The 57,470-nt window shown below is 42.3% G+C and carries 50 protein-coding genes and 20 tRNA genes (1 of these 70 only partly in view); 26 read left to right on the forward strand and 44 right to left on the reverse strand.

Annotated features, from left to right (window positions below; all coding sequences use genetic code 11):
- The 8 genes in view from rodA to leuS are tightly spaced (at most 56 nt apart) and all read right to left on the reverse strand, a layout consistent with a single transcriptional unit that may run on beyond the window.
- Positions 1-520: the beginning of a rod shape-determining protein RodA gene (gene rodA, locus C1E24_RS07785; RefSeq protein ID WP_138480312.1), read on the reverse strand. The gene continues 587 nt to the left of window position 1, outside the view; the window shows 520 of its 1,107 coding nt (coding positions 1-520); its start codon is at positions 518-520; its stop codon lies off the left edge, out of view.
- Positions 520-2,391, reverse strand: a complete 1,872-nt coding sequence (gene mrdA, locus C1E24_RS07790) for a penicillin-binding protein 2 (RefSeq protein ID WP_138480314.1) — start codon at positions 2,389-2,391, stop codon at positions 520-522. The genes rodA and mrdA overlap by 1 nt, the downstream gene beginning before the upstream one ends.
- Positions 2,392-2,401: 10 nt before the next feature.
- Positions 2,402-2,872: a 23S rRNA (pseudouridine(1915)-N(3))-methyltransferase RlmH gene (gene rlmH, locus C1E24_RS07795; protein ID WP_058030827.1), complete on the reverse strand. Its 471-nt coding sequence runs from the start codon at positions 2,870-2,872 to the stop codon at positions 2,402-2,404.
- A 2-nt stretch (positions 2,873-2,874) separates the two neighbouring features.
- The gene (gene rsfS, locus C1E24_RS07800; RefSeq protein ID WP_058031648.1) at positions 2,875-3,192 is read right to left on the reverse strand and encodes a ribosome silencing factor; all 318 of its coding nucleotides are present in this window, start codon (positions 3,190-3,192) and stop codon (positions 2,875-2,877) included.
- A gap of 56 nt (positions 3,193-3,248) precedes the next feature.
- Entirely contained in the window at positions 3,249-3,878 is a 630-nt protein-coding gene (nadD, locus tag C1E24_RS07805) for a nicotinate-nucleotide adenylyltransferase (RefSeq protein ID WP_138480316.1), read from the reverse strand.
- Positions 3,879-3,883: 5 nt separating this feature from the next.
- Complete coding sequence (gene holA / locus C1E24_RS07810) at positions 3,884-4,921, reverse strand: DNA polymerase III subunit delta (RefSeq protein ID WP_138480318.1); 1,038 nt, start codon at positions 4,919-4,921, stop codon at positions 3,884-3,886.
- Positions 4,921-5,415: an LPS assembly lipoprotein LptE gene (gene lptE / locus C1E24_RS07815; protein ID WP_138480397.1), complete on the reverse strand. Its 495-nt coding sequence runs from the start codon at positions 5,413-5,415 to the stop codon at positions 4,921-4,923. The genes holA and lptE overlap by 1 nt, the downstream gene beginning before the upstream one ends.
- A 1-nt stretch (position 5,416) precedes the next feature.
- Positions 5,417-8,005, reverse strand: a complete 2,589-nt coding sequence (gene leuS / locus C1E24_RS07820) for a leucine--tRNA ligase (RefSeq protein ID WP_138480320.1) — start codon at positions 8,003-8,005, stop codon at positions 5,417-5,419.
- A 174-nt stretch (positions 8,006-8,179) separates the two neighbouring features.
- On the opposite strand from leuS, the gene C1E24_RS07825 reads away from it, so the two are divergent.
- The 5 genes from C1E24_RS07825 to C1E24_RS07845 all read left to right on the forward strand — a co-directional run bounded on the left by C1E24_RS07825 (position 8,180) and on the right by C1E24_RS07845 (position 13,465).
- Complete coding sequence (locus tag C1E24_RS07825; protein WP_138480322.1) at positions 8,180-8,638, forward strand: zinc ribbon-containing protein; 459 nt, start codon at positions 8,180-8,182, stop codon at positions 8,636-8,638.
- Positions 8,639-8,676: 38 nt separating this feature from the next.
- Positions 8,677-11,088: a Lon protease family protein gene (locus C1E24_RS07830; protein WP_138480324.1), complete on the forward strand. Its 2,412-nt coding sequence runs from the start codon at positions 8,677-8,679 to the stop codon at positions 11,086-11,088.
- A 5-nt stretch (positions 11,089-11,093) separates the two neighbouring features.
- On the forward strand, positions 11,094-11,576 hold the full coding sequence (locus C1E24_RS07835) for an FKBP-type peptidyl-prolyl cis-trans isomerase (protein WP_138480326.1): 483 nt from the start codon (positions 11,094-11,096) through the stop codon (positions 11,574-11,576).
- A 70-nt stretch (positions 11,577-11,646) separates the two neighbouring features.
- On the forward strand, positions 11,647-11,958 hold the full coding sequence (locus C1E24_RS07840) for a hypothetical protein (protein ID WP_138480328.1): 312 nt from the start codon (positions 11,647-11,649) through the stop codon (positions 11,956-11,958).
- A gap of 325 nt (positions 11,959-12,283) precedes the next feature.
- Positions 12,284-13,465: a heparan-alpha-glucosaminide N-acetyltransferase domain-containing protein gene (locus tag C1E24_RS07845; protein WP_138480330.1), complete on the forward strand. Its 1,182-nt coding sequence runs from the start codon at positions 12,284-12,286 to the stop codon at positions 13,463-13,465.
- A 51-nt stretch (positions 13,466-13,516) separates the two neighbouring features.
- On the opposite strand, the gene C1E24_RS07850 is transcribed toward C1E24_RS07845, so the two are convergent.
- The 6 genes from C1E24_RS07850 to miaB all read right to left on the reverse strand — a co-directional run bounded on the left by C1E24_RS07850 (position 13,517) and on the right by miaB (position 19,279).
- Positions 13,517-13,705 (reverse strand): hypothetical protein, encoded by a 189-nt coding sequence (locus tag C1E24_RS07850; RefSeq protein WP_138480332.1) that lies wholly within the window; start codon positions 13,703-13,705, stop codon positions 13,517-13,519.
- Positions 13,706-13,802: 97 nt separating this feature from the next.
- Positions 13,803-15,299 (reverse strand): apolipoprotein N-acyltransferase, encoded by a 1,497-nt coding sequence (lnt, locus tag C1E24_RS07855; protein ID WP_138480334.1) that lies wholly within the window; start codon positions 15,297-15,299, stop codon positions 13,803-13,805.
- Positions 15,300-15,357: 58 nt separating this feature from the next.
- The gene (corC, locus tag C1E24_RS07860; protein ID WP_138480336.1) at positions 15,358-16,236 is read right to left on the reverse strand and encodes a CNNM family magnesium/cobalt transport protein CorC; all 879 of its coding nucleotides are present in this window, start codon (positions 16,234-16,236) and stop codon (positions 15,358-15,360) included.
- A 43-nt stretch (positions 16,237-16,279) separates the two neighbouring features.
- The gene (gene ybeY / locus C1E24_RS07865) at positions 16,280-16,741 is read right to left on the reverse strand and encodes an rRNA maturation RNase YbeY (RefSeq protein WP_138480338.1); all 462 of its coding nucleotides are present in this window, start codon (positions 16,739-16,741) and stop codon (positions 16,280-16,282) included.
- A gap of 5 nt (positions 16,742-16,746) precedes the next feature.
- Complete coding sequence (locus C1E24_RS07870) at positions 16,747-17,790, reverse strand: PhoH family protein (RefSeq protein WP_138480340.1); 1,044 nt, start codon at positions 17,788-17,790, stop codon at positions 16,747-16,749.
- 55 nt (positions 17,791-17,845) lie between these two features.
- Positions 17,846-19,279, reverse strand: coding sequence for a tRNA (N6-isopentenyl adenosine(37)-C2)-methylthiotransferase MiaB (miaB, locus tag C1E24_RS07875; RefSeq protein WP_138480342.1), 1,434 nt, complete (start codon positions 19,277-19,279; stop codon positions 17,846-17,848).
- Positions 19,280-19,513: 234 nt separating this feature from the next.
- Between miaB and C1E24_RS07880 the strand changes: the two genes are divergently transcribed.
- Positions 19,514-20,677 (forward strand): FAD-dependent oxidoreductase, encoded by a 1,164-nt coding sequence (locus tag C1E24_RS07880; protein WP_138480344.1) that lies wholly within the window; start codon positions 19,514-19,516, stop codon positions 20,675-20,677.
- Between the two features lie 148 nt (positions 20,678-20,825).
- On the opposite strand, the gene C1E24_RS07885 is transcribed toward C1E24_RS07880, so the two are convergent.
- The 17 genes from C1E24_RS07885 to lolB all read right to left on the reverse strand — a co-directional run bounded on the left by C1E24_RS07885 (position 20,826) and on the right by lolB (position 27,386).
- Positions 20,826-20,910, reverse strand: a tRNA-Leu gene (locus C1E24_RS07885).
- 23 nt (positions 20,911-20,933) lie between these two features.
- Positions 20,934-21,008 (reverse strand) — tRNA-Gln (locus C1E24_RS07890).
- 150 nt (positions 21,009-21,158) lie between these two features.
- Positions 21,159-21,243 (reverse strand) — tRNA-Leu (locus C1E24_RS07895).
- A 19-nt stretch (positions 21,244-21,262) separates the two neighbouring features.
- Positions 21,263-21,337: transfer RNA gene (locus C1E24_RS07900), tRNA-Gln, on the reverse strand.
- Positions 21,338-21,380: 43 nt separating this feature from the next.
- A tRNA-Leu gene (locus C1E24_RS07905) sits at positions 21,381-21,465 on the reverse strand.
- Positions 21,466-21,485: 20 nt separating this feature from the next.
- Positions 21,486-21,562: transfer RNA gene (locus tag C1E24_RS07910), tRNA-Met, on the reverse strand.
- A 3-nt stretch (positions 21,563-21,565) separates the two neighbouring features.
- Positions 21,566-21,640: transfer RNA gene (locus C1E24_RS07915), tRNA-Gln, on the reverse strand.
- A gap of 38 nt (positions 21,641-21,678) precedes the next feature.
- Positions 21,679-21,763: transfer RNA gene (locus tag C1E24_RS07920), tRNA-Leu, on the reverse strand.
- Positions 21,764-21,768: 5 nt separating this feature from the next.
- Positions 21,769-21,843 (reverse strand) — tRNA-Gln (locus C1E24_RS07925).
- A gap of 144 nt (positions 21,844-21,987) precedes the next feature.
- Positions 21,988-22,072 (reverse strand) — tRNA-Leu (locus C1E24_RS07930).
- A 47-nt stretch (positions 22,073-22,119) separates the two neighbouring features.
- Positions 22,120-22,196: transfer RNA gene (locus tag C1E24_RS07935), tRNA-Met, on the reverse strand.
- A gap of 224 nt (positions 22,197-22,420) precedes the next feature.
- A complete protein-coding gene (gene ychF, locus C1E24_RS07940; RefSeq protein ID WP_058030811.1) occupies positions 22,421-23,512 on the reverse strand; it encodes a redox-regulated ATPase YchF in 1,092 nt (363 codons plus the stop codon).
- A gap of 43 nt (positions 23,513-23,555) precedes the next feature.
- Positions 23,556-24,140, reverse strand: a complete 585-nt coding sequence (gene pth / locus C1E24_RS07945) for an aminoacyl-tRNA hydrolase (RefSeq protein WP_058030810.1) — start codon at positions 24,138-24,140, stop codon at positions 23,556-23,558.
- Between the two features lie 19 nt (positions 24,141-24,159).
- On the reverse strand, positions 24,160-24,771 hold the full coding sequence (locus C1E24_RS07950) for a 50S ribosomal protein L25/general stress protein Ctc (RefSeq protein ID WP_138480346.1): 612 nt from the start codon (positions 24,769-24,771) through the stop codon (positions 24,160-24,162).
- Between the two features lie 149 nt (positions 24,772-24,920).
- Entirely contained in the window at positions 24,921-25,868 is a 948-nt protein-coding gene (locus tag C1E24_RS07955) for a ribose-phosphate pyrophosphokinase (protein ID WP_058030808.1), read from the reverse strand.
- 83 nt (positions 25,869-25,951) lie between these two features.
- Positions 25,952-26,800 carry a 4-(cytidine 5'-diphospho)-2-C-methyl-D-erythritol kinase gene (ispE, locus tag C1E24_RS07960; RefSeq protein WP_138480348.1) on the reverse strand — a complete coding sequence of 283 codons (849 nt, stop codon included), beginning with the start codon at positions 26,798-26,800 and terminating at the stop codon, positions 25,952-25,954.
- Positions 26,793-27,386 carry a lipoprotein insertase outer membrane protein LolB gene (gene lolB, locus C1E24_RS07965; RefSeq protein ID WP_171040826.1) on the reverse strand — a complete coding sequence of 198 codons (594 nt, stop codon included), beginning with the start codon at positions 27,384-27,386 and terminating at the stop codon, positions 26,793-26,795. The genes ispE and lolB overlap by 8 nt, the downstream gene beginning before the upstream one ends.
- An 85-nt stretch (positions 27,387-27,471) precedes the next feature.
- Between lolB and hemA the strand changes: the two genes are divergently transcribed.
- From hemA to rlmM, 11 genes are all read left to right on the forward strand, one after another.
- A complete protein-coding gene (gene hemA / locus C1E24_RS07970; protein WP_058030805.1) occupies positions 27,472-28,731 on the forward strand; it encodes a glutamyl-tRNA reductase in 1,260 nt (419 codons plus the stop codon).
- A gap of 4 nt (positions 28,732-28,735) precedes the next feature.
- Positions 28,736-29,821 carry a peptide chain release factor 1 gene (gene prfA, locus C1E24_RS07975; RefSeq protein ID WP_058030804.1) on the forward strand — a complete coding sequence of 362 codons (1,086 nt, stop codon included), beginning with the start codon at positions 28,736-28,738 and terminating at the stop codon, positions 29,819-29,821.
- A 2-nt stretch (positions 29,822-29,823) separates the two neighbouring features.
- A complete protein-coding gene (gene prmC / locus C1E24_RS07980; protein WP_138480352.1) occupies positions 29,824-30,675 on the forward strand; it encodes a peptide chain release factor N(5)-glutamine methyltransferase in 852 nt (283 codons plus the stop codon).
- 32 nt (positions 30,676-30,707) lie between these two features.
- Positions 30,708-32,261 carry a DUF3369 domain-containing protein gene (locus C1E24_RS07985; protein ID WP_138480354.1) on the forward strand — a complete coding sequence of 518 codons (1,554 nt, stop codon included), beginning with the start codon at positions 30,708-30,710 and terminating at the stop codon, positions 32,259-32,261.
- A gap of 4 nt (positions 32,262-32,265) precedes the next feature.
- Entirely contained in the window at positions 32,266-32,640 is a 375-nt protein-coding gene (locus C1E24_RS07990) for a SirB2 family protein (RefSeq protein WP_138480356.1), read from the forward strand.
- Positions 32,641-32,812: 172 nt separating this feature from the next.
- Positions 32,813-33,613, forward strand: a complete 801-nt coding sequence (locus C1E24_RS07995) for a tetratricopeptide repeat protein (RefSeq protein ID WP_138480358.1) — start codon at positions 32,813-32,815, stop codon at positions 33,611-33,613.
- A gap of 119 nt (positions 33,614-33,732) precedes the next feature.
- Positions 33,733-34,587, forward strand: coding sequence for a 3-deoxy-8-phosphooctulonate synthase (kdsA, locus tag C1E24_RS08000; RefSeq protein ID WP_138480360.1), 855 nt, complete (start codon positions 33,733-33,735; stop codon positions 34,585-34,587).
- 51 nt (positions 34,588-34,638) lie between these two features.
- Entirely contained in the window at positions 34,639-35,535 is an 897-nt protein-coding gene (locus C1E24_RS08005) for a transcriptional regulator GcvA (RefSeq protein WP_138480362.1), read from the forward strand.
- Positions 35,532-36,158: an alpha/beta family hydrolase gene (locus C1E24_RS08010; protein ID WP_138480364.1), complete on the forward strand. Its 627-nt coding sequence runs from the start codon at positions 35,532-35,534 to the stop codon at positions 36,156-36,158. Before C1E24_RS08005 ends, C1E24_RS08010 begins: the two co-directional genes overlap by 4 nt.
- A complete protein-coding gene (locus C1E24_RS08015) occupies positions 36,151-36,519 on the forward strand; it encodes a DUF423 domain-containing protein (protein ID WP_138480366.1) in 369 nt (122 codons plus the stop codon). Before C1E24_RS08010 ends, C1E24_RS08015 begins: the two co-directional genes overlap by 8 nt.
- Positions 36,520-36,541: 22 nt before the next feature.
- Entirely contained in the window at positions 36,542-37,627 is a 1,086-nt protein-coding gene (rlmM, locus tag C1E24_RS08020; RefSeq protein WP_138480368.1) for a 23S rRNA (cytidine(2498)-2'-O)-methyltransferase RlmM, read from the forward strand.
- 294 nt (positions 37,628-37,921) lie between these two features.
- On the opposite strand, the gene C1E24_RS08025 is transcribed toward rlmM, so the two are convergent.
- Both C1E24_RS08025 and C1E24_RS08030 read right to left on the reverse strand, forming a co-directional pair.
- Entirely contained in the window at positions 37,922-38,647 is a 726-nt protein-coding gene (locus C1E24_RS08025) for an SIR2 family NAD-dependent protein deacylase (RefSeq protein ID WP_138480370.1), read from the reverse strand.
- Positions 38,648-38,658: 11 nt separating this feature from the next.
- Positions 38,659-40,659 (reverse strand): spermidine synthase, encoded by a 2,001-nt coding sequence (locus C1E24_RS08030; RefSeq protein ID WP_138480372.1) that lies wholly within the window; start codon positions 40,657-40,659, stop codon positions 38,659-38,661.
- Positions 40,660-40,869: 210 nt separating this feature from the next.
- On the opposite strand from C1E24_RS08030, the gene C1E24_RS08035 reads away from it, so the two are divergent.
- Positions 40,870-42,186, forward strand: a complete 1,317-nt coding sequence (locus C1E24_RS08035; protein WP_138480374.1) for a hypothetical protein — start codon at positions 40,870-40,872, stop codon at positions 42,184-42,186.
- A gap of 73 nt (positions 42,187-42,259) precedes the next feature.
- On the opposite strand, the gene cysZ is transcribed toward C1E24_RS08035, so the two are convergent.
- From cysZ to C1E24_RS08050, 3 genes are all read right to left on the reverse strand, one after another.
- Complete coding sequence (gene cysZ / locus C1E24_RS08040; protein ID WP_138480376.1) at positions 42,260-42,991, reverse strand: sulfate transporter CysZ; 732 nt, start codon at positions 42,989-42,991, stop codon at positions 42,260-42,262.
- 115 nt (positions 42,992-43,106) lie between these two features.
- The gene (locus tag C1E24_RS08045; RefSeq protein WP_138480378.1) at positions 43,107-43,403 is read right to left on the reverse strand and encodes a hypothetical protein; all 297 of its coding nucleotides are present in this window, start codon (positions 43,401-43,403) and stop codon (positions 43,107-43,109) included.
- A 127-nt stretch (positions 43,404-43,530) separates the two neighbouring features.
- The gene (locus C1E24_RS08050) at positions 43,531-45,603 is read right to left on the reverse strand and encodes a TonB-dependent receptor (protein ID WP_138480380.1); all 2,073 of its coding nucleotides are present in this window, start codon (positions 45,601-45,603) and stop codon (positions 43,531-43,533) included.
- A 277-nt stretch (positions 45,604-45,880) separates the two neighbouring features.
- Here C1E24_RS08050 and C1E24_RS08055 point away from each other — a divergent pair, with 277 nt between their 5' ends.
- From C1E24_RS08055 to msrB, 6 genes are all read left to right on the forward strand, one after another.
- A complete protein-coding gene (locus tag C1E24_RS08055; protein WP_138480382.1) occupies positions 45,881-46,612 on the forward strand; it encodes a TrmH family RNA methyltransferase in 732 nt (243 codons plus the stop codon).
- A 56-nt stretch (positions 46,613-46,668) separates the two neighbouring features.
- On the forward strand, positions 46,669-50,061 hold the full coding sequence (locus C1E24_RS08060) for a chromosome segregation SMC family protein (protein ID WP_138480384.1): 3,393 nt from the start codon (positions 46,669-46,671) through the stop codon (positions 50,059-50,061).
- Between the two features lie 17 nt (positions 50,062-50,078).
- Positions 50,079-50,765 (forward strand): cell division protein ZipA, encoded by a 687-nt coding sequence (gene zipA / locus C1E24_RS08065; RefSeq protein ID WP_138480385.1) that lies wholly within the window; start codon positions 50,079-50,081, stop codon positions 50,763-50,765.
- Between the two features lie 70 nt (positions 50,766-50,835).
- A complete protein-coding gene (ligA, locus tag C1E24_RS08070) occupies positions 50,836-52,854 on the forward strand; it encodes an NAD-dependent DNA ligase LigA (protein ID WP_138480387.1) in 2,019 nt (672 codons plus the stop codon).
- Positions 52,855-52,953: 99 nt separating this feature from the next.
- Positions 52,954-53,448, forward strand: coding sequence for a DUF2919 domain-containing protein (locus C1E24_RS08075; RefSeq protein WP_138480389.1), 495 nt, complete (start codon positions 52,954-52,956; stop codon positions 53,446-53,448).
- A gap of 157 nt (positions 53,449-53,605) precedes the next feature.
- A complete protein-coding gene (gene msrB / locus C1E24_RS08080) occupies positions 53,606-54,046 on the forward strand; it encodes a peptide-methionine (R)-S-oxide reductase MsrB (protein ID WP_058030784.1) in 441 nt (146 codons plus the stop codon).
- Between the two features lie 180 nt (positions 54,047-54,226).
- Here the strand turns inward: msrB and C1E24_RS08085 are convergent, their stop codons facing one another.
- From C1E24_RS08085 to C1E24_RS08120, 8 genes are all read right to left on the reverse strand, one after another.
- Positions 54,227-55,858 carry a tetratricopeptide repeat-containing response regulator gene (locus tag C1E24_RS08085; protein ID WP_138480391.1) on the reverse strand — a complete coding sequence of 544 codons (1,632 nt, stop codon included), beginning with the start codon at positions 55,856-55,858 and terminating at the stop codon, positions 54,227-54,229.
- Between the two features lie 111 nt (positions 55,859-55,969).
- Positions 55,970-56,045, reverse strand: a tRNA-Val gene (locus C1E24_RS08090).
- 20 nt (positions 56,046-56,065) lie between these two features.
- Positions 56,066-56,141, reverse strand: a tRNA-Val gene (locus C1E24_RS08095).
- 29 nt (positions 56,142-56,170) lie between these two features.
- Positions 56,171-56,246: transfer RNA gene (locus tag C1E24_RS08100), tRNA-Val, on the reverse strand.
- A 16-nt stretch (positions 56,247-56,262) separates the two neighbouring features.
- A tRNA-Val gene (locus C1E24_RS08105) sits at positions 56,263-56,338 on the reverse strand.
- Positions 56,339-56,360: 22 nt separating this feature from the next.
- Positions 56,361-56,436, reverse strand: a tRNA-Val gene (locus tag C1E24_RS08110).
- A 17-nt stretch (positions 56,437-56,453) separates the two neighbouring features.
- Positions 56,454-56,529: transfer RNA gene (locus tag C1E24_RS08115), tRNA-Val, on the reverse strand.
- Positions 56,530-56,551: 22 nt separating this feature from the next.
- Positions 56,552-56,627 (reverse strand) — tRNA-Val (locus C1E24_RS08120).
- Positions 56,628-57,219: 592 nt separating this feature from the next.
- On the opposite strand from C1E24_RS08120, the gene C1E24_RS08125 reads away from it, so the two are divergent.
- Together C1E24_RS08125 and C1E24_RS08130 are read left to right on the forward strand one after the other, a co-directional pair.
- A tRNA-Ala gene (locus C1E24_RS08125) sits at positions 57,220-57,295 on the forward strand.
- Between the two features lie 40 nt (positions 57,296-57,335).
- Positions 57,336-57,411, forward strand: a tRNA-Glu gene (locus tag C1E24_RS08130).
- Positions 57,412-57,470 lie beyond the last annotated feature (59 nt).

A 57,470-nucleotide genomic window follows, 5' to 3' on the forward strand; every position in this document is an offset into this window, starting at 1 on the left:
ACAAAACGAAAATGCCAGAACTGGCAATAAGCAGTGAGGTGCCTAAATCCGGTTGTTCTTTAATTAAGAAGGTGGGCACACACAATAATATAAAACCGATAAACAAATTAATAAACTTTGGGGGCATGCGGTGTTGAGAGATATACCAAGCAACCATCATAGGCACAGCTAGCTTCATGACTTCTGATGGTTGAAAGTTAGTCACGCCAAGGTTTAACCAGCGTTTTGCACCATTAATAGTAATACCAAAGAAAAACACCGCAACCAGCATAGCCAAACCCACTAAATAAAGTGGGATCACTAGGCGCTTTAGAGTGATAGGAGGAACTTGAGCAAACACCAATAATGCGATGACCGCACCACCCATGCGCACACTATGTCTTAACATCATATCCATGTTTTGACCGCTTGCACTATACACAATTGCCAAGCTGCCAAACATCATACAAACAAGTGCTAATAGCAAAGGCACATCTAAATGTATTTTCTGCCATAGCGTGCGTTTATGACCGAGCACCATTAATTGGCTCCTTGCTTAAGTGGGTTTGCAGTAAAGTAGTAATCCATCAATTGACGTGCAATAGGGGCTGCTATTTTACTACCGCCACCTTGGTTTTCCACTACCACAGTTACAACAACTCGGGGGTCATTGTAGGGGGCAAAGCCTGTGTAAATCGCGTTGTCTCGATGACGCTCGTCTAGCTTTTCTGCATCATATTTCTCACCTTGCGCGATGCTAACAATTTGCGCAGTACCAGTTTTACCTGCAGGGTCATAATCAGCCCCTTTAAATGCTTTATGCGCAGTACCTGTGACCTTAGTTACAGTGTTGTGCATGGCTTCAAGGGCGACACGCCAATGGTCATGATTTTTGAGCACAATAGGCGGGCGCTCTTCGGTATACATTGGCGTGATTTCATCAAACTGCTTTTTTACTTGCACAAGGTGTGGTTGGTAATGTTCGCCTTTGTTAACCATGATGGTCACTGCATTGGCTATTTGCATTGGTGTTGCAGTCCAATAACCCTGACCTATAGCCACTGAAATGGTATCGCCAGTCCACCAGTTTTCTTTAAAGCGATCTTTTTTCCATGCAACGGTAGGTAATATTGCTGATGTTTCTTCATGAATATCAATGCCTGATAAATCACCAAAGCCAAATTTATTCATAAAGTTGCTAATTTTAGTTATCCCCATTTCATTACCTATATGGTAGTAAAAGGTATCACAAGACTCTTCAATGGCTTTATACACATCAACATGACCATGACCCCAGCGTTGCCAATCTCGCCATTTATGTTCAACATTTGGTAATTGAAAGAAACCTGGGTCCCAGATACGGGTATCTTCTTTAATAGCGCCTTCTTCCAAACCCAAAATAGCTAAATGCGGTTTGACCGTGGAGGCCGGTGCATAGCGACCTTGAGTCGTTCTATTGATTAAAGGTCGATCTGGATTTAGTAAGGCACGATAATCTTTACCACTGATCCCATGTACGAATAAGTTTGGGTCGTAACTTGGGTTTGAATAAAGCGCGAGAATACCGCCGTCTTTAGGATCCATAACAACGATCGCGCCACGCATGCCTTCAAGGGCTTTTTTAGCGACTTGCTGTAAGCCTATATCTAACGTAAGAACTAAATCTTGCCCTGGTGCGGGCGCGTCGACGCTTAAAGTACGGATCACTCTGCCTCGGTTATTGACTTCAACACGTTGTGAGCCAACAATACCGTGCAGTTCTTTTTCGTAGAATTTTTCTATGCCAAGCTTACCAATGTCATGGGTTGCACGATAATTTTTGGCTTCGCCTGCAAGCTCTAAAGCCGTGAGCTCTTTTTTATTTAATTTGGCAACATAACCAAGCGCATGAGTGAGTGTTTCACCGTAGGGGTAATATCTGGCAAGTCTAGCTTCAATATTAAAGCCTGGGAATTTATGTTGATTAACTGAAAATAAGGCAACTTCTTGCTCGTTTAAACGCGCTTTAATAACACGGCTTTTAAAGCGCTGCTTACGGCGAATATTCTTTAAAAAGTTTTCTTGGTCTTCTACAGAAATATTTAATAAAGCGCCGACTTCAGCAAGTCGCTTAGCGATATCATCTACTTGCTCAGGGATCACTTCTAAATTATAAACAGGGCGGTTCTCGGCCAATAACACGCCGTTTCGGTCGTAGATTAAGCCTCTGTTTGGTGCAACAGGGATCACTTTAATACGGTTATCATTAGAGCGTGTTTTATAGGTATCGTGCTCTGTGACTTGTAGCTTGTAGGCGTTACTGAGTAGTAAGCCTATAAGGAGAGTAACAAACACAAAACCAACAAATGCGCGACGAGCAAATAAATTTGCTTCAGCTGAATGGTCACGAATTGTTGGTCTTTTGTTTATCATCTGAGTTGTATTATTCTCTGTGGTAAGGGTGGTTGTTATTTAAGCTCCACCCGCGATACAAGCTTTCAGCGACAATAATGCGCACAAGTGGATGCGGTAACGTCAATGCCGATAGCGACCACTTTTGCTCAGAAGCGGCAATACACTCAGGCGCAAGGCCTTCAGGGCCACCAATTAATAAGCTGACATCTCGACCATCAAGTTGCCACTTTTGCATATGATTTGCCAACTGGTGGGTATCCCAAGGCTTACCTGTTACTTCTAGTGTCACAATTCGGTTGCCTTTTGGAATAGCGGCTAAGGTTTTTTCACCTTCCAACTGTAAAATACGCTTGATATCGGCATTTTTACCACGCTTTCCAGCTGGGATCTCAACAAGTTCTAACGCCATATCTTTTGGAAAACGACGCTGATACTCTTTAAAGCCTGTCTCAACCCAAGCAGGCATTTTTGTGCCGACAGCAACCAATTGAATTTTCAAAATTAGCCCCAGAGTTTCTCTAAGTCATATAAGTCACGTGTTTGATCTTGCATAACGTGAACAACCACATCGCCTAAATCAACCAGTACCCACTCACCTACATCTTGTCCTTCAATGCCTAATAGGTCTTCACCAGCATGACGCGTTTCTTTAGCAACGTGTTCAGCAATAGACTGTACGTGACGTTTTGAGTTACCTGAGCAAATGACCAAATAATCCGTTACAGAGCTCACTTCTTTTACATCTAACTTAACAATGTCACGGGCTTTCATGTCGTCAACTTTGTCTAATGCAAAGTCTAATAATTGTTCAGAATTCAAATCTTGTATCTCTATGCTCAAAAAATAAGGCGCGTATAGTAGCACAGCACATTGGTTTATTCAGCATAGAGCTGATGAGTACGAATGTAATCTATGACCGAAGACGCGAGAAATTGTTCCATAGGTTTTTGATTATTTATTAGTTTTCTAATATCGCTCGATGCGGCATCAAAACTAGGGCCGGTTAAAAAATGACAATGACCTGCTTTTTTCGTGAGTAACAGCTCGCTTGTCTCAACATTAGCTTGTTCCACGTAGTCAGAAAGCGCTGGGCTTGGAGCATAAATTTCGCCTGGACGCTGATAAACCACGATGTGGCAAAGCTGTGTAATGGCTTGCCATTCATACCAAGACGTTAAACTATTGAAGGAATCCATACCCATCAAAAAAATGATGGATGAATTAGGCTGCTCGCCTCGGTATTCCTGCAGCGTTAATAGTGAATAAGAAGGCCCTTGTCGTTCAAGCTCTCTTTTATCAATAGTGAACGCTCTATTACCATGAGTTGCTAATTCGAGCATGTTGAGACGGTGTGTGTCAGTGATCTTAGGTTGTGCTTTGTGGACAGGTATGGCACAAGGCAAGAACCGTAATTCAGCAAGCCCCAGCTCAGCAACGCATTGCTCGGCCATATTTATATGTCCTAAATGGACGGGATCAAAAGTACCACCAAAAAGTGCAATCATATTGTTTAATCAGTGTGGTTGATGGGCAGACCAATTGGGATGTGATAGCAAAAACTCAGTGCACAATGCAGTAAGGCTTGATAAGGCGCAGTGAGTTCTCCGCGTTTATAGCCACTGTCTATTTGTGCCAACAACAGACCTATTTGCTCGAGCTGATGCAGAGGCAATCTATCAAGTGCTTGCTGAGTCAAAGGCTGCTGGTTTTTCCAAATATTATGCTGTTTATAGAGCGCAGTAATATTTTGACCTTGCTGTAAGCCTTGCTTAATTGATACTAAGGTTTGCTGCTGCTTATTCAGCGCCCAAACCAGCGTATTTGGCTCAGTGTTATCTTCAGCTAACTTAACCATCACTTTGGTGATTTTTTTTGCCTGACCGGCAAGCGTTGCATTAGTCAGGTCAAAAATATCAAATTTACTTTGATTAAGTAGTCCCGCTAAGATTTGCTCATCATTGACGGTTTGTGAAGGATAAAGCAGCGCCAGTTTTTCTAGCTCTTGATGTGTTGCGAGTAGGTTACCTTCTGTGGCCAGCAAAAGTTGCTTTTTTGCATCTTGTGTTAGAGCGACTTTTAACTGCTTGGCTTGCGAATCAAGCCAGCGCTGCAAGTGTTGGCCAGTCAATTCATAACAAGGCACATATACGCCTTGCTTTTCTAAGCCTTTAAACCAAGCACCGCGTTGGATCTCTTGGCTGGCTTTTTGACCTTTCACAATTAACACGACATCAGGGTTCGGTTGAGCAGTCAGTTGTTTAAACGCATCACTACCGGCTGTGCCTGGTTTTTGCTGGTTCAAATCAAATTCAATGAGTGTGCGTGCACTAAATAGCGACATGCTATTGTATTGGGCAAGTAATTCTTGCCAATCAAAGCCTGGCAACAAACTAAATTTAATGACTTCGTCGAAGCCTTGCTGTTTTGCCGCTTGCTTTATTTGCTGCACACATTGTGCTTCTTGAAAAGGTTCTTCACCTAAAACCAAATAGAATGGGGCTAGGCCTTTTCGTAAAGTTTCTGGAAGTTGGTTAGCGTAACAGCGCATTAGAGTTGTGACAGCTCTCGGACAATACGTTTACTTGCCTGTTTACGTAGCTCGTTGAGAATAATATCAAGCTCTTTGGCTTTTGCGAGTGCGTTGTCAGGATCATCTTGATAATTACGGTAAATCTCAAACCCTTTATCTACAGGCTCAAGACCTGGACGTGTCACTCTATATGAAACAGAATAAGCCAATTCGTATTGCGCAACCTGACCATTTCTAAACAAGCTTAACGTTTGGCGTGTTAGAGATTCACGATACAGATGAAGCTCAGGAACTTGTTTGTTTCTGTTGTCACTCATGGTGACTTGAGATGCGACGAGATCTTTGCGAAGTAATGAAAACAGCTCAGACTTGCTATCATCACCCGACAGGTGAAGTGTTTGTAATTCTTTTGGTAAATATGAGGCTTGCTTTAAATGAAAGCCACAACCAGATAACAAAACACAGGCTAGCAAAAATGCTAGCCCATGCTTAATTGAATGCGATAAATGCATCTTAGTTTGCAACCACATTAAGTAGTTTACCTGGTACGTAAATCACTTTACGGATTTCTTTGCCTTCGATGAACTTAGACACATTCTCTTCAGCAAATGCCAGCGCTTCAACTTGTTCTTTCGTTGAGTCGGCAGAAACCGTTAGCTTAGCACGCAGCTTACCATTCACTTGTACAACGATAAGTTTCTCATCTTCAACAAGTGCAGCTTGGTCAACCACAGGCCATGTTGCATCTAACACGTCGCCTTCGTGACCTAAGTCTTGCCACAACTGATGACACATGTGTGGTGCAATCGGCGCAAGCATAATCACGATGGCATTAAGTGCTTCGTTTGCTAATGCAATATCTTGTGCATCTTTTAGCGGTGCTTTTGCAAGCTTGTTAGATAGCTCCATGATAGCAGCAATCGCAGTATTGAACGTTTGGCGACGTTCTACATCATCAGTCACTTTTGCAATGGTTTTGTGGATCTCACGACGTAGCACTTTTTGGTTGCTGTTAAGTGCCGCTAGGTCAAGCTCAGCTGTACCTGCTGCATTGACGTCTACTGCGTATTTCCAAACACGCTTAAGGAAGCGAAGTGACCCTTCAACACCCGAGTCAGACCATTCTAGAGTTTGCTCTGGTGGCGCTGTGAACATCATGAATAAACGAACTGTATCTGCGCCGTACTGCTTGATAACAGTTTGTGGATCAATACCATTGTTCTTTGATTTAGACATTTTAGACATACCAGCAGACTCTACTGGTTGACCGTCGTCTTTGTGCCACGCTTTAGTGATACGACCTTTATCGTCTGTTTCGGTTTCAACGTCAGTTGGTGAAATCCAAACATCACCGCCTTTCTCGTCTTTACGGAAATAAGTTTCAGCTAATACCATGCCCTGACATAGTAGACGCTCGAACGGCTCATCTGAGTTCACTAAACCACAGTCACGTAAGAGTTTGTGGAAGAAACGCGAGTAAAGTAGGTGAAGGATCGCGTGCTCGATACCACCAATATATTGGTTTACTGGCAGCCAGTAATTCGCTGCACCTGGCTCTAACATACCTTCGTCATAACGTGGACTACAGTAACGTGCGTAGTACCATGAAGATTCCATGAAAGTATCGAACGTATCTGTTTCGTGGAATGCAGGTTCTCCGTTCACTGTGGTTTTAGCCCACTCAGGATCTGCTTTAATTGGTGAAGTTACACCGTTCATTACCACGTCTTCTGGTAGGCGAACTGGCAGCATATCTTCAGTCGCAGCAAGCTCAGAACCATCTTCTTTATTTAGCATTGGGATTGGTGAGCCCCAGTAACGCTGACGGCTAACACCCCAGTCACGTAGACGGAAGTTAACTTTACGCTTACCTGCACCTATGCCTTCTAGTTTATCAGCAATGGCGTTGAATGCTGCTTTAAACTCAAGACCGTCAAATTCCCCAGAATTAATTAGTGTGCCTTTTTCGGTGAATGCTTCTTTAGTCAGGTCAGCAACAAGCTCAGAACCTTCAGCAGGCGCAATAACTTGTTTGATCTCAAGACCGTAAGCTGTCGCAAACTCATAGTCACGTTGGTCATGACCTGGTACTGCCATAACCGCACCTGAACCATAGTCCATCAGTACAAAGTTTGCGGCCCATACAGGCACTTCTTCACCAGTCAATGGGTGAATGGCTTTAAAGCCTGTGTCGATGCCTTTTTTCTCCATCGTTGCCATATCAGCTTCAGCAACTTTGGTGTTCTTACATTCTTCAACAAATGCAGCAACGTCAGGGTTGTTCTTAGCAGCTTCTAACGCAATCGGGTGGCCAGCAGCAACACCAACGTAAGTCACACCCATGAAAGTGTCAGGGCGAGTAGTGTAAACAGTGAAAGTTTCACCATTATCAGCACGTTTGAAGTCAATCTCTAAACCTTCAGAGCGACCAATCCAGTTACGTTGCATGGTTTTAACTTGCTCAGGCCAGTGCTCAAGCTTGTCTAAATCATCTAGTAGCTCTTGTGCATAGTCAGTGATCTTGATGAACCACTGAGGAATTTCTTTTTGCTCTACAAGCGCGCCAGAACGCCAACCGCGACCGTCAATCACCTGCTCGTTAGCCAGTACTGTTTGGTCAACTGGATCCCAGTTGACGGTAGACATTTTCTTGTAAACTAAGCCTTTCTCGTAAAGCTTAGTGAAGAACCACTGTTCCCATTTGTAATATTCTGGGTGACATGTTGCGATTTCACGATCCCAGTCATAACCAAAACCAAGCTGTTTTAGCTGACCGCGCATGTAATCAATGTTTTCGTATGTCCACTTAGCAGGGGCTGTGTTGTTTTTGATAGCCGCGTTTTCTGCAGGTAGACCAAACGCATCCCAACCCATAGGCTGCATAACGTTTTTGCCTTGTAAGCGCTGGAAACGAGATACCACATCACCAATGGTGTAGTTACGCACGTGACCCATATGCAGTCGACCACTTGGGTAAGGGAACATAGAGAGACAGTAATACTTCTCTTTGCTCTCGTCTTCTACGACTTTAAACGTCTTGTTTTCTTCCCAATATTGTTGGACTTTTGACTCAATGTCTTGTGGGTTATATTGCTCTTGCATCTATGTTTCCAGACTTCTTGCAAATTAATAAAAAATTGTTCGATAGCATACCCCAAAAACTGAGCGAATCACAGCCATAGAGGTGCATTTTGTGGCGCTTACAAGGCAGCAAAATATCACTTTTTTGCCACTGGACTATAGTTATAGAAAGTTTACTTAAAAATGGAGTCTGCCATGGCGGAGTATAAAAAGTGGTTAGATGATTTTGCGCATTGGCTGAAAGATATAAAAGAGCATGAGCTTGAAGACTTAATTAATAAATTTATTGAAAGCCAAGGTAAGCTAAAAGAGCTCGGCGAAGAGAAGGTAAAAAACTACAGCCATTATCTCAAGCGAGATTTAAAACATTTAGAAGATGACTATAAAGGCACTGATGATATTGCTTGGCAAGAATTAAAGGCAGGTGTGCTATTTGAGTTGGCGCAACTAGAAGACCGCACGCAGTTAGAATGGCAGGCGCTTTTAAAAGATTTTGAGCATGATGGGGTTTACAAAGCGGGTGAATGGATAGCCATGGGGCAATTAGTATGTAAAAATTGTCATCATACTACAGATGTACTTTATGCCTCTGAAATTAGAGCATGTAGCCAATGTGAGCATCAAGAATTCAGCCGAAAAGCATTGTCTCCATAGTCTAGCCAATTGGGTTAGATAATAAAAAGAAGTTAGGAATGACAAATAAGATAGCACCTTTACCTATTGAGGCCTTAGCGCCAACTGTTTCTCTTGCGCATGTTGAGTCATGCATGCGCAACCCTTATCCTGAAGCGTTGACATTTATTGGTCAGCAACGCGCCCAAAGTGCTTTAGATTTCTCACTGGGTATGGACTTGCCTGGTTATAACACTTTTGTAATGGGCGAAGCGGCATTAGGCCGTTTTACCATGGTAAAAGACAAGTTAGAAGCACACAGTAAAACTAAATCAACGCCAAATGAGTGGTTGTACGTCAATAACTACGACGATCACCGTAAACCTATCGCGCTATTTATGCAGCCAGGTCAGAGCAAAGAGCTTGCTGATGACATGGATGAGTTTCTAGATGAAGTAGCCGATACTTTTCCTGCAGCATTCGATAACCCTGGTTATCAACGCAAAAAGAAGTCCATCGATAAAGAGTTCGATAACAAGTATGACGCAGCCATTACCGCAGTTGCAGAGCTTGCCGCAAAAAAAAGTGTGGCGCTGATAGAAGAAAGCAACCAGGTGGCCTTTGCGCCAGTGATCGATGGCAAACAATTAGATGATGTAGAATTTGCTGCACTCGATGAGAAAGTGCAAGAACACTTTTTTGATGCCATAGATAAGTTAGAAGATGACCTTATAGAAGCCTTAATTGAGCTACCACGTTGGAAACGTGAATCATCTGAAAAGCTGAGAAACTTAAAGAAGCAAACGGTTGAAACTGCCACTAAGCCTTTACTGAAGAAACTAGAGCTCAAGTATGCTAGCCACATTGGTGTTATTCGTTATCTAAAAGATGTCCGCATTGAAATCGTTGATGCGGTGCTAGAATGGCTTGATGACAGCGGCAGCGAGGAAAACAAAGACGAGTTTGACCATCGAGGTATGTTAAATGACTTTTTTGCCCCGAATATTCTGGTTGAATATAAAGATGGTGAGCCTGCACCTGTGGTGTACGAGCCAAACCCAACTTTTGGCAATATTTTTGGCAAGGTTGAATACGCCACTTCACAAGGCAACTTAATCACGAGTTATCGATCAATCCAACCGGGTGCGTTACATAAGGCCAATGGTGGTTACCTGATCATGGATGCCGATAAAGTCTTGGCTAACTCGCAAGTGTGGGATGGTCTAAAGTTGTCGCTTAAAACCCACCAAATAAAGAATGATTTGCCGTATCAAGATAGTTCAGTAGGCAGCAGTTTCACGCTTCGTCCTCAGTTAATTCCACTAGATGTGAAGATTATTTTGTTGGGCTCACGTGATTTATATTATGCCATCAGTGATTACGACGAAGAGTTTGCTGAGCTATTTAGAGTATTGGCTGATTTTGACTACTACTTGCCAAGTAGCGATAAACTTCAATATCAGTTCATAACTAAAGTACTTGAGTATTGCGATAAAACTTTAAGCTGTGGTATTTCGGCGTGTGGTCTTGCGCGTTTGCTCAAGTTTAGCTATCGCCAAGCAGAGCATCACACCAAGCTGTCAGCAAGATTTGCAGATGTGCTCGAGTTAGTTGCAGAAGCAAGCTTTTATGCAAAACAAGACAATGTAACAGAGGTTACTGCAGAGCATATTGATGAAGCCATTGCAGGTAAGCAGTATCGAACCGGTCAACTTAGCGAAAATATGCTAAGCGATATTAAAGAAGGCCACACACTGATCGAAACTGACGGTGAAGCGATTGCTAAAATCAATGGTCTGACGGTATTACATATTGGTGATACGGCATTTGGTACACCTGCGCGTATTACGGCTACGGTATATGCAGGTTCAGATGGTGTCATTGACGTCGAACGTGAAGCTGACTTAGGTAAGTCAATTCATTCTAAAGGCGTGATGTTATTAACGGGTTATTTAGGTAACAAGTATGCGCAAAACTTTAGCTTAACACTCAGTGCCAATATCGCGATTGAACAAAGTTATGGCTATATCGACGGCGATAGTGCCTCACTTGCTGAATTATGCGGCTTGATCTCAGCTATCACTCAACTACCTATTAACCAGTCGTTAGCGTTGACAGGCTCCATTAACCAGCATGGTGAAGTGCAGGCGATTGGTGGCGTAAACGAAAAAATAGAAGGCTTCTTTAAGCTTTGTAAAATGCGTGGTTTAACCGGTCAGCAAGGTGTGATCATTCCACAATCTAATCGAGTTAATTTAGTCTTAGATGACGAGGTTTTACAAGAAGTAGAGCGTGGTCGCTTCCATATTTATGCGGTTTCAAACGTAGATGAAGCATTGAGCTTATTAATGAATCGTGATGCCGGAGAGCTAGTCGAGGGTGAATACCCAGAGGGCTCGATTAATGCGCTAACACTGGCTCGATTACAGCAAATTGCTGATGTGGTCAGTGGCGATAATGATAAAGAAGAAACAGAGCAAGATAAGGAGTAAGTAGCGTGTCTACAACCAATGTAATTTTAGTGATTGTCATCGTGATTTTAGTGGCACTATTTTCTCGTGCGTCGCAAAAGAACAAAGCGGCTGCAGGAGAGAACCGTATTAAAGCGGCAGAGTTTTTGGCAGAAAATGCAAAAAAAGACACTGTCGTCACAACTGATTCTGGCTTACAGTACGAAGTGATTACACAGGGTGAGGGAGATGCAAAACCTTCTGCCACCAGTAAAGTAAAAGTTCATTACCATGGCACACTTGCTGATGGCACCGTATTTGATAGCTCAGTAGAGCGAAATAGCCCGATCAGCTTTGGCTTAAACCAGGTTATTCCAGGTTGGACTGAAGGTGTACAGCTAATGACTGAAGGCAGTAAGTTCAAGTTTTATATCAGTCCTGAGTTAGGTTATGGGGACAGTGCAGCAGGTAAGATCCCAGCTGGCTCATTGTTGATTTTTGAAGTTGAGCTTTTAAAAATAGAATCGTAACGTTAGTATAAATTTAGAAACATGAAAGGGGGCTAAGCCTCCTTTTTTATACATAATGTAAGGAGAGAATATGTATATGGGTCTTGTTATCACTACATTAATGGTACTTTTTGTTTATTTCAGAGCCAAGCATGTCAATGAAATAAAAGCACATGTTGCAGAGACATACCCTGAAGTATTTATCCGTTTGTCAAAAGACAAAATGAAAGTAGGGGTTAATAACGTGTTTGTGATTGCCCTTGAAGAGTCTCTGAAATTTGGCGAGCTAAGTAAAACCCAGGATAAGCGTTTGCAGTTATTAACCAAAAGAATGCGTGATTTTGATACGCGTTTTATGGCGGTCTCAGTTATCGTTATGATCAGTTATATTTTTCTGGCTTAACTCAAATATTACTGAATGAAAATCTATCATGCATACTCACAGTGTGGTGACTGAATAAAAAGATAAATCTCATTTTTCATCATAAGAAAATGAGATTTATCTGTATTCATTGAATCTTATTCTATCTAATACTCTACTCAAGTGCTTATTGATTAGGTTTTCCGCCAATATGTCATTCACTCTCCATAGGTACTTGAAAAGCCTTCAACTAATTTATCAAACGATTCATCATTTTTGGTTTATTTTATTTGCGATTTGTAGTGTTTAATTGCAGCTTTGTTTTGCTTTAGGTAGCTTTGAGCGGCTATTGATAAGAGAGAAATAAATGACCGAGTACAGCTTACCTAACCGTCGCATTCTGGCTATCGATGTTTTCCGTGGTTTGACGATCCTCACCATGGTATTTGTAAACGAACTTGCCGCAATTAAAAACATTCCTTCTTGGATGACGCATATGCCTGCCGATGCGAACGCCATGACTTTTGTAGATTTAGTATTCCCAGCTTTCTTATTTATTGTGGGCATGTCTATTCCATTTTCAACACAAGCAAAAGCTGCAAAAGGAGCGAGCTCAAAACGTTTATTAGTTGATGCAGCCTTCAGAGCGCTTGGATTAATCGTAATCGGCTTGTTTATGGTGAACACCATATATGGTTATGATGAAAGCAAAATGCTGATATCTATGCCGCTTTGGACTTTGTTGATGTATGCCAGTGTACTGCTCATATGGAGTCACTATCCAAAGCACCTTTCAAGTGTATTAGTCAAAGGCTGTAAATATTTAGGCATACTTGGCCTTATTGTGCTGGCATATATTTACGACGGCCCTTACGGTGGTATGACACCTCAGTGGTGGGGGATCCTAGGTTTAATCGGCTGGGCGTTTATTTTTAGTGTGGCAGTTTATTTATTTACTAAACAAGATGTCATTAAATTAATTGCAGCCAGTCTTGCATTTGTCGCGTTATATTTTGTTATAGAACACTTAAGCGGTATTAACGGTGTTCTTGACCGACTTGTTGAAGATAACCGAAACCATACCCATGCGACGATAGTTTTAGCAGGTGTGGTGATGAGCTTAATTTTTTATCACGCTAAATTAACTGACAAAAAGTGGTTCAACTATTTTGCTTTTGTATTTGTTAGTGGCGCACTTACCTTGTTGAGCTGGTGGCATTGGCCAGTTTCAAAGATATGGGCAACGCCAAGTTGGGCATTCATGAGTATCTTCTTCTGTGCACTGATCTTTGGTGCTATTTATTATATCGTTGAGTTAAAGGCACAGACTGATTGGTGCAAGGTATTTGAACCAGCGGCAAATAACCCATTATTAATTTATATCTTGCCCTATATTTTAATTGCAGCCTTACAGCTACTATCAATTCCAGCAAGACCCGAGTTTATGAGTAGTGGCGTAATGGGGATTCTATGGAGTCTAGGGTTTGCAGTGGTGATGATGTTTGCTGTGACTGGCTTAAATAAACTTGGTGTTAGGCTTAAACTTTAGCCTAATACTGTAATTATAAAGCGGCGATAGTACCGCTTAGTTTAATCTAGCTTAGAAAGTAATTGGTACTGTATTTACTTTTGTGTCAGCAGGGACTAGTTGTTTGTCGAAGTGGCAATATTCAGTTGTGCCACATGCACCGTTACCACCATTTGCTCCAACGATTGCAGGTGTAGCTGCCGATGAAATAGTCTTATTATTTAGGCTTTTAAGTTGCTTTTTCTTTAATACAATTTTCATTTTTAAGGTTCCTTTTAATTCATTGTCCAAAATGGACCTTAAAAAGGTAAATTAAATTAATATGTAAATCAAGGGTTGAAATTAATTTAAAAATGAATCACAAAAAATTCTTTTCAAATCGGCTAAGTAAAGCGCGTTTGGTGTTGTTGGCCAATACGGTGAGTGTAAGCAGTGATACTAAGATCCAAATTGGTGTATGACCATATTGGCTAAATGGGCTTAATCCGGTAATTAATTGCACTTTTGCTTTCAGTACATTCGCTTCAAATTGCGGTATTGTTTGCTCAGTTTGAGAGATGGGGTCATAGACGCCCGTAATACCGTTATTGGTGACTCGAACAAGCGGCCTTTGCAGTTCTAGGGCGCGCATTCTAGCAATTTGCATATGCTGATGGGGGCCGTGAGAATCTCCAAACCAAGCGTCATTACTGACTGTAAAGAGAATGTCAGATTGCTCTGTGAAGTTATCTCTAACCAAATCGCTAAATACGATTTCGTAGCAAATAGCTGGCAAAATATGTAAGCCATTAGCAATGAGGTTGTTTTGCACACGCTCACCTCGAGAAAATGAGGACATAGCGAGGTTAAACAAAGGGGCTAACGGTCTGAGAATATCTTCAAATGGCACAAATTCACCAATAGGCAGAAGTTGATGCTTTTGGTACCTATTTGAATGTAAGTATTTGTAGTGGCCTTCACTAGAGTCTGGGTATTTCTTACCTAAAACAATAAGCGTGTTGTAGACCGCCTTGGTATCAAACTGGTAATCAGGGATACCTGTAATCACTGAGGTATTGTTAAAGGCTGCAGCTTTATCTAGCCCTTCTAAAAATGGTGCTGCCATATCTTCTATTTCGGGAATGGCCGCTTCAGGCCAGACGACGAGGTCTGTGTCGTGCCATTCAACCCGGGTCATATCTCGGTATTTTGACATGGTTGGCCAAAACTGTTCTGGCTCCCAGCGCAAACTCTGTTGGATGTTGCCTTGTACAAGCAAAGTTGAAATGCGCTTATCAGAGTGCGAAGTAGAAACAGTGAAGCTACTCGTAAGGTATAAACACAGCAGAGCACCAAACGATGAAAGAGAAAAAGAGACCTGTTTTGCTTTAATGCTGTAATAAATGCTACTAGCAAGAAACACAGCCAGTAAAGTTAAGCCAAACTCGCCAATTACAGGTGCAAAGATATTAAGTGGTGAATCAGTAAATACATAACCAAAGCTGAGCCATGGAAAGCCAGTTAATAATTTACCACGTAAAAACTCTGCAATAGCAAAGCCGGCTATTAACAATGCGATCCTTTGCCACGCGCTTTGGCTGAACCTAGCGGCAAATGCAAAAGCCAGCGCAGGGTAAATTGCTAAATAGGCACAGAGCAACCCCATCAATAACAAAGAAACTGGTAAAGGTAATCCACCGAACTGAGCTATAGAGACATGCACCCAGCTTATACCAAGTGCAAACCAGCCAAAACCAAAAGCAAAGCCATATTTGGCTGCGCTTCGGGCAGACTGTTTATCTGTTACGTAGCAAGCCGCAACGAGTGCAAAAATAGCGATGGGCCATAGGCTAAACGGTGCATAGCTAAAAGTCATGGCAAGGCCTGCAAAAAATGCAAGCCAAGCATGTTTGTTAGAAAAGAGGGAAAACACCTTACTCAACGTGATCTTCGGTAGTTTCAGTCTTTGGTACTGTTACTTGAAGTTGAATAATACGACGATTATCAGAGTTAGTGACTTTAAACTGTAGCGGTTCGATGTCGATTGTTTCACCACGACTTGGCATATGACCAAAGGCATGAAGAATAATACCACCGATGGTATCGGCTTCTTGTGTATCGTAATCAGTATTAAAAAACGAATTAAATTCATCAAGAGGCGTTAACGCCTGCACGGTGAATACATGCTTTGACAACTGACGAATATCATCGTGCTCTTCATCGTCATCATGCTCATCTTCAATTTCACCAACGATGGTTTCTAAAATGTCTTCGATGGTTACTAAACCTGAAACGCCGCCATATTCATCGATAACAATCGCCATATGGTAACGCTTTTGGCGAAACTCATTTAGCAAGGTGTCAACACGCTTACTTTCTGGTACCACAATAGCAGGACGAAGATACTCTCTTAATGCTGGTAGAGCATCAGATTTATCCAAAATCAGCGGCAGTAAGTCTTTAGCAAGCAAAATACCTTCAACATGGTCTTTGTCTTCACAGATCACTGGAAAGCGAGAGTGTGATGATTCAACCATAATAGGAAGTTGATGCTCTAGAGACTCATCTACATCTAAAGTAATCATTTGAGAGCGAGGGATCATGATATCGCGAACTTTAAGTTCAGAGACGCTTAATACGCCTTCCATCATGTCTTTGGTCTCAGGGTCGATGAGTGAACGCTCTTGCGCATCAGCGATGACTTCAACCAGCTCTTCTTTATTTTGGGGTTCTCCTTGCAGCATCTGGGTAATGCGTCCTAGCCAGCTTTTGCCAGCAGAACCCTGACTACTTTGCGAGTTATCGTCGCTCATTTCTTTTTATATCTCCAATTAAATAAAATTCTGTTAGTCGAAATTAGTAAGCATCATCACGATATGGATCGTCTATGCCCAATTCGGCTAATAATGTTTTTTCGATGCCTTCCATCTCAATGGCGTCTTGTTCATTTATATGGTCAAATCCAAGTAAATGCAAGCAACCATGAATTGTCATATGAGCAAAGTGCTCATGAAAGCTTTTTTCTTGTTCTATAGACTCTGCTTTGACAACTTGTGGGCAAATAATTAAGTCGCCAACAAGAGGGAGTTCAATGCCTGGTGGCGCATCAAATGGAAAAGACAGCACGTTAGTCGGCTTGTCTTTGCCACGATACTGGCTATTAAGCTCTTGGCTTTCAGCTTCATCAGCAATACGAATAGTTAACTCTGCATGTTCACGATACGCAGATAGGGCTTTGTCAGCCCATAATTCAAACTGTTCATGTGAAGGTAAATCTTCAAATTCACAGGCAATTTGTAAATCTAATTCAACGCTCATGTCTGTTACTCAGCTTGGTTCGCTTTCGCTTCTTTGCGAAGGCGCTCTTTTTCAGCCTTTTCTTTTCGCTCAGATTCTTCTTTCTTCTCGTATGCTTCAACAATACGTGCCACAACAGGGTGACGAACAACATCATGTGACTTGAAGAAATTAAATGAAATCTCATCGACATCACTCAGTACTTCAATGGCATGACGAAGACCAGAGCGCGCACCACGAGGTAAATCAACTTGCGTAATGTCACCTGTGATCACTGCCTTTGAATTAAAGCCGATACGCGTTAAGAACATTTTCATTTGTTCTGTGGTGGTGTTTTGGCTTTCATCCAGAATGATAAAGGCATCATTAAGCGTTCGACCACGCATATAGGCAAGCGGCGCGACTTCTATGACATTTTTTTCAATTAAGCGTTCAACTTTCTCAAAGCCAAGCATTTCAAACAATGCGTCATAGAGTGGACGCAGGTATGGGTCGATTTTTTGTGTTAAATCGCCAGGTAAGAAACCAAGTTTTTCACCTGCTTCAACTGCTGGGCGAGTTAATAAGATGCGGCGAATTTCTTGACGTTCTAGTGCATCAACAGCAGCGGCAACTGCAAGGTAGGTTTTACCAGTACCAGCAGGGCCAATACCAAAACTGATATCATGACGAAGAATATTAGCCACATACTGACTCTGATTCGGATTGCGAGGCTTAATCACACCACGTCGGGTTTTAATATAAACTTCTTCATTCCATACACTCGGTGCATCTTGCTCTAGACAGTTTGCTTCAGTGATCGCTAAATGCACGTTATCAGGTTCAATTTCATTTACTTCGCCACGAACAGGCTGAGTATCAATGTATAAACCTTTTATGATATCGGTAGCGGCTTTAGCTTGAACAGGTTGTCCAGTCACTTTAAACCAGTTGTCTCTGTGCGTGATTTCAACCCCAAGGCGACGTTCTATTTGTTTTAAATTCTCGTCAAAAGGGCCGCAAAGTGATGAAAGGCGAACGTTGTCGGCGGGCTCTAAATAAAACTCAATATTCTTTAGTTGACTGCTCAAAATTGCTTCCTGTAACAACCGCGCCAGCAAAAGTGCTGGCGCAATCTGTATTTAATTAAGGTGTAAAGGTTGCAACACCTAACTCATCGGCTTCGGGTTCCGACGGCGCACGATTTAAAATATCGGCAGGTGCAACATCTTTCCTTAAATTCATTTCTGATTCTGTACGAATTAGCTCACCACGTAAAGAGTTAGGTAAAGCTTCGGTAATACGTACATCAACGAACTGACCGATCACTGAATGCGGACCTTCAAAGTTCACAACACGGTTGTTTTCGGTACGACCTCGCAGTTCCATTGGATTTTTCTTCGATGGACCTTCAACCAAAATACGTTGCTCAGTATCAAACATCTTACGACTGATGTCTTGAGACATCTGGTTGATACGGTTTTGAAGAATGTATAGACGCTCTTTCTTCTCTTGCTCTGAAACATCATCAGGCAAATCAGCCGCAGGCGTACCTGGGCGCGCTGAATAGATAAAGCTGAAGCTCATATCAAAACCAATGTCATTGATCAGATTCATTGTTGCTTCAAAGTCAGCGTTTGTTTCACCCGGGAAACCAATGATGAAGTCTGAAGACATTGACAGGTTAGGGCGGATCTTACGTAGCTTACGAATAGTTGACTTGTACTCTAACGCTGTATGACCTCGTTTCATAAGGTTAAGAACACGGTCAGAACCACTTTGTACCGGTAAGTGTAAGTGATCTACAAGCTCAGGCACATCCGCGTACGCTTCAATGATGTCAGGCGTGAATTCAACTGGGTGAGATGTGGTGTATCGAATACGGTCAATACCATCAATGGCAGCAACGTAACGTAGTAGATCTGAGAAGTAGCAGATTTCACCATCGTGCATTTCACCGCGGAATGCATTTACGTTTTGGCCAAGTAGGTTAACTTCACGAACACCTTGCTCAGCAAGTTGTGCAACTTCTAGTAATACGTCATCTAACGGACGGCTTACTTCTTCACCACGCGTGTAAGGTACAACACAGAAAGTACAGTATTTAGAACAGCCTTCCATAATTGAAACGAATGCCGTAGGGCCTTCTGCTTTAGGCTCTGGTAGACGGTCAAACTTTTCAATTTCAGGGAATGAAATATCAACAACCGCACCTTGCTTGCTTTGTACTTGCTTGATCATCTCAGGTAATCGGTGCAATGTTTGCGGGCCGAATACGATATCAACAAACGGTGCGCGTTGACGAATTGTGTCGCCTTCTTGTGAAGCCACACAACCACCCACGCCAATAACTAGATCTGGGTTGTCATCTTTTAGTAACTTCCAGCGACCCAGTTGATGGAACACTTTTTCTTGTGCTTTTTCACGAATTGAACAGGTGTTGAGTAAGATTACATCAGCTTGTTCAGCTTCTTCGGTTACTTCATAACCATTGGTTGCATCTAACAGGTCAGCCATCTTCTGCGAGTCGTACTCGTTCATCTGACAACCCCAGGTTTTAATATGCAATTTTTTACTCATTGAAATATTGCCTCGTTTTCAATTCGGACTCTAATTTAGGCCACTTGCTTAGACCTAAAAAGTATACGCACAACTTAAAGGACGCGTATTTTATATGACCAAGCACATCTAGCCAAGTATAGTTTTTAACTTTGCAAAGCGTGATCAAATTGAAACGTATTTTGCGCATTACAGTCAGACAAATTAGCGTGGCTTGCGGTACAATGTCGACATTGTTTTTAAGAGGCAAAATAGATGAAAAACAAGGTGGTTATAGTCGGTGGCGGCATGGTCGGTGCAGCTACAGCAATTAAGCTAGCAAAACAGGGCGCGTCGGTAACAGTTTTAGAGCAACAGTGTATAGACCCTCATGCGGTGCTTGCGAGTGAAAAAATTGATATTCGAATCTCTGCCATTAATCGCTTTTCAGAAGCTTTACTTGATGAGTTAGGCGCAATGCCTTTACTCAGAGAAAATAGAATTGCCCCTTATACCCAGCTAGAAGCCTATGAGTCAGCACAAAACTCATTGTTATTTGATAGTGAAGAAGTTGGCACGAGTCACCTTGGCCATCTTATCGAAAACAGCTTAACGCAAGCCAGTTTATGGGCGCAATTTGAGCAATGGCAAATACAAGTTGAGCACGTTGATGGTTTACCAGTGAGCATAGAGCAATCTGATGATACCGTTACACTGCACTATAAAAACAAAAGTTATACCGCCGATTTACTTGTTGCCGCTGATGGTGGTCGCTCACAGGTAAGACATTTAGTTGGAATAGGTGTTACAGGCTGGCAATATCAACAAAGTTGTATGGGTGTCCTAATCAAAATTGATGCTTCGCAGCAAACAAAAACATGGCAGCAATTTAAACAAACAGGCCCAATTGCGTTTCTGCCTATGCACGCACCGTATGCCAATTTAATTTGGTATCACGATAGCGCTGAGCTTGCTCGATTGAAACAATTATCGAATGAACAACTAAAAGCTGAAATTCAGTCAAACTTCTTTGCGTTGCCTGGCGATTTTAGTGTTGAAGAAAAGGCGGTGTTTCCGCTTGCTAGGCAACATGCTAATACTTATTCACAAGGTAGAGTTGTACTTGTGGGAGATGCAGCCCACACGATTAACCCATTGGCAGGACAGGGAGTTAACCTAGGCTTTAAAGACGTAGCTGCACTAGCCGAAGCATTAGAATCGACAGACGATTTCGGCTGCCCTTTATCTTTGCATAAATATGAGAAAAAGCGTCGTTTAGATAATTTGGCGATGATGAGCATGATGGATGCGTGTTACTTTGGTTTCTCGAATGACATAAAACCATTAAAGCACCTTCGCAATTTAGCATTAAAAGTGGCTGACAATGCAGGTGTGCTGAAGAAACAAGTATTAAAGCATGCGATGGGCGGTGATTTTTAATCAGTAAATTTCTTTGATTGAAGCGGACTAAGGTTCGCTTTTTTTGTGCGTGTAAAAAAGTATGCGAGAAAAAGGATATAAAAACGAGACAGGTAAATTATGAATGATTTGTTTATAGGGTAGGGTGATTAGATAATTTTAGAAAACATGGTGCGGAAGGAGAGACTTGAACTCTCACATCCGAAGATACTGGAACCTAAATCCAGCGCGTCTACCAATTCCGCCACTTCCGCAATGTTTTTTTCCCGTAAGAGATTGGCTGGAGTACCAGGATTTGAACCTGGGAATGGCGGGATCAAAACCCGCTGCCTTACCGCTTGGCGATACTCCAACAAGATGGATATATAACTACACGATAATTCCAGATTAAATCTGAATGAGATGAGATAGGTATCAAAACCTCTCTCTTCTTCCTTACCGCTTGGCGATACTCCAACATCAAGGATAAGATAAGTTATTTTAGTTCAAACTTACAAGAACATGGTGCGGAAGGAGAGACTTGAACTCTCACATCCGAAGATACTGGAACCTAAATCCAGCGCGTCTACCAATTCCGCCACTTCCGCATTTTATCTCAAATAGAGATGGCTGGAGTACCAGGATTTGAACCTGGGAATGGCGGGATCAAAACCCGCTGCCTTACCGCTTGGCGATACTCCAACTAAAGGTAGTAAAAGCTTTTTTAGTTCAAACTTTAAGAACATGGTGCGGAAGGAGAGACTTGAACTCTCACATCCGAAGATACTGGAACCTAAATCCAGCGCGTCTACCAATTCCGCCACTTCCGCATATTTTCTTTAGAAGAAAATGGTGGCTATGCCCTGATTTGAACAGGGGACCCCATCATTATGAGTGATGTGCTCTAACCAGCTGAGCTACATAGCCATTTGGCTGGAGTACCAGGATTTGAACCTGGGAATGGCGGGATCAAAACCCGCTGCCTTACCGCTTGGCGATACTCCAACTAAGGTAGTTGATTGTTTTAGTTCTAATCGAGAACATGGTGCGGAAGGAGAGACTTGAACTCTCACATCCGAAGATACTGGAACCTAAATCCAGCGCGTCTACCAATTCCGCCACTTCCGCAATGTTGGCTGGAGTACCAGGATTTGAACCTGGGAATGGCGGGATCAAAACCCGCTGCCTTACCGCTTGGCGATACTCCAACGAAAACCTCAAATCTTTGTTGAACCAGGATTTGAATCTGGGGGGATAAATGAGTGAGGGATCAAAGCCTCTCTCTTCTGCCCTTACCGCTTGGCGATACTCCAACTAATGGTAGTTGATTATTTTAGTTCTAATCGAGAACATGGTGCGGAAGGAGAGACTTGAACTCTCACATCCTAAGATACTGGAACCTAAATCCAGCGCGTCTACCAATTCCGCCACTTCCGCACTACAAGGTAGTTAGTTTTATAGTTGCTAATCAACTCTAAAAAGCATGGTGGCTATGCCCTGATTTGAACAGGGGACCCCATCATTATGAGTGATGTGCTCTAACCAGCTGAGCTACATAGCCATCTCTTTTTAGTTTGTCACCATCGCTGGTGCGGGGCGTATTATGCTGATATGCTCCAAACTCGTCAACACCTTTTTTGCAAAAAAGTTGTCATTAAAGTTCTTTTGCAGATTAATTGCGCGAAATGGCTGAATATGAACCATAAAAAGATAAAAAGTGAGCTGCTTTTAGAAAACAAAAAAGGAGACATCTAGTCTCCTTTTTAAAACACTCAGTTAACGCGATTAAACGTTGAACAGGAAGTTCATTACGTCGCCATCTTTAACAATGTATTCTTTACCTTCTTGGCGCATTTTACCTGCGTCTTTCGCACCGCTTTCGCCTTTGAATTCGATATAATCATCAAAACCAATTGTTTGCGCACGAATAAAACCACGTTCGAAGTCTGTATGGATCTTACCTGCAGCTTGTGGCGCTGTTGCACCAACAGGGATAGTCCAAGCGCGTACTTCTTTTACACCAGCAGTGAAGTAAGTCTGTAATTTAAGTAGCTCGTAACCACCACGGATCACAAGGTTAAGACCTGGTTCTTCAAGACCTAGATCAGCCATAAATTCTAACTTATCTTCTTCTTCTAGCTCTGAAAGCTCAGATTCAATTGCAGCACACACAGGGATCACAACTGCATCTTCGTTTGCAGCAATCTCACGAACTTGCTCTAAGAATGGGTTATTTTCAAAACCATCTTCAGTAACGTTCGCAATATACATGGTTGGCTTAATTGTTAAGAAGTTAAGCGGCTTAATAGCAGCGAGTTCTTCTTTACTAAGCTCTAAAGAACGCAGTGTTAAGCCTTCATCTAAATGGGCTTTCACTTTTTCTAGTACTTCGTTCTGGAATTTAGCTTCTTTATCGCCGCCTTTCGCTTTTTTAGCATTACGTTGAGCTGCACGATCCGCAGCTTCCATGTCTGCTAAAACAAGTTCAGTGTTGATAACATCAATATCATCAGCCGGATTTACTTGGCCAGACACGTGAACAATGTTTTCATCTTCAAAACAACGAACAACATGACCAATGGCATCTGTTTCACGAATATTAGCAAGGAATTGGTTACCTAAACCTTCACCTTTTGACGCGCCTTTTACAAGACCCGCAATATCAACGAACTCCATGGTTGTTGCGATTGTTTTTTGAGGATTAACAATCTCAGCCAGTTGGTCTAAACGCGGATCTGGCACGGCAACAACGCCTGTGTTTGGTTCGATTGTACAAAACGGAAAGTTTGCGGCTTCAATTCCCGCTTTAGTTAATGCATTAAATAGGGTTGATTTACCAACGTTAGGTAAACCTACAATGCCACATTTAAAACCCATAATTTTGAACCTTCAGTTAATCAAATTGTTGCCGTAAGCGATTTTACGGCTTAAATGAATGTAGTCTGTTTTGTGCTTTTAACACACCGTCTTTTGCTAAAATTTCCATACAGCGAACAGCTTCATCAACCACAGCGTCGATTTTTTCTTGGTCGGCTTGAGGAGCTTTACCTAAAACCCAGCCTGTTACTTTATCTCTGTGACCAGGGTGACCAATACCAACACGTAAACGCATAAATTCTTTGTTATTGCCCATTTTAGCAATAATGTCTTTCAAGCCATTGTGACCACCGTGACCACCGCCTTTTTTAATTTTGGCGATCCCCGGTTCCATGTCCATTTCATCATGGGCAACTAAAATATTTTCAGCTGGGATTTTATAAAAATTAGCAAGGCTTGATACCGCTTTACCACTTAAATTCATATAAGTTGTAGGAATAAGCAGTTTGAATTCTTGGTTGTTGATTATCACTTTGCCAGTAAGGCCGTGATGCTTTGAGTCAGGTTTGAGGATGCAATTGTAGCGTTTTGCCAGTTCTTCGATGAACCACGCACCGGCATTATGACGGGTTTGAGCATATTCGGGGCCTGGATTAGCCAGGCCCACAAGCATTTGAATAGTATTCAAGGTGCTAACACCTTAGAAATTATTCTGCAGCTTCTTCAGCTTCTTCAGAAGCAGCGCCTTTAGGAGCGTTTAAAGTAACAACTGCTTGGTCGTGACCTTCACCTTTAGCTAGTTCTACTGAAACAACACCTGCAGGTAGAGCTACGTCAGAAAGGTGTACTGTTGCACCTACTTCTAATGCAGCTACGTCTACTTCTACGAACTCAGGAAGTTGAGCTGGTAAACAAGTGATTTCGATTTCTGTTACGTGGTGAGCGATTGTGTTACCGCCTTTAGTTGCAGCTTCTTCGTTGATGAAGTGTACAGGAACCTTAGTGTGGATCTTGTGAGCAGCGTCAACACGTTGGAAGTCTAAGTGAGTTACTTTAGGCTTGAACGGGTGACGTTGGATGTCTTTAATGATCGCTTCAACAGACTCACCACCGATGTTTAGTGTAAGGATGTGAGTGTAGAAACCTTCATCTTCTTGCGCTTTGATTACTTTGTTGTGGTCAAGCGTTAAAGCAACTGCATCTTTACCAGCACCGTAAAGGATCGCTGGTACTTTATTAGCATGACGTAGGCGGCGGCTCGCACCAGTACCTAAAACTTCGCGTACTTCTGCTTCTAAAGTGTATAATTCGTTAGACATGGATGTCTCCAAAATAAAAGTTAAATTAATGATTAGAGGACTCGCGACCAAATCCTCTACCTTAAAAAGGCGCGCTACTATACCACCGCTGGATGGTAAATTAAACAAAAAAAGCACCCGGAGGTGCTTTTTGTTAAAGTAGGCGTCGTTTAGTGTGTAAACATTGCCGAGATTGACTCTTCGTTGCTGATACGACGAATTGTTTCAGCCAGCATATCTGCAAGGGTCAAAACTTTAATTTTATCGATTGAACGAAGCTCATCACTTAAAGTGATTGAGTCAGTTACGATAACTTCATCAATAACAGAGTTGCGAAGGTTTTCTGCCGCAGCACCAGAAAGTACAGGGTGTGTTGCATAAGCAAACACGCGTTTAGCGCCATGCTCTTTAAGTGCTTCTGCTGCTTTACATAATGTACCACCTGTGTCGATCATGTCGTCAACGATGATACAGTCACGGCCTTCTACATCACCAATGATGTGCATAACTTGAGATACGTTTGCTTTCGGACGACGTTTGTCGATGATAGCCAGGTCAGTATCGTTCAGTAGTTTTGCAATTGCACGAGCACGTACAACACCACCAATGTCTGGAGATACAACTACAACATCGTCAAATTCACGAGACTTCATGTCGTCAAGTAGAACAGGGCTACCAAACACGTTGTCTACAGGCACATCGAAGAAACCTTGAATTTGTTCTGCGTGCAGGTCTACAGTCAATACGCGGTCAACACCAACGCTTGAAAGGAAGTCTGCTACTACTTTAGCTGTGATTGGTACACGAGCTGAGCGAACACGACGGTCTTGACGCGCATAACCGAAGTAAGGGATAACAGCTGTAATACGACCTGCTGATGCACGACGCAAAGCGTCAACCATCACGATTAGTTCCATTAAGTTGTCGTTTGTAGGGGCACAGGTTGATTGAATAATGAAAACATCCGATCCACGTACATTTTCATTGATTTGAACACTGATCTCGCCGTCACTAAAACGACCAACAACAGCATCACCTAACTCGATGAATAAACGTTTCGCAATTTTTTGAGCTAACTCAGGCGTTGCGTTACCAGCGAAGAGCTTCATGTCAGGCACGGTAGGGTTCCTCAGGCACTGAAATTTTTTGGACTAACATGCAATGACGTTGTCAAAACAGGCTAACTTAAACAATTTTACTTCTACTCTTTAAGCCATGACGATAACTGGCGATGGGCCAGTGATACAGCATGGCTTGGGGCGATAAACCCTTGCCAAGCATTGGGTAATTCAGAGAGTACACGCCGTGCGCTTTGTTCAGAGTCTAGCTCGACAAAACAACACGCTCCCGTCCCAGTCATTCTTGACGGGCCGTATTTTAGCAACCACTGCAGGGTCTTTTCAACCTCGGGGTAGAGCTTTTTAACCAGAGCTTCACAATCGTTACTGGTATTTTCCATAAACAACTGACTGGTTAGTTTAGGGGTGCTTCTTGGTAAATCAGGGTGAGTAAAGACTTTTGCCGTACTAATATGAACGTTGGGGAACACCACACAATACCATTTATGTTCAATTTCAACTGCATTGAGTTTTTCGCCAACACCTTGTGCTATGGCAGTTTTACCATTAATGAAGACAGGTACATCCGCACCAAGTGTTAAGCCTATTTCTGCCAAGGTGTTTAGGTCTAAGTGACATTGCCATAATGAATTTAATGCCAACAAAGTGGTTGCTGCATCGGATGAACCACCACCAACACCACCGCCCATAGGCAAACATTTTTTTAAGCCAATCGTTACGCCTTGGTTTGTTTGCTTATATGGCAACAAAGCTTGAGCCGCTTTAAAGATTAGATTGTCTTCGGTTTTGATATTATTGGTATCACCAACAATACTAACTTGGTTGTCATTCGTTAAGTTGAACTCTAATTCGTCACCAAAATCTAAAAAGGTAAACAAGCTCTCTAATTCATGATAGCCGTCTTCCCGTTGATTATTGATGTGTAAAAACAGATTAAGTTTTGCTGGAGCCGTTAGAGTCAAGTTATTCATTATTAAACTGCCATGAATTGAGTTGAATTTTTATTTTTAATTTATCTTGGGTAAGCGAAATTCGTTTTGGTACCCAAAAGCCATCAACCATTTGATAGCTTTGATAGTCAATAAGCCATGTTTTACCTTGTTCATCTGTCCACTTTGCAGATTTAAGGCGTGATTGTGGATCATATTGATTATTATCACTACTGATGGCACCGGTTAACCAAAGTGGTGCTTTTTCAAAAGGTAATTGAAAGCCACTTAATCGTGCAATCAATTCACTGCTGCTTTGATCAATATATTGCTCATCCTGATAGGCCATTTCGCTGTGATTTTCATGCTCGACTAATTCGAGTAATTGTGTGCCAATAAAGCTAGATAAAATTAGATGTTGACGACTTTCTTTAAGTTGCCAATTAAAGTTAACAGATTGCCGATCATCTGGCGCAATAAAGGCAACTTTACCACTGGCTTTCCAGTTTTTTTGTGCCTCTAATTGCGACCGCCAATCAGTTTGCGGTACGTCTTGCTCAGTTATTCGTTGGGCACAGCCACTGATAAATAAAAAAAACATGAGCAAAATCAAATGAATTTGTTTCAAATGTTGTTCCTTCCTTTCCATATTTGCAGGATGTTTGATAAAATTCTCGGCTTTCTAGCAGGGCTCGAGCAATTTATTGGTAGCTATGACCATTATCGCACTTGGTATTAATCACAAAACAGCATCAGTTGAATTACGCGAAAAAGTGGCGTTCTCACCTGAGCAATTATCAAACGCATTGTCGCAATTAGCGAGCTCTGAGCAGTTTAAAGAGACCGTGATTGTCTCGACTTGTAACCGAACTGAGCTGTATTGTAGCCTTGAGCATAGCAATTCCCAAGCGCTTCTCAAATGGTTAGCTGATTTTCACTGTATCGACACTGAACAGCTTGAAGATAATGTTTATATTCATCAAAACCAAGACGCCATAAATCATTTAATGCGCGTAGCCTGTGGTTTGGATTCTTTAGTGTTAGGCGAGCCACAGATCCTTGGTCAGATCAAACAGTCTTACAACAGCGCAAAGCAGCATGACTGCGTGCTACCCACTTTTGAGCGTTTATTTCAAAAAACCTTTTCAGTCGCCAAGCAAGTAAGAACTGAAACTGATATTGGTGCCAGTGCTGTATCTGTTGCCTATGCAGCAGTTAATCTAGCTAAGCACATTTACGGTCAACTAGATAAAACTAAAGTGCTGTTAATCGGTGCAGGTGAGACTATCGAGTTGGTAGCCAGACACTTATATCAACAACACCCAAAAGCCATCACGGTTGCGAATAGAACGATTGAGCGTGCTAAAAACTTAGCTGAAGAAGTTGAAGCCGATGTGATTTCATTGGCGCAATTGCCAGAAAAACTGCATGACGCCGATATTGTTATCAGTTCAACTGCTAGTACATTACCTATTATTGGTAAAGGTATGGTCGAGCAAGCACTCAAACAACGCCGTTATAAGCCGATGTTGTTCGTTGATATTGCCGTGCCGCGAGATATTGAAAGTCAGGTAGGCGAGTTAGATGCGGCTTACCTTTACTCAGTTGATGACTTACAAGCCATCGTCAACGAAAACATGGCTAGCCGAGAGCAGGCGGCAGAGCAAGCGCAAGAGATCATACTGCAAAAAACTCATGAATTTGCCAAGTGGCAACGTTCACAAGGGTCGATTGATGTTATTCGACAGTATCGAGATTCGGCGCAAGAAGTAAAAACAGAATTAGTAGAAAAGGCTGTAAATCAGCTACAATCAGGCAAATCAGCCGAAAAAGTGTTGCTTGAATTGGCTAACAAGCTCACAAATCGTTTAACTCACGCACCAACACGGGCAATACAGGCCGCGGCGCAAGAGGGTGATATCGATAAATTGGCCGTGCTTAAACAAACATTAGGAATCGAGCAGGAAAAGTAAATTAATGAAAGAGTCTGTATATCGTAAATTAGAGACCTTAGCCGAGCGCTATGAAGAAGTGCAAGCGATGCTAAGTGATCCAGAAGTTATTGGCGATCAAAATCGTTTCCGTGCCTTATCAAAAGAATACTCAGAACTTGAAGACGTAGTTAAAGCGTTTGCTTCTTACCAGCAAGCCCAAGACGATGTGGCGACAGCTGAAGAAATGCTGAAGGACTCAGATCCTGATATGCGTGAGATGGCGCAAGAAGAATATAAAGAAGCAAAAGCTGCCATTGTAGCCCTTGAAGATGAACTCCAAATTTTGATGCTGCCAAAAGATCCGAAAGATAACAACAATGTTTATCTTGAAGTGCGTGCAGGTACAGGTGGTGACGAAGCAGCAATTTTCGCTGGTGATTTATTCCGTATGTACAGCCGCTATGCTGAAACCCAAAAATGGAAAGTTGAAGTTGTTAGCACCAACGAAGGCGAGCATGGTGGCTATAAAGAAGTGATCGCACACATCAGTGGTGAAGGTGTTTACGGTAAATTGAAGTTCGAATCAGGTGCGCACCGTGTTCAACGTGTGCCTGAAACTGAATCTCAAGGCCGTGTGCACACGTCTGCATGTACGGTCGCAGTGATGGCTGAAATTCCTGAAGCCGAAGCGATTCAAATTAACCCAGCAGATTTAAAAGTAGATACCTTCCGCGCGTCGGGTGCCGGTGGTCAGCACGTTAACAAAACAGACTCTGCAATTCGTATCACGCACATTCCGACAGGTGTGGTTGTGGAATGTCAGGATGAGCGTTCTCAGCACAAAAACCGTGCTAAAGCACTTTCTGTACTAGGTGCACGCCTACAACAAGCTGAAGATGAGAAGCGCCAAGCAGCTGAAGCATCTGAACGTCGTAACCTTGTAGGTAGTGGTGACCGTTCAGAGCGTATTCGTACTTACAACTACCCGCAAGGTCGTATTACTGATCATCGTATTAACCTAACACTTTACCGTCTGAATGAGATCGTAGCCGGTGAACTAGGTGCCGTGATTGATCCATTATTACTTGAGCACCAAGCTGACTTACTAGCAGCAATGGGTGACGAGTAATCGTGGAAAACCTAACCGTCGCCCAAGCAATCGCTTGGGCAACCCGCACTCTTCAAAATACCTCTGACTCACCTAAACTTGATGCTGAAGTTTTATTGCTTCATGTACTTGATAAACCTAAAAGCTATTTATTTACTTGGCCTGAAGCCGAACTTACTGATGTGCAATTGGGTGCATTTAAGAAGCTGATCGCAGAGCGAGAAACAGGGCATCCTGTTGCTCATTTAGTTGGTGTGCGCGAGTTTTGGAGTTTAGAACTCGAAGTCAATAACTCGACGTTAATTCCTAGACCTGATACCGAAACCCTAGTTGAAAAAGCGCTTAACTTAGATTTGCCTACCAATGCAAAAATGCTTGATTTGGGGACTGGCACCGGCGCCATAGCGTTATCGCTGGCATCAGAGCAGCCTAATTGGCTGGTCACTGCGGTTGATTATTCTGAGCAAGCCGTTTCGCTTGCAAAGCGAAACCAACAAAAACTCGCCTTGAGTAATGTCACTATTATGCAAAGCGATTGGTTCAGTGCAGTACCAAATCAACAATTTGATCTTATTGTCAGTAATCCGCCGTATATTGATGAACTTGATGAGCATTTGAGCCAAGGTGATGTGCGTTTTGAACCAAAAAGTGCACTTGTCGCGCCTGATAATGGTATGGCAGATATTAAGCTAATCATCGAGCAAGCACGCCTGTATTTGGCACCTAATGGATATTTGCTGATTGAGCATGGTTATCAACAAGCGCTGTTATTACAAGAGTTTTTTGCACAAATGGCGTATAGCAATATACTTACTATAAAAGATATGGCAGGCTGTGATCGAGTAACCATGGCCCAGTGGCAAGGCAAGCGATAGTAACGCCCTGTTTATTATATAGGACCCCGCGTATGGATGATTTTTTGTTTTCAGATGAGCCGAACGATGTTGTTGAGCCCGACAGCAATGGTGTTTGGAAAGTAATTGTTGTCGATGATGAACCTGAAGTTCATGCGGTAACTAAGCTTGCATTAAGTGATTTTGAGTTTCAAAAGAAGCGTTTAGAGTTTATTAGTGCATACTCTGGTGAAGAAGCGCGTAAGGTGATCCAAGCACATCCAGATGCGGCAATTGTATTACTTGATGTGGTGATGGAAACTGACGATGCGGGTTTACAAGTCGCTAAGTTCATTCGAGAAACCGCGAAAAACAACCATATTCGTATAATTTTAAGAACTGGTCAACCGGGTCAAGCGCCGGAAAGGCAAGTCATCGTTAACTATGATATTAATGACTATAAATCCAAGACAGAATTGACAGCACAAAAGCTTTTCACAGTTGTGATGTCTAGTCTGCGCTCTTATCGTGACATATTAGCCATCGAGCAATCACGACAAGGCTTAGAAAAGATTATTTGCGCTTCAAGAGACATCTTTTCATCACATTCCTTAGAGCACTTCATTAAGGGCGTGGTTCAGCAGCTAACCTCTTTATTGGGTACAGTCGATGAAGCGATTTACGCGACGTCTTTGGTTGCAAGTAACGACGCGAATCATAACGCTGAACAACTTGTCGTTTTTACTGGCCGTGGTGAGTTCGAATCTTGTGAAGGTAAACCAATTTCTGAAGTGTTAAATCAAGATCAACTTCAAGCTTGCTCTACTGCTTTGCAAGAAAAAAGCATAGTTTATAAAGACAATTATTTGTTCGCCTACTGCACCAGTGAGTTTAATCATAGCTCAATGTTATTTGTGTCTGGTATTCCTGATTTTCTAACCGATACACAAAAACATTTAATTGAAATTTTTTCGCAAAATGTACAACTAGCTTATGAGAATGTGCAACTGCAGGCTGAAGTTGAAGACACCCAACAAGAGCTAGTTTACAGATTGAGTGAAGCGCTAGAACAACGTTCTACCGAAACAGGCAATCATGTAAAACGCGTTGCGCATATTTGTTATGCCCTAGCTGAAGGGTATGGTTTACCAAGGCGTGATGCAGAGTTAGTGCGTATGGCCTCGCCACTTCATGATGTTGGTAAAGTCGGTATTCCTGATGCGATTTTAAATAAGCCAGATAAGCTTGAAGAGCAAGAATGGCAAGTGATGCAAACTCATGCTGAAAAAGGGTATGAGATCTTAAAAGACTCGCGCCGTGAAATTGTCAATGCAGGGGCGATTATTGCTAAAGATCACCATGAAAAGTGGGACGGTTCAGGCTACCCAGCCGGTAAACAAGGCGAGAGTATTCATATTTATGGTCGAATTGTTGCTCTAGCCGATGTCTATGATGCACTTCGTCATAGACGTTGTTACAAGCCTGCTTGGGAGTTAGAGCAAGTTGTGGCCGAAATTAATAGTCAGAAAGGCAAGCATTTTGATCCTAAGCTCGTGGATGTGTTTAATAGTATTATTGACGACTTAGAGGCGATTTTAGTGAAGTATCCAGATAAGCAGAGTAGTTAATTAAATGGAATATATTGCAATCAAACACACTCATGTGATGTTCGCACTGTTGAGTATTATTTTGTTCTACACGAGAACTGTATCTCGTTTTATGTCGGGGAAACTCGCCAGTAATAAACTCGTTTTTATTGGTAGTCACATTATAGACACTTTATTATTGGTTTCTGCTGTCGCGCTGTTAGTTGTTGCGAGTATGAATCCATTACAACAACCATGGCTGACTGAAAAAATTGTTTTAGTGGTTGCTTATATAGGTTTAGGTTTTGTGGTTGCTAAATCGACACAGTTTAAAACTCAGGTTATCGCACTGACAGCTGCAACTATCTCGCTACTTCTAATTGGCTATTTAGCGGGTAGCAAAGCGTCATTTTTACTTTAAGTTTCTTTGAGTAGGCTATGCCTACTCAATCTCTCCTCATTTTTATACCCGTATTACCCTTTCTAAATCAATTAACAAAAACTACTTCTATAAGGCGCTACATTAATTCCTATAAAAAATGTTAGACTAGCCGATTAATAAGTAAGAGTAATAGTTAAGGTCGTTGGTATTTATGACTGATATCTGGTTCGATGAACAAGACAGTAGTGCAGACTACATACCACAGCATACATTATTTAGATGCATCGACGCTGAGCGTCAGTGGGATGCGCAGATAAATCTAGAAGAGAGTTACTGCCAGCTTGCAGAACTTGAATTAGCTGTTGATCAATTATGTCGCGAACATACCGAAACACATACGTTGATCGATGCGCTTTTAGATGCGTTTTATACTCGTTGGTTGTTCAGTGGCAGCAATCAAAACGAAGTTGAGTACAAATTAAATAGTGTCAATCATGTATTGAAAATGCGCACTGGCAATGCCACTTCTCTTGCTTTGATTTTGACGCATTTACTGCAACGTGCACAGCTTGATGTGAACATGGTATTTCATCAAGGTGATATCATGGTTCATATCGCTTTAAGTGCTGAAGAAGGGTATATCGTAGAGCCTTGTGGCGGCAACCAAACTTGGTATATCAATCCCGAAAACGACAGTAAAGACGAAGAGCCTTACGAATTATTATTAGGTGAAGAAGCATTTAAGCTATATCTCGCTCAGCAGAAATGGGCGTTTATTACTGCAGATAAGTTTGGTCATGCATTAAGTTGCGTTGAACAATTGATGGACTTAATCGGTGACGATCCATATGAACGTCGCGATAGAGGGTATCTACTGAATCAGATAAATTGCCCCAAATTAGCTAAAGCTGATTTACAGTTTTTTGTTGATGAATGCCCGGACGATCCAACGATTGAGATTATTCAGCATCAAATTGAAGAGTTACAAGACTACAATCATGTAGTCCACTAATAAGAATAAATAGCGGGCTTTAATATTTATGCCAAGTTTAGTGTGGCGTTAAAGCATGCTCTACAGGCTCCTGAATAGACATCTATTAGATTTCTATTATTAAAAGAATTAGGAAAATTATGAACACGCAAATCGTAAAAGTTGCAGATATTGAAGTGGCAAACGACAAACCGTTTGTATTATTTGGTGGTATGAATGTGTTGGAATCGCGTGATCTTGCAATGCAAATTGCTGAGCACTATGTTGAAGTAACCAGCAAGCTAAACATCCCTTATGTATTTAAGGCATCTTTTGATAAAGCAAATCGCTCTTCAGTCAACTCTTACCGTGGTCCAGGCATGGAAGAAGGTCTAAAGATTTTCGAAGAGGTTAAAAAGACCTTCAATGTCCCTGTGATCACCGATGTGCACGAACCATTTCAAGCAGCTCCTGTTGCGGAAGTGGCTGATATTATCCAACTTCCAGCGTTTTTAGCACGTCAAACAGATTTAGTTGTGGCGATGGCAAAAACTGGCGCTGTGATTAATGTGAAAAAACCGCAATTCTTAGCGCCACATGAAATGCGTCATATCATCAAAAAGCTGAATGATGCGGGCAACGACCAAGTTATTTTATGTGAGCGTGGTAGTAGTTTTGGTTACAACAACCTAGTGGTTGATATGCTGGGCATGGATGACATGAAGCACATGGCACCTGTCATGTTCGATGCAACACACGCGTTACAACGCCCTGGTGGTCGTTCTGATTCTGCCGATGGTCGTCGTGCTCAGGCAACTGAACTTGCACGCAGCGGTATGGCGTTGGGCCTAGCAGGTTTATTTATTGAAGCACACCCAAATCCAAACGAAGCAAAGTGTGATGGCCCTTGTGCATTACCATTGGCTAAGTTAGAAGGCTACTTAAAGCAAATGAAAGCGGTGGACGATTTAGTGAAAAGCTTCGAACCACTAGATACAAGCGCAGCCGACTTATAATAATTATAAAGAGCAGCAAATTTGCTGCTCTTTAGTTTGGTTTAAAGAATTATGTCTAGAAGACTCCCGCCATTAAACGCCCTAAAAGCTTTTGAAGCTGCGGCACGTAATTTGAGCTTTACCAAAGCCGCAGAAGAATTGTATGTCACACAAGCTGCTGTCAGTCATCAAATTAAAACCCTTGAAGAGCACCTTGGGTTAAAACTCTTCTTGCGTAAAAACCGCTCCTTACTTCTGACTGAAGAAGGACAGGGTTATTACTTAGACATAAAAGAAATTTTTAATCAGTTGGTCGATGCCACCGATAGGTTATTAGCGCGTGGCGCAAAAGGGTCATTAACGGTATGTTTAACACCAAGCTTTGCCATTCAATGGTTGGTACCTCGATTAAGTAAGTTCCATGAGCTTCACCCTGAAATTGATGTGCGAATAAAAGCCCAAGACGATGAAGAAAACTCGTTAACCGATGACGTAGACGTGGCTATTTACTATGGCCGTGGTAACTGGAACGGGGTAGAGGCCTATCAGCTTCACAAAGAATATTTGGTGCCTTTATGTAGTCCGTTTCTACTAACAGGACCTAAACCGCTCCATGCACCATCAGATTTAAGCCAACACACTTTGTTGCATGATACCTCTCGTAGACCTTGGAAAGCGTGGATGAAAACCGCTGGGGTACGTGATGTACCAGTGAATCAAGGGCCTATTTTTAGCCACTCATCCATGGTGTTACAAGCTGCAATTCACGGTCAAGGCGTTGCACTAGGTAACAGTGTATTAGCAAAACCTGATTTAGATGCGGGCCGCTTAGTTATTCCATTTAGTCACAGTTTAGAAAGTAAAAACGCGTTTTATCTTGTGGTCAGAGAAGCGCAAGCTGAATTAGGTAAAATCGTTTCGTTTAAAGAATGGATGCTCAGCATGGTTGAGCAAGAGGAACAAGAATGATCCAATGGATTAAAGCTGATAACCCCAAAGCACAATTTATTTTTGCCCACGGGGCAGGGGCTGGTAGTGACTCTGAGTTTATGCAAGATATGGCTAATAAGCTGGCTGATCATGGCATTCAAGTTGGCTTATTCGATTTTGAATATATGCAAGTTGCCAAAGAAACCGGTAAGCGCCGTCCACCGGATAGAGCGCCTAAGTTACTCGCCTATTTCAGCAAAACATTAGCATCAGTCGATGCTGATTTACCTCTATTTATCGGTGGCAAATCAATGGGCGGCAGAATGGCTTCATTGTTAGTGACAGAGCATTCTTTACCTGTAAAAGGCGTGATTGCTATGGGTTATCCGTTCCACCCACCAGGCAAACCGGAAAAACTGAGAACGGATCATTTTGCTGATATTCCTTGCCCGTTTTTAGTGTTGCAAGGTGAGCGAGATACCTTTGGTACGCAAGCTGAGCTAGCGCAAATGTCATTTGCTAAAGCGCCAGCGTTTCAATTTTTTGCCGATGGCGATCATTCACTAAAACCGCGCAAGAAAAGTGGCTTTAGCGAAGAAACACATCGTCTGGACGCTGCAAAAGCCACCGCAGAATTTATAGAGCAACACCTGAATGACTAAACTATTTTTATTGATAGGCAGTGTATATTGCATGTTATCAGTGATGCTAGGTGCCTTTGCCGCTCATGGTTTGAAAAAACATGCCTCTGAGTATGCGGTCGATATTTTCAAAACGGCTGCCGAATATCAGATGTTTCATGGCTTAGCCCTGATTTTAGTGGCGATGCTGATTAAACAAGGTTTAAAACTGAATGCTTCAGGTTGGTTATTTACCCTCGGCACCATTTTATTCAGTGGCAGCTTATATTTGCTAGCATTGACTGAGTGGCGCTTTTTAGGCCCGATTACGCCTATTGGTGGCGTGTGCTTTATTTTAGGTTGGTTGCTTCTGATGATTAAAGCAGCCAAACATAAATTTTAATTAAAGAGATTTGAGAACACCTATGTCGAGTGTTGTGATTTATTGTCGTAGTGGCTTTGAAAGTGATGCCGCAGCTGAAATTAACCATCATGCAGCCTTACAAGGTGTTGCAGGCTATGTAAAAGCCAAACCAAATACCGGTTATGTGAGCTTTGAAACTTATGCAGCAAGCGATGCCGAATTGCTCATTAAGAAAATCGATTTTCAAAGCTTGGTATTCGCAAGACAGTGGTTTGCAGGTGTATTCGTCAGCAAAATGTCGATAGAAGATCGCGTCAGTGAAGTAAAAGCCGTAGTGGCTGACTTTCCACTGTGCGGTGAATTGCGTGTAGAAACCCCAGACACCAATGAAGGCAAAGAGCTTTCAAAATTCTGTAAGAAGTTTTCAACGCCGCTTGCGAAAAGTCTAGAAAAGCAAAATAAACTGACTCGTGCAGTGAAGAAGAACCGCCCTGTATTACATGTGATGTTTTTAGCAAACGACACGGCATTTGTGGGTTACTCTTTTCCGAGTAATAACTCGCCTTTCTTTATGGGTATTCCGCGTCTACGTATGCCAAGTGATGCACCGAGCCGCTCGACGTTAAAATTAGACGAAGCCTTTCATGTTTTTGTGCCACCAGAAGAAATGGAACAGCGTGTTCAACCAGGTATGCGTGCAGTTGATTTAGGTGCGTGCCCGGGCGGTTGGACTTACCAACTTGTGCGCCGAGGCATGTTTGTCGCTGCTATCGATAACGGCCCGATGAATCAGAATTTAATGGATTCAGGTCAAGTGAAGCACTTCAGAGAAGATGGCTTTAAGTATTTACCAGAAAAGCGCAATAACACTTGGTTAGTATGCGATATGGTAGAAAAGCCAAAGAAAGTAACAAACCTAATGCTAGATTGGATGGTAAATGGTTTTGCTAGCGAGTTAATCTTTAACCTAAAGCTACCCATGAAGAAACGCTTTGAAGAGGTGTATCAGTGCCTAGAGTTAATTCGAGAAGAGTTACCTAAGTACGAGATTGAGTATACTTTGCAAGCCAAACATTTATACCATGACCGTGAAGAGATCACAGTACAAGTGCAAATACACAAGATCCCACAAAAACTGTTCAGCTAACGTTTAATGCAGTTTTTATAAAAATAATAAAGCCCTGACTTATTCAAGTTCAGGGTTTTTTTGTATTTGAAGCTTAGGTTATACCAATCCGCAATAACACTTAACCATTTTGAGGGATTAAACCTGATGATAGCTGCGTTAAATATCTCTCATTTAGAACAACTAAATAACGAAATATTTGCCTTGCCTACATGGATGTAGGTACCTCAGCGTTAGCAGGACGCGTGAGCGGTGCTACCAACAAGGTTTTCTTGCCTCAAAATAGACCTCTTAGTTAAGCGGATTGGTATTATTTTAGCGCGAGATATACTCTTGGGCTGTCATAGCAAAGTACTCAACCTGAGAATGTAAAATATGAGTCGGGTTCGGGTCGACTACTTCTACTGGAATGTTGTTATGGCGGGCGATTTCTAATGCCATATTGGTGATATTGACGCTAAACGAAGTCCCCATAAACACCATTTTCTCAGCGTCTAGCATCTGCTGTTGCGCTCGGCTGATTTCGTATAATTCAGTGTAGTATTCATCAAACAGCAGCACATAAGGTTTTAATGATTCATTTAAAATTGGCCCATTTTTACCTATTTTAAATAACTCAAGCAGCGAGCTTTCGAGGTTTGCCTCATCCACCTCATCCCAAGGGGCTTTAATACGCTCAACATCATCGCCTTGGTGATGAAATAAAGTGACTTGATCTAATCGACCATGTATTGAAATGTAATCTGGATTACCAGCTTTACCATCTAAGCCGTCTATGTTTTGTGTGATCAAGGTTTTGTCGGCAAGCCAATGATGCACCTTATTAGGCCCGTGGTGGCGGTAAGTAGCAAAACGGTTGTAATACCATTTTAAAAACTCACCAGGGTTGTGCATGTACATATCACGGGTCGCCATTTGTTGTGGCGTATAGTTGCGACTACCAATCGTCCAAAAACCATCTTCACCACGAAAGGTGGGAATACCACTTTCAGCACTGACGCCTGCGCCAGTGATGTATAAAGTTTTGTCAGTCTTCGTCATTTGGTTTACTCCTAAAGTGCTGACATCAAGTTGCTGTAATCATCGCGCCAAATAAATGTTGGTTTTTGATTTGGCCAAAGGCTTTGAAGATGCTTAAAGCTTTCAATTGCCTGCTCATCAAAGGTTAAAGTGACCCAGTGTGTGTTGTGCTCATGCGCTTGCTTGGCTTTTGTTTCAAAGAAATGCACTTTGAGTTTCAGCTCGTCAGCAAGGCCGCGCATGAGAGGCGTGAGATCTAAATGACTATTAGAGATATGTATTGCTAAAACGCCATGTTCTTTAAGTTGCGATAAATATAACTGCATGGCTTCAAGCGTTAACAGGTGCATAGGAATGGCATCGCCACTGAACGCATCTAAGACAAGGGCGTCAAATCGGTTTGCTTGGCCTTGCTCTTTTTGTTTTTGAAGTTGTACTCGGCCATCACCAACCACATATTCAATCTGAGCTTTACTGTTATTTAAGTAGCTAAAGTGACTTTGTGCCGTTGCCACAACATTTGGGTTTAACTCGTAAAACGTATAGTTATCACGATGCTTACCATAAGCTGCCAGCGTACCTGCACCTAAGCCGATAAAGCCCACTTGCGCACCGTTGGCTTGACTGTTGAGTAGTTGAGCCACCGCTGTTTCAAAGCGGTAATAACTTTGTGGCTGGCCTCGTAAGTAAGTGGGTTCAATGATCTCAGTACCATGAGAAGTGGTGCCATCAATTAAGCGACGTTCCATTTGCCCATTGACAGACACTTCTTTGACCGACAATAAGCCATAAAAGTTACGCAATCTCAATGTGTCATGGTTGGTAAATTGGCTGTTTAGCCAGATAAAAGTCGGGGCAAGTAATACTAGTACGCCGCTAGCTACAAGCACCATGTTACGGCTTTTTGCAAACTGCTCTGTACTTATTATAGAATAAATGAAAAGCGCCAATACAAGCCCTAAAGCCAGAGGGTACTCATAAAACAAAGTAAAAACCTTTGGCGCGATGAAAGTAATCGCTGCAGTGCCTAAAGTCCCACCTAAAGACATCATTAAATAAAACTGCGTCAGTTTGGACTGATGCGGTTTGGTCTTCTCAAGCTCGCCATGGCAGATCATACAGGCACTGAATAACACGGTTGAATAGAGCACAATTTGACTGAGTAAATCGAGTTGGCTGCCAATAAAGAACAGCATCAATCCAATAAAACTACTGAATGCGAACACCGCCAGCCAAAACCAGCGTTGGTAAATTTTAGCTGAGTGAAAACATAGAATAAACGTCAGTAAATAGAGTGATAAAGGCAGCAACCATAAAAAAGGAATAGGCGATACATTCTGTGTCATCGCGCTGGTGGTTGCCGTTAGCATGATCACTCCACAGGCACTGAGCAATAGCCACAAAGGCAGACGCTTATCCAGTGTCGAAGTACTTTCATTTGATTGCACCTGAGTGTAATTGTTTTGTTTAAGTGCTAAGCCAATAAAACCTGAAAATAATAAGACAAACACGCCATAAACAAGGCTCCAAGCCCAAGATTGTGCTGACAGTGTTAGCCAAGGTTCAAATACAAACGGGTAACTGAGTAGCGCTAAAAAAGAGCCAATGTTTGAGTAACTATAGAGTTTGTACACTTTGCTGTTGAGGGATTGAGATTGCCAGCTTTGTAATAATGGCGAAGTTGCAGCAAGCACAAAATAAGGTAGACCTACGCTCAGTGCAAGTTTAAGTAACAAAGCGAACTCTGGAGAAGCTTGTTCCTTAATATCACTATCAGATAGACCTAAAGGTAAAGCGAGTAAGCTAACGAGTAAGAGACTCAAGTGCACAATTTGCTGTTTTTTTATATCAAGAAATTTAACCAGCAGGTGTGCATAGCAATAGCCAGCGAGTAAAAAGGTTTGAAAAAACAGTAAGCAGGTTGTCCAAACTTGTGCGCCACCACCAAACACGGGCAGTAAAGATTTAGCTAACAATGGCTGAACTTGAAATAACAAGAAAGCACTTATGAATATCACAACAGTGGCTAGCATGCAGAGCCTTTTCTCTTTGGAAAATTAATTATTGCGCACTTTAGAGTGTTGTATTCATAGATGCAAATGGAGTTTAACTGCTTATAACCCGAGCAATGTTAATTGTCTTTTATAAATGATATTTAATCTCATTTTCTTAAACAGGTACTTTAATATGTATATGATATAAGGTAACATTTGTGTTGTTATATTATCTCTCTGGTGTTTTAGATGAAATTAAAATTATTAAGCAGTGCAATCTTATTAGCCATGCTAAGTGGCTGTGGTAATAGCAGTAAAGTTGAAGAAATCACGCCGACTGAACAAGTCGATCAGGGTTCAGGTGAAGGTTCGGGCGAAGGCTCTGGTAGCGATCATGAGCATGAAATTGAGTATCCACTAGGCCGACTTGCTGTTTCATTTGCTGATGAAAGTGATGTATCAGTTTATGACCTTACAAACAATGAACTATTAGAAACAGTTACTTTAACTAACCCTGTTTCTGCACTTTATGCGAGCCCGGAAGGTCGCTATGTGGTTGCTATTCAGCGTGATCATAACCATGTTGAATTTATTGATGGCGGTATTTTCTTAGAAGCCCATGATGACCACTTCCATCTAGAACAAGAAGATGTCCAGGCTGTGAGCTTTGAATTAACAGAAACAAAGCCAACGCATTATGTACCAGGTGGTGAGCATGCATTGGTATTCTTTGACGGTGACAAAGACACTCAAGCAGATGCAGGTTTTGCTTTAATTTCAGATGAAGGCATTACTGAAGCAAAAATTGATGCTCATCATGAATTTAATACTTTCATGCATGGTACCGGTGAAATTCGTGGTGAATATGTAATTTCAACATTACGTGATGCTGATGCCGAAGGCACGTTACCAGATCAAATTGCATTATTTGAGCTGCATGATGATCACTTCCATCAAGAGCAAGAATTTGAACATAAGTGCTCAGGTCTTCACGGTAGCGTTCAAACAGAAGAGTTTGTCGCTTTCGGTTGTACCGATGGCATCGTTGCGATTGAAGAAGAATCAGAAGTATTTACTTCAAAGCACATTGCTTATCCAGAAGGTTTTCCAGAAGGTGTTCGTATAGGTAAATTTATTGGTCACCCTGAAAACCACACTGTGATTGGTTTATCTCGCGTAGGTCCTTACTCAGTTAACTTAGAGACTGGTGAAATCAAAGCTTTTGCATGGCAACCAGAAGGTGTTGAAAAGTATCTTGCATACGCAGGTAATGCTAAGACAGGTAATGCATTAGTGTTAGATGACCAAGGTTACTTAAATATTTTCCATGGCGAACACGAGTGGGAAAATGAAGCACGTATTCAAGTGCTAGAAGGAATTGAAGAGGGTGCTACAGCTAAGATCATTGCAAACATGGCGCACCACATTGTGTATGTCGCTTATGGTGAGCACCTTTATGCGGTAGACACTGAAGCAAAAACAAGCACTGAAATTCAGCATTTTGATAAGCCAATCGCGAACCTTACTTGGGTAGGTGCGTTTGAAGCTGAAGAGCATGATCACTAATTAAACTAGACTCCCACTAAAAATGGCGACCAATAGGTCGCCATTTTTTTATCGAAGTTTAAACTACACAGAGTTAAACTTCGCGATAGTTCTTACGATAATTTTCAACCCATAGCTTGGTTGCGCCACATACCGCAACAGGCATTACGATCAAGTTTACGAAAGGAATTGAGGTGAGTACGAATACTGCAAAACCAAACCCGTACGATAACCCCTGTTCGCTTTTTAGGTCGTCTTTCATTTGCTTGAAATGAATCTTGTGATTATCAAAAGGATAGTCGTTGTACTGTACGTTGTACATCCAACAGGTAAATAGCACCCACATGATTTGCCCGAATACAGGGAGTATCCAAAGTAAAATAAAGAAACCAATTGCCCTAGGAAGATAGTAACAAAGCTTAGTCCACTCTCGTCCAAGCATACGCGGTACATCTTTTAAGGTATCAGACAGCTTATCGTCATTGATAGGTTGGTCTGTTAAATAGAGTTCAACTTTTTCACTGAGTAAACCATTAAAAGGTGCGGCAATGAAATTGGTTATCACAGTGAAAACCATGGAGTAGGAGAACAAGATCACTAAGATAGCAATCGGCCACATTAGCCATTCAAGCCAACTCAGCCAAGATGGTAGCAAGTTGTTGATGTATTCAAAGCCTTGGACTAACCAATCATATAAAAAGAATAAAGAACCGCCGAATAGCAAAACGTTAATAAACAATGGAATAAATACAAAGCGCTTTAATCCTTTTTGGGTTATTAACGAAAACCCAGCAATGAAATACTCAATACCTTTGCCTAACTGCACAACTAGCCTCAACAATTATATGTACACGTTTTTAGTATAAAGTGTTCCAGAGACAGCGACTAGCGCTTATGGTAACAAACTATGTCAAAGTGGAAGCTTGCGATCAGCAATAAGGTTATTTAGGTAATTCAACGTTGTAACGTTTTGCATACCATAAAAAAAAGGGCAGCTCGATGACTGAGAAGCTTACCAAGGTAAACCATACCCAGTTAACTTCAGTGAAAACTAAAGTGAAAGTTTGAGAGGAGCCCATGTACACAGAGCCGACGACAAACAAAGAAATCACCGATGCAATTAAATCTTGTAGAGAGATCTTCTTAAAGTCATTGCCCGCATATTTTGGGTTTGCATAAAAGTAGGCAACAAATAGAACAATAAAATTAATCGCGATAATTGCAAATTCAGGTGTCATAGTCGATAAGCTGTTTAATAAAAACGCGAATAGTGTAGCGTTATGCGGATCTACTGTCCAAATAAAAGAAAGGAAAAAGGCGAGTAAAGTAACCCGCCTTTGTGTTAGCTCAAGCTTTTAATAGCGATTAGAAAGTATAAGTCGCTGAAATACCGAAAGTACGAGGGTCAATAATACCGGCGTTGCCATATGGGTCACGGGCATTTGCAGGGGAACGGTGAGTTACAGCTTGTCTATCTAACGCATTATTCACGAATACATTGAATAGCCAATTCTCCAATTCATAGTTGGCATGCACTCGAACCAAAGAGTAGTTACCCGCTTTCTTTTCTGGTTCATTCGTAAATGTCCCAAAAAACTCATCAACATAATTACCAGAAAGACCGACATTGAAGGCATCATTAACCCAATACTTTACACCTGCATTGGCGGTGATTTTGGGTGCTGAGTTGAGCTCTTTGCCATCTAAGTCTTTGAAGGTTTCAGTGCCATCTTTCATTTCAGTCTCAAGAAGACCTAGACCACCGGTCACTTGTACATTGTCAGAGAGCATTGCAGACACTTCTAACTCAAGTCCATAAGTATCAACACGCGCTAGGTTATCAATATTTCTGTTAGGGCCTACAGCTTGATAGCCCTGGTAGGCATTAAAGAACACATTGGCACTGAAGTTAACATTGCCCTCATTCAGTGAGCTTCTTAGGCCAGCTTCGTAGGTGTTCACATATTCAGCATCGTAATAATAGTACTGCTGCGTCATCCAGTTAAAAGCACCACCGGCAGAGTTATAGCCTCGGCGTGCACTGATGTTTGCGGTATGTTGTTCATTTATCTTGTATTGCAGAACCACTTTAGGTAAGCGAATAGTATTTTCTTGATCAAGTATAGAGCGAGAGCGGTGAACCAGTTGTTCACCTTCCATCGCATTTTCTATGTAATCACGGAACTGTGATTCTTGTTCTACACGTAGACCTGAGATCACACTGAATTGCTCATTGATGTTGTAACTGACTTCACCATAGATTGCGCGTGAGTCACTACTGTCGTTACCTTGATATAAGAAGCCTGTATGGCTTTGGTAATCCTGCTCTCGCTCAAAATAGGCCAGGCCAATAAAACCCTTAAGCGCTGCATCACCTAAACCAAAGTTGTACTTACCATCAAAAGTCACATTCTTTTCATTCATAATCAGTAGCTGATTTCTCGCTTCAACTAATTCGTATGAATTAAAGCCCCACCTGTGATCCATATATGCCCACAACACATCGACGCTGCTGTCTTTATCAATTGTGTAGTCGACATTTAATTTTGTTGTGCGTGTATCTGTGTCCATATTTCTTTCGAAATTTGGTACGAAGGCCCAAGGATCGTCATTTCTAAAATAACGACGGCCTGAGTTGCCTTCTTCACTGTTGCTGTCGAAACTTAGCATAGTAGAAAACCCTTCAAGGGCTTTTGGCTTCCACAATAGCTTAGTGCCATAACGCGTGGTTTTGAGTTTGTCTAAATCAAATTCAGGGTCGTGGGTTGGGTGAATGATGCTGTTATCATAATCATTACCCTGAAGACCTTGCGCTGTGAACCTAAATGCTAATTCATCTTCAATAATAGGGCCTGATGCCATCACAGAAGTATCAATATAATCACTTTGATTACGGTATCCAAGTCTACCTGCAGCTTCCCAATCAAAACTTGGATCTTTGGTTTTGATGAAGATCATGCCACCAATGCTGTTTCGGCCATTAGTCGTTGATTGAGGGCCTCGAAATACTTCGATTTGTTCTACGTCCCAGATACCTGAGTCACCGGTTAAGTCAGCCATATAAGGTTGGTAAATGCCATCAACTAAAATTGAAACACGGCCCTTAGCACCCCCTGTTACACCATTAAAGCCTGCGGCAGCACCATTACCTGATACACCACGAATGTCAGGTAAAGCGCCTGGTTTAACAACCACATTGGCAATTTCAGAGACTGCTGAAGTAACGCTTAAATGAGTCAATGTTTTAAGTAATTCTTCATTGATTACTGACACAGAAGAAGCGGTATCTTTTAAAGTTCTATCAGCTTTTTCACCCATGATAACAATGGTTTCCATTGATTCATGAGCTGTGTTGTCATCTTCAGCGAATGCAGCTGTATTTAAAAACGCACAAGATAGTGAAGCTGCAATTAAGTGCTTGGTAAACTTCTTAGACATTATGAGATCCTCTCAATAATTTTTGGATATAGGTCGGCTTTCCTACCGATACTTGGTATGGATGCGCATGCCGAGCTCGTCGAGTTGACTGTTGAATATATAAGTGCAGAGAATTCAACGGCGGGGATTATAGGTACAAGCTCATTAAATGTAAATGCAAATAATTATCAGTAGTAACTATTTAGATCAAAACAAGCAGTTCTGACGCTGAACGGTCGCAATCTGTTTGTGTTTATAAATATCAGGTATAATCTCGAACGTCTTTTGTGGGGTAACTATGATTTCTAAAAACCAACTAAAATTATTGCGTGCATTGGCGCAGAAAAAATATCGCAAACAACATAATTGCTATTTAGTGCAAGGAGAAAAAAATATCCTTGAGTTGTTTGCTGCCAATGTGCCTGTAAAACAGTTATTTGCCTCACCTGCATTTATTGCAGCCCATAACGATAAGATTCTTGCCGATGACATTGTTGAAGCCGATGAAGAGAGTTTAAGTAAAGCGAGCACTTTAGTGAGTAACAATGCGGCCATTGCCATTGTCACTATGCCAGAGCAAAGCAGCATAGACACATCAGGCCTCGTATTAGCGCTAGATGGAGTATCAGACCCCGGAAACCTAGGCACCATTATTCGCGTGGCTGACTGGTATGGTTTGAAGCAAATCGTGGTTAGCCAAGATTGTGCTGACCATTTTAATCCTAAGGTGATTAGTGCGACCATGGGCTCGTTTGTTCGTGTGAATGTGATCCGCACTGACTTGGCGGAATTTTTAGCGGACTATGACGGCGATATTTATGGCGCATACCTTGGTGGTCAAAGCGTTCATAAAACTCAGTTTGCTACAAAAGGGGTGTTGGTAATGGGCAGCGAATCTCATGGTATTCGTGAACAAGTTGCGCCTTACATTAATCAAAAGATCACCATTCCCGCTTTCGGTGGGGCAGAGTCGCTCAACGTGGCCATGGCGACTGGTATCATCCTAGATAACATTAAAAGACGCGCTTAATCTTTGAAGATTATTTTGTTATTGTTTTCAATTAACTAAAGTAACCCTAACAAATCATGCGGCTGACCCATATTAAGCTTGCTGGCTTTAAATCATTTGTAGAGCCCAGCAAGATCCCATTTCCAGATCAGATGACCTGTGTGGTCGGCCCCAATGGCTGTGGTAAGTCTAATGTGATTGACGCCGTGCGCTGGGTGTTGGGTGAAAGCTCCGCAAAAAACCTGCGTGGCGATGCCATGACAGATGTTATTTTTAACGGCTCAACACACCGTAAACCAGTCTCTCAAGCTTCGGTAGAACTTTTCTTTGATAATACTTCAGGTGTGTTACAAGGCAGTCTTGCAAATCGAAATCAAATCGCGATTAAGCGTTTAGTAACCCGAGATGGCCAGTCATTGTATTTTCTCAATGGCAGCAAGTGTCGTAAACGCGATATCACTGATATTTTCTTAGGCACAGGCCTTGGGCCGCGTAGTTATGCGATAATTGAACAGGGGATGATCTCTCGCTTAATTGAAAGCCGCCCACAAGAGCTCAGAGTGTTTTTAGAAGAAGCCGCCGGTGTTTCTAAGTACAAAGAGCGACGCCGCGAAACGCAAACCCGTATTCAAAGTACCCGCGACAATTTAGAGCGCCTGCTAGACATGCGCCAAGAGCTGAAAAATCAGCTTGATAAACTCGCAGTGCAAGCAGAGCAAGCTAAGCAATATCGTGAGCTTAAGCGAGATGAGCGTTTGCTTAAGGGCCAAGTCGCAGTCATTAAATGGCAAAAGCTAAACACACAACAACAGCAAAAAGCAGCTGAAATCGCTGAGCTTGAAAAACAAATCCGCTTTTTTAGTGACGCCCATCAAGGTCATGCTGATGTGCTTTCAGCATTAGAAGCAAAGCTTGAACAAGACACCCATAAACTAGAAGACACACAACAGCAAAAGCATCGTATTCATACCGAGATAATTCGCTTTGAGCAACAAAAACTCAGTGCACAGCAACAAAAAACACAACTACAAGCTGATATAGATAAACAAAAGCAAGCATTTAAAGAAGCACAAGATGCACTGCAAACTCTGCAGCATGCGCAAACTGAGTTTACCGAGCAACAGCAAGCGACAGAGCAAGGTCTTGAACAAGCGAAAGACGCGTTATTAAAAGCTCAAAGTGCCTTTGAATCGTCACAAGCTGCACATAAAGCACAACAAGCGAAGTTAAATGCAGGGCAGCATGAAATATCTGAGCAGCGCCAAACTTTGCAACAGGCAGAACAAACTCTTAAGCAAGCAGAGTTATCGCTGACTCACTTGCAGGCAAATATAGCTGATGTGGCAAAGCAAATTGAACAGCAGCAAAGCCAATCAGTCACAAAAGAGCTCGATGCAGCAACAGCAGAGTTTAATCAGCTTGCGAAACAAATGGCAGGGCTTCAATCGCAGGCCAAGCAACTGGCTGCGGCTTTAGATGAAGCACTGACTCATTATACAAAGGCCGAGCTTGAAGAGCGTGAGTGCGCACAAAAGGTCAGTAGCTGCAAAGCAAATATCAGTGCGTTAGAGAATGTGCTTAGTTCACTGAGCGATGACGTACAGCAGACGTTACTGCAAACCTTATCCGTTACGGCGAGTGATGCAGCGATTGTTGAAAGTGCGATACTTGGCATGACGTTATTGCCTGTGAGCGAAAGCACCACTGAGCATGGTGTTTGGGATAACACCCAAGCGCCTCGCGAGGGCTCAGTTGCAAGTTTACTGGAGGGGCAGGTTTACCCGGCATTTTTAAACCAGATCCAATTACTTAAACAATGTCAGAGATTTACCCCTGAGCAAGGCTGGTGGATGGCCGTTGATGGCGAAGGTAACTTATTTGGTGAGAACTTTAGAGTTAGTAAGTCTAAACAAACCTCAGTGGGCTTATTAACACAGCAAACGCAATTAAACGAACTTAATGCTGAATTACCAAAATTAATTTCTGACGTTGAGCAAACAAAAGCGCAAAAAGCAGCACTACAAACTCGTTTACAAGTAGCACAACAAGAAATAGAGAGTAACAGTGCCAGTATTCACCAAATCGCTCAGGGTATGGCAAAGGCACAAACTCACTCCGAGCTATTAGATAAGCAACATGCTAATTGGCAGCAAACCCTCGAACAATATCAACAAAAGCAAGACTCGCTTAAAGCACAATTAAGTGAGCAAGCAGCACCTATTGCTAAACAAAAACAACAGATTGCTGATATAGAGGCTGCCCTTGAGTTACTGCAAGCGCAGCAAATTGAGTTACAAGCTCAGGCTGATGAACAAGAGCAGGCCTATATTCAGGCCGCAAGTCACTCGCAATCGGCTCAGCAAGCATTGCATCAGGCAGAGCTTGAGTTGCAAAAAGTACAAAATACGTGGCAACTGGAGCAAACAAAGCAGCAACATAGTCAGAGCGTGTTAAATAGCGCCTTAGAGCGGCTTGAAACCTTACAGCAGCAATTAGAAGATCAACAACTGCCATTGCTTGAGTGTGAAGAGCAGTTGAAGATTTTAGTCGAGCAGCATCAAGAAATCGAAATTCAGCTTGAGCAATGCCAAGCGCAAAAAGCGCAAGCCCAAAAAGCACTGCAAGATAAACAAGCGAGTTTGCAAGACGCACAATCGGGCGTTACGAAAAAACAAAATCAGCTTCAGCAGCTTAAGTTAGCAGAGCAAGAGCTAATGATTAAAGCGCAGTTGATGCTAGAACCCCTTGAAGAGTTACAGCAAACACTCAAAGAAATTTTGGCAAGCCTGCCTGAAAACCCTAAGCTGGTGAGCTTTCAGTCAAAGTTACAAAATACCACCAAGCAGTTATTAGACTTAGGCGCGGTTAACCTCGCTGCGATTGAAGAATATGACCAAGCCCTAGAGCGCAAAACGTACTTAGACGAGCAGCTTGATGATTTAACTGCCGCACTCGAAACCCTTGAAGGTGCTATTCGTAAAATAGACCGAGAAACCAAGCAGCGCTTTAAGCAAACCTTTGACCAAGTAAACAAAGACTTTGCAGGCTTGTTCCCGAAAGTGTTTGGGGGCGGTCAAGCTTATCTTGAGTTGACCTCAGATGACCTGTTAGAAGCCGGTGTGGCGATTATGGCAAGGCCACCGGGCAAGAAAAACTCAACAATTCACCTTTTAAGTGGTGGAGAAAAAGCGCTGACCGCATTATCATTAGTGTTTTCAATATTTAGGCTAAATCCAGCGCCATTTTGTATGCTGGATGAAGTTGATGCACCGCTTGATGACGCCAACGTCGTGCGTTTTTGCCGTTTGGTCGAAGAAATGTCACAATCGGTGCAATTTATATATATTAGTCACAATAAAATCGCCATGGAAATGGCGGGTAGACTGACGGGGGTAACCATGGCCGAACCGGGTGTTTCGCGTATGGTTGCCGTAGACATAGAACAAGCAGTGCAAATGGCACAAACGTAGCAAGATAAAGGTGAGTAATGGCCGAAGAATTAAGATGGGCATTAATCGTGATCAGTGCGCTAGTTATTGGCGGTTTATTGATCCACGGCTTATGGTCAGTAAGAAAAAAAGAAACACCAGAACAAACTGATAATACTCCGAAACCACAGCCTAAAGTTGAGCCTGCGGCCCCAGCGAAAGACAATGAGCCTGAACTGGGTGATATGAATTTTTCAGCGGTAGATGAAGAGCCTACTGCAGAGCCAGTTGTTGAAGAGCAACAGCAAAATGCTGCGCCGACAGCAGCCCCTGAACCACAAGACTTTATTATTTTGCACATTGAAATGCCAGAAGGTCTTTCAATGGCGGGCTCTAAGCTATTACCTTGTGTTTTGAGCTTAGGCTTTAAATATTCTGATGAAGGCTTCTTTAACCGTCATGTTGAGCCTTCAGGCAATGGTCCTGTATTGTTCCGTTTAGTGAACATGTTCAATCCGGGTACATTCGATATTGATAACATGGAGCAGTTTAGCACTGCGGGCGTGAGTTTATTTATGACGCTGCCATGTGAAGGCGATAGCCTAGCTGCCTTTAATATGCTGCACAGTGCTGCTAAGAAACTGTCTGATGAGTTTGGTGCTACAGTACTTGATCACCAACGTCAGCCTTTAAGTGTTGAAACGGTTCGCAGCTATGTTGAAAAGGTTCGCGAATTCGCTGCTTAATGATTAGCGCGTTATGATTTTTTAGGCCACCAAGCTCACGCTAGGTGGCTTTTTGTTTTTAGAGGTCGAGATGTCAGAGACAATTGTTAAGCAAATAGATGCATTAAAACAGCAATTAGAAGAATATAACTACCAGTATTACGTATTAGATAACCCAACTGTGCCAGACGCAGAATACGATAGAGTAATGCGTGAATTAATGGCACTAGAGCAAGCAAACCCTGAATTACTTACACCTGATTCGCCATCACAAAAAGTCGGTGGGGAAGCGCTGAGCAAGTTCTCTCAAGTGACCCATAAAGTACCGATGTTGTCTCTTGATAATGCTTTTGATGAAGCAGAATTCACTGCATTTAATCGCCGTATTCAAGAGCGCTTGTTAGTGAGTGAGCCACTGGACTTTTGTTGCGAGCCAAAACTAGATGGTCTAGCGGTATCTATCTTGTATAAAGATGGCGTGTTAGTGCAGGCGGCAACACGCGGTGATGGTCAAGTCGGTGAAAACATCACAGAGAACGTTAAAACCATTCGTAACGTACCGCTGCGTTTACGTGGTGATGATATTCCGGCTGAACTCGAAGTACGTGGTGAAGTATTTATGGATACGGCGGGTTTCGAAAAATTAAATGAAACGGCGTTTGCTAAAGGTGAAAAAACCTTTGCGAACCCGCGTAATGCGGCAGCAGGTAGTTTACGTCAGCTAGATTCTAAAATTACCGCCAAACGCCCACTGATGTTTTATGCATACTCAACCGGTGTTGTTGAAGGGGTAGAGTTGCCTGATGCGCATTTTGAACAACTCAGTAAGCTCAAAGATTGGGGCTTTCCAATGTGCCCAGAGACCCGCTTAGTGACAGGCACCACAGAAGTAATGGCGTATTATCAAGACATTCTTGAGCGTCGTGCAAGCCTTGCCTATGAAATCGATGGCGTGGTGATCAAAGTAAACCGCAAAGATTATCAACAACAGCTTGGCTTTGTAGCACGAGCGCCGCGATGGGCCATTGCCTTTAAGTTTCCTGCGCAAGAAGAAATTACTCAGTTACTGGATGTTGAATTCCAAGTAGGTCGTACCGGTGCAATTACACCGGTAGCACGTTTAGAGCCTGTTTTCGTTGGTGGCGTAACCGTGTCTAATGCAACGCTTCATAACCGCGATGAAATAGAGCGCCTTGGCGTAAAAGTCGGTGATACCGTCATTATTCGCCGAGCGGGTGACGTAATACCTCAAGTGACACAAGTGGTGCTAGAACGCCGCCCTGATGATGCCAAAGACATCGTATTCCCTGAAACATGTCCTGTATGTGGTTCACATGTCGAGCGTATTGAAGGCGAAGCCGTGGCCCGTTGCACAGGTGGCTTAGTGTGCCAAGCGCAACGTCAGCAGGCGATTAAGCATTTTGCATCACGTAAAGCATTTGATATTGATGGGCTAGGCGATAAGATTGTTGATCAGCTTGTTGATAGAGAGTTGATTGAAACACCTGCTGACTTATTTATCTTAAAGCAAGGTCATTTTGAGTCACTTGAGCGAATGGGGCCAAAATCGGCGTTGAACTTAGTTAACGCCTTAGAAGCGGCAAAGCAAACGACTCTGGCAAAGTTCTTATATGCTTTAGGCATTCGAGAAGTGGGTGAAGCGACCGCGCAGAATCTGGCAAACCACTATTTAACGCTAGAAAAGGTAATGGCCGCGAGCACGGATGACTTACAAACGGTTAGTGATGTGGGCGTTGTGGTTGCCAAACACATTCATGCTTTCTTTAATGAGCCGCATAACCAAGCCGTTGTGAACGCGCTACTTGAAATTGGCATCAATTGGCCGCAAATAGAACAGAAGTCTGCGGATGCACAGCCGCTTGCAGGGTTAACGTATGTGCTTACAGGCACGTTAAGTCAGCTAAATCGTAACGATGCGAAAGCGCGTTTGCAGGCTCTGGGCGCAAAAGTGGCAGGCAGTGTTTCTAAAAACACCCATGCCCTTGTTGCAGGGGAAAAAGCGGGTTCTAAGCTAACCAAAGCCCAAGATTTAGGTATTGAAATACTCGATGAAGATGCCTTAATCGCTTTGTTCGCTGAACATGAGTAATACCGAGCAGCAATTATAGAAATACACTTACTAGTAATTACGCGGTCAATACGACCGCGTTTTTGTAGTAGTTCCTCTGCATAGAGGGGTAGGACATTTATGAAACATTACGGCCCAGAATATTGGGATAAATACGGCGTCTATCGAACGCCACTGGCTTTTAACTTGACGCTAGTGGTGTTGTTGCGTGCCTATTTTTTATGGACATTCTCTGCATTGGCAAGACGTCCCGATATCGACTTTATGTCGCTGTTCTTTGTTTCTAAATTCCACTTCTTTACGGCGTTAGGCATAGGGGCCATTGCCATTGTGCCGACTGTAATTTATTCACTTCGCCGACCAACCAGCTCTCAGAAGTTAGCCAAAATTTGGCGGCACATGCGCTGGCCATTATTACTTTGTGCATGCTTAGACTTAACTTGGTTGATCTATCAAGCATCACAATCGTATTACCAGTTTTCAATGTTTTTAGCAGTACAAATGGTGCTCTTGTTGTGGGTGATATTGTATTTGCTCAAAAGTCGCTATTTAAGCTACTTTTTTAATGATTGGCCTGAGCCTGAAAAACAAGATAATAATACCAATTCGCAATAACACTTAATCATTTTGAGGGATTAAACCTGATGATAGCTGCGTTAAAGATTTCTTATTTAGAACAACTAAATAACGAACTCTTTGCCTTGCTACCAACAAGGTTTTCTTGCCTAAAAAAAGATCACTTAGTTAAGCGGATTGGTATGAGGAGTAAATTATGCTGACCTGGCAAGATGTTTTAAAGTACGCGAACGCTGGTAATCCAGAGCCGAAAAATCGAGTTGAGAAAACCGCTGAGCAGTGGCAGCAAGAGCTAGACCCAGAAGTCTTCTATATTACCCGCAATAAAGGCACCGAAAGGCCCTTTAGCAGTGGCAGTTGCACCGTATTTGAAGCGGGGGATTATCACTGCGCATGTTGTAATAATTTACTGTTTTCAGGTGACGAAAAGTTTAACAGTGGCACAGGTTGGCCGTCATTTACAAAGCCAGCTTATTTAGAATCGATAGCATATATTGGCGATAACAGCCATGGCATGCAGCGAGTCGAGATTGTTTGTAATGTGTGTGACGCACACCTCGGCCATGTATTTCCCGATGGCCCACCACCAACTGGTTTGCGCTATTGTGTAAATGCGTTATCAATGACAAAAGCGTAATATATTTTAGTTAAAGCTTATACCAATCCTCTTAATTAAGCGTTCTATTTTGAGGCAAGGAAAACTTGTCGATAACGAGGCGGTAATTTTGCTGTTTAGTTATTCTAAATAAGAAATTTTCAACGAAGTTAGCGTCAGTTTTAGTCCCTCAAAATGAGTGCGTATTATTGAGGATTGGTACTATTCTAATGAAAGTCCCAGCTCATCGCAGGTGACTTTCAGCTTGCCTAAACGCTCTTTCTGATCTGTTTCTAAATCCACACTATTTAAAAGTGCAAAGCATTTCTTGAGTAATGGGGTGTTGATGGTGTTTTCTTTTTGGTGGTTTTTGTCTAATAAACATTGCGCCAAATTAAGAGCAATACTGGCATTTTTCGGCATGACTCTAAACGCTTGCGTAAATGCTTCAAGCGCGACATCAATTCTACCGCGGTTAAACTGAGTCACTGCATGGTTGTTAAGCTCTTTCGGGCCCATGGTAATGTCTTGCTTCTCTGTTTTTTGCTGGTGGATATAGTGCAGGGTAGTGGGGTCACTAATGTCTTTATGACGCTCACAGTGTTGTATGATCTGTGTGAATAAATCTTGAGCCTTGTGCTGCATCCCTAGTTCATGACAAGCTTTTGCTTTATCAAGAGCTGCATCGATAGATCGTATTGTTGGTTCATCTTCTAGTTGATTAATGAGCTGAATCGCTTTTTGGTGCTCATCTTTTAAGTAGTGAATACGCGCGTTTAAAACATCTAACTGGGTTTGATTATCGGCATTTGGAAATTGCTTTTTTAAATCGCCAAGATATTTTTGTGTTTGTCGTGTGATGCGATTAATTTGCTCTGTTTGATCAGTGGCTAAGGCAAAGTCGATGCCCGCCCTAGCTGCATTTAAATAGATTTCAGGGCTATCATGAATGGAGTGTTTAGCGAACTGAGCAATGTCTTTATGCGCGTTGTAGCTCGATTCATAATCATGATTGATTGATGCAACTCGACCTAAACTTTTCTGTCTTTCGATATTACGAGGCGCCATATTAGATGCTTGTTGAAGAAATGTTTGTGCGTTTTCAAATTGATTCAATTGCATTTCAAGGCGACCAAGTAAGTCGAGCGCAACCAATCGAGTTTCTGAACGTTCTAACATAGTCTTTAGCATACGTTGAGCTAGCACATGTTCTTTGTTTGCAATTAAAGCTTCTACTAGGCCAATTTTAGCCCAAGCGAATTTTTGTAAAGAAAGCGCTGATTTATAGAATTTTTTAGCCTCATCAACCCGTTTTAATCTAAGTAATGCCTCACCTTTGAGTTTGAGCATAATTGGACTGTAGGTGTTGTCATTATTATCGAGTTCTTTGTCGATAAATTTAACTGCTTTTGAATCATTGCCATCATCAATTAAAGTAAAAATTTGTTTCAGCGCAGATTTTCGCTTTAATACGCGAGTAAGCCGAGTTTTTAATTCTTTAATTGAAAATGGTTTAACTAAGAAATCATCGGGTTGCAGCTCAAGTACGCTATGAACAAGCTCGCCACTGGTTTCTGCTGAGACAAAAATAAAAGCTGTGGTGTTTTTGATGAGGTTTTTACTTTTTAACTCTTCGTAGAGCTGATAACCGTTTTGTCGTTTGGTTAAGTCAAATGAGCAAATAATTAGATCAAACTTTTCACTGGCACAAAGTTCAGTTGCTGCAATTGCATGCTCGGCAATATAGATATGCTTAAACTGTAGCTGCTCTAAAGAGCGCCTGAGGTGGCTCAGCGCGAGCGGCTGTTCTTCGACAATTAACAGCTTGATATTGCTAAAGTTGTTTAAGCTCATTGAATAAATTAGTAACGATAAGGGCTTATGACAGTCTAGACCTTTAATGGGCTTTTTTAAATAGTTTGGAGATAAAACAGAGTAAGATTAAGAATTTAAGATTGGATTATGTGGTGGGTCGTACTGGACTTGAACCAGTGACCCTCGCCTTGTAAGGGCGATGCTCTCCCAACTGAGCTAACGACCCACATAATTATAAGCTTGATATGGTGGGTCGTACTGGACTTGAACCAGTGACCCTCGCCTTGTAAGGGCGATGCTCTCCCAACTGAGCTAACGACCCATATCAATGTACTTTGCGAACCAGATAAGTGGTGGGTTGTACTGGACTTGAACCAGTGACCCTCGCCTTGTAAGGGCGATGCTCTCCCAACTGAGCTAACAACCCGCAAAGTGTTTCTAAATGGTGGGTCGTACTGGACTTGAACCAGTGACCCTCGCCTTGTAAGGGCGATGCTCTCCCAACTGAGCTAACGACCCATTTAGAAAATGGTGTGTAATATGGTGGGTCGTACTGGACTTGAACCAGTGACCCTCGCCTTGTAAGGGCGATGCTCTCCCAACTGAGCTAACGACCCATATTACAGCTCTATAATGGTGGGTCGTACTGGACTTGAACCAGTGACCCTCGCCTTGTAAGGGCGATGCTCTCCCAACTGAGCTAACGACCCATTATAGATAAGTTTAGATATGTGGTGGGTCGTACTGGACTTGAACCAGTGACCCTCGCCTTGTAAGGGCGATGCTCTCCCAACTGAGCTAACGACCCATATCTAAAAACAACACGTTACCGTGTCGTTGTGGAGCGGTATTATAGGGAGACTTGCAACAGAGTCAATAGCTGAATTTACAATTTTGGTCTGTCTGCGGATTTTATCATCAAATTGCAATTGTTCTTCATTATATAGCTAATGCATTTTCACGCTTAAAAAACCAAGAAAATTGACTCATTGAGAATGAACCCAGGTTAAAACCCTTGATATTAGGAATTTGATCTAAGGGTTGTCTTAGCAGCTTAAATTACAATAAAACCTTCTAAACTTATTCAAAAAAGCTAATTTTAGATGCTTTATATGAGTTGAAATGCCAAGGTGAAATATAAAATGCCATAGCTCTTGATAATCACTGAGTGCAACAGAGCGTAAAGCAAAGCAATTTGAGTGCTATGGTGATGATATAGAGAGTGTTTAGTTGCCTAAAAACGGTTGTTGTGATTATATATGCGCCTGTTTGCTGTTTTTTAAAGCGAACAGTAAAAAGTTAAAGAAAAAATGTTGACTTTAATTTTATGGGTGCATAGAATGCGCCCCGCACTCAGCGATACAGGTGACTAACTGAAAGGTTAGATAAGCCCAAGGTAAGGGGCTATAGCTCAGCTGGGAGAGCGCCTCGCTGGCAGCGAGGAGGTCTGCGGTTCGATCCCGCATAGCTCCACCAATCTTCTAAGTGCAATTGTCCTAGAGAACACAATTTTTGCGTCCCCTTCGTCTAGAGGCCTAGGACACCGCCCTTTCACGGCGGTAACAGGGGTTCGAATCCCCTAGGGGACGCCACTTTCGCTACTTCTTCGAATGGAGTAGGGAAGTTAAGTATACTCGTATGGTAAGAGTCT

This window comes from Pseudoalteromonas phenolica, assembly GCF_005876835.1.
Lineage (GTDB): Bacteria > Pseudomonadota > Gammaproteobacteria > Enterobacterales > Alteromonadaceae > Pseudoalteromonas > Pseudoalteromonas phenolica_B.

Coding starts and splice junctions, on each gene's coding strand:
- lnt (WP_138480334.1), bottom strand. CDS start 15,299: ATGACTTTTAGCTATGCACCGTTTAGCCTATGGCCCATCGCTATTTTT.
- C1E24_RS07845 (WP_138480330.1), top strand. CDS start 12,284: ATGACCGAGTACAGCTTACCTAACCGTCGCATTCTGGCTATCGATGTT.
- C1E24_RS08035 (WP_138480374.1), top strand. CDS start 40,870: ATGAAATTAAAATTATTAAGCAGTGCAATCTTATTAGCCATGCTAAGT.
- C1E24_RS07950 (WP_138480346.1), bottom strand. CDS start 24,771: ATGTCTAACGAATTATACACTTTAGAAGCAGAAGTACGCGAAGTTTTA.
- ybeY (WP_138480338.1), bottom strand. CDS start 16,741: ATGAGCGTTGAATTAGATTTACAAATTGCCTGTGAATTTGAAGATTTA.
- msrB (WP_058030784.1), top strand. CDS start 53,606: ATGCTGACCTGGCAAGATGTTTTAAAGTACGCGAACGCTGGTAATCCA.
- C1E24_RS07985 (WP_138480354.1), top strand. CDS start 30,708: ATGGATGATTTTTTGTTTTCAGATGAGCCGAACGATGTTGTTGAGCCC.
- C1E24_RS07995 (WP_138480358.1), top strand. CDS start 32,813: ATGACTGATATCTGGTTCGATGAACAAGACAGTAGTGCAGACTACATA.
- C1E24_RS07990 (WP_138480356.1), top strand. CDS start 32,266: ATGGAATATATTGCAATCAAACACACTCATGTGATGTTCGCACTGTTG.
- ispE (WP_138480348.1), bottom strand. CDS start 26,800: ATGAATAACTTGACTCTAACGGCTCCAGCAAAACTTAATCTGTTTTTA.
- kdsA (WP_138480360.1), top strand. CDS start 33,733: ATGAACACGCAAATCGTAAAAGTTGCAGATATTGAAGTGGCAAACGAC.
- C1E24_RS07850 (WP_138480332.1), bottom strand. CDS start 13,705: ATGAAAATTGTATTAAAGAAAAAGCAACTTAAAAGCCTAAATAATAAG.
- C1E24_RS08045 (WP_138480378.1), bottom strand. CDS start 43,403: ATGACACCTGAATTTGCAATTATCGCGATTAATTTTATTGTTCTATTT.
- miaB (WP_138480342.1), bottom strand. CDS start 19,279: ATGAGTAAAAAATTGCATATTAAAACCTGGGGTTGTCAGATGAACGAG.
- C1E24_RS07830 (WP_138480324.1), top strand. CDS start 8,677: ATGACAAATAAGATAGCACCTTTACCTATTGAGGCCTTAGCGCCAACT.
- C1E24_RS07825 (WP_138480322.1), top strand. CDS start 8,180: ATGGCGGAGTATAAAAAGTGGTTAGATGATTTTGCGCATTGGCTGAAA.
- corC (WP_138480336.1), bottom strand. CDS start 16,236: ATGAGCGACGATAACTCGCAAAGTAGTCAGGGTTCTGCTGGCAAAAGC.
- C1E24_RS07840 (WP_138480328.1), top strand. CDS start 11,647: ATGTATATGGGTCTTGTTATCACTACATTAATGGTACTTTTTGTTTAT.
- mrdA (WP_138480314.1), bottom strand. CDS start 2,391: ATGATAAACAAAAGACCAACAATTCGTGACCATTCAGCTGAAGCAAAT.
- C1E24_RS08055 (WP_138480382.1), top strand. CDS start 45,881: ATGATTTCTAAAAACCAACTAAAATTATTGCGTGCATTGGCGCAGAAA.
- zipA (WP_138480385.1), top strand. CDS start 50,079: ATGGCCGAAGAATTAAGATGGGCATTAATCGTGATCAGTGCGCTAGTT.
- rlmM (WP_138480368.1), top strand. CDS start 36,542: ATGTCGAGTGTTGTGATTTATTGTCGTAGTGGCTTTGAAAGTGATGCC.
- leuS (WP_138480320.1), bottom strand. CDS start 8,005: ATGCAAGAGCAATATAACCCACAAGACATTGAGTCAAAAGTCCAACAA.
- prfA (WP_058030804.1), top strand. CDS start 28,736: ATGAAAGAGTCTGTATATCGTAAATTAGAGACCTTAGCCGAGCGCTAT.
- C1E24_RS08015 (WP_138480366.1), top strand. CDS start 36,151: ATGACTAAACTATTTTTATTGATAGGCAGTGTATATTGCATGTTATCA.
- C1E24_RS08050 (WP_138480380.1), bottom strand. CDS start 45,603: ATGTCTAAGAAGTTTACCAAGCACTTAATTGCAGCTTCACTATCTTGT.
- C1E24_RS08075 (WP_138480389.1), top strand. CDS start 52,954: ATGAAACATTACGGCCCAGAATATTGGGATAAATACGGCGTCTATCGA.
- hemA (WP_058030805.1), top strand. CDS start 27,472: ATGACCATTATCGCACTTGGTATTAATCACAAAACAGCATCAGTTGAA.
- ligA (WP_138480387.1), top strand. CDS start 50,836: ATGTCAGAGACAATTGTTAAGCAAATAGATGCATTAAAACAGCAATTA.
- holA (WP_138480318.1), bottom strand. CDS start 4,921: ATGCGCTGTTACGCTAACCAACTTCCAGAAACTTTACGAAAAGGCCTA.
- C1E24_RS08085 (WP_138480391.1), bottom strand. CDS start 55,858: ATGAGCTTAAACAACTTTAGCAATATCAAGCTGTTAATTGTCGAAGAA.
- C1E24_RS08025 (WP_138480370.1), bottom strand. CDS start 38,647: ATGACGAAGACTGACAAAACTTTATACATCACTGGCGCAGGCGTCAGT.
- lptE (WP_138480397.1), bottom strand. CDS start 5,415: ATGCATTTATCGCATTCAATTAAGCATGGGCTAGCATTTTTGCTAGCC.
- C1E24_RS08005 (WP_138480362.1), top strand. CDS start 34,639: ATGTCTAGAAGACTCCCGCCATTAAACGCCCTAAAAGCTTTTGAAGCT.
- C1E24_RS07880 (WP_138480344.1), top strand. CDS start 19,514: ATGAAAAACAAGGTGGTTATAGTCGGTGGCGGCATGGTCGGTGCAGCT.
- C1E24_RS08060 (WP_138480384.1), top strand. CDS start 46,669: ATGCGGCTGACCCATATTAAGCTTGCTGGCTTTAAATCATTTGTAGAG.
- C1E24_RS08010 (WP_138480364.1), top strand. CDS start 35,532: ATGATCCAATGGATTAAAGCTGATAACCCCAAAGCACAATTTATTTTT.
- C1E24_RS08030 (WP_138480372.1), bottom strand. CDS start 40,659: ATGCTAGCCACTGTTGTGATATTCATAAGTGCTTTCTTGTTATTTCAA.
- ychF (WP_058030811.1), bottom strand. CDS start 23,512: ATGGGTTTTAAATGTGGCATTGTAGGTTTACCTAACGTTGGTAAATCA.
- nadD (WP_138480316.1), bottom strand. CDS start 3,878: ATGATTGCACTTTTTGGTGGTACTTTTGATCCCGTCCATTTAGGACAT.